The organism is Streptomyces sp. NPDC050619 (assembly GCF_040654815.1).
Lineage (GTDB): Bacteria > Actinomycetota > Actinomycetes > Streptomycetales > Streptomycetaceae > Streptomyces.
Map to the genome: position 1 here is coordinate 255,705 of NZ_JBFAIR010000006.1, position 55,187 is coordinate 310,891.

At 71.2% G+C, this 55,187-nt stretch carries 53 protein-coding genes, 4 pseudogenes and 2 riboswitches (1 of these 59 only partly in view); of the genes and pseudogenes, 32 read left to right on the forward strand and 25 right to left on the reverse strand.

Translation table 11 applies throughout. From position 1 onward, the window contains the following. From AB0I77_RS13480 to AB0I77_RS13500, 5 genes and pseudogenes are all read left to right on the forward strand, one after another. Positions 1–455 (forward strand): annotated as a pseudogene (locus AB0I77_RS13480) (ATP-binding protein); the annotation flags it as partial. A 48-nt stretch (positions 456–503) separates the two neighbouring features. Then, a complete protein-coding gene (locus AB0I77_RS13485; protein ID WP_363282732.1) occupies positions 504–932 on the forward strand; it encodes a roadblock/LC7 domain-containing protein in 429 nt (142 codons plus the stop codon). 2 nt (positions 933–934) lie between these two features. After that, the gene (locus AB0I77_RS13490) at positions 935–1,312 is read left to right on the forward strand and encodes a DUF742 domain-containing protein (protein ID WP_363282651.1); all 378 of its coding nucleotides are present in this window, start codon (positions 935–937) and stop codon (positions 1,310–1,312) included. Further along, positions 1,290–1,892, forward strand: a complete 603-nt coding sequence (locus AB0I77_RS13495) for an ATP/GTP-binding protein (RefSeq protein WP_363282652.1) — start codon at positions 1,290–1,292, stop codon at positions 1,890–1,892. The genes AB0I77_RS13490 and AB0I77_RS13495 overlap by 23 nt, the downstream gene beginning before the upstream one ends. A gap of 31 nt (positions 1,893–1,923) precedes the next feature. Beyond that, on the forward strand, positions 1,924–2,520 hold the full coding sequence (locus tag AB0I77_RS13500; RefSeq protein ID WP_363282653.1) for a GAF domain-containing protein: 597 nt from the start codon (positions 1,924–1,926) through the stop codon (positions 2,518–2,520). Between the two features lie 135 nt (positions 2,521–2,655). Here AB0I77_RS13500 and AB0I77_RS13505 read toward each other — a convergent pair whose 3' ends face one another. Then, positions 2,656–3,891, reverse strand: a complete 1,236-nt coding sequence (locus AB0I77_RS13505; protein WP_363282654.1) for an acyl-CoA dehydrogenase family protein — start codon at positions 3,889–3,891, stop codon at positions 2,656–2,658. Positions 3,892–4,350: 459 nt separating this feature from the next. Here AB0I77_RS13505 and AB0I77_RS13510 point away from each other — a divergent pair, with 459 nt between their 5' ends. Together AB0I77_RS13510 and AB0I77_RS13515 are read left to right on the forward strand one after the other, a co-directional pair. Further along, positions 4,351–5,103: a MerR family transcriptional regulator gene (locus AB0I77_RS13510; RefSeq protein WP_363282655.1), complete on the forward strand. Its 753-nt coding sequence runs from the start codon at positions 4,351–4,353 to the stop codon at positions 5,101–5,103. Next, complete coding sequence (locus AB0I77_RS13515) at positions 5,100–5,714, forward strand: hypothetical protein (RefSeq protein ID WP_363282656.1); 615 nt, start codon at positions 5,100–5,102, stop codon at positions 5,712–5,714. Before AB0I77_RS13510 ends, AB0I77_RS13515 begins: the two co-directional genes overlap by 4 nt. Here AB0I77_RS13515 and AB0I77_RS13520 read toward each other — a convergent pair. Beyond that, positions 5,665–7,107 carry an RNB domain-containing ribonuclease gene (locus AB0I77_RS13520; protein WP_363282657.1) on the reverse strand — a complete coding sequence of 481 codons (1,443 nt, stop codon included), beginning with the start codon at positions 7,105–7,107 and terminating at the stop codon, positions 5,665–5,667. The genes AB0I77_RS13515 and AB0I77_RS13520 overlap by 50 nt on opposite strands. A gap of 75 nt (positions 7,108–7,182) precedes the next feature. Here AB0I77_RS13520 and yaaA point away from each other — a divergent pair, with 75 nt between their 5' ends. Further along, positions 7,183–7,977: a peroxide stress protein YaaA gene (gene yaaA / locus AB0I77_RS13525; RefSeq protein ID WP_363282658.1), complete on the forward strand. Its 795-nt coding sequence runs from the start codon at positions 7,183–7,185 to the stop codon at positions 7,975–7,977. Positions 7,978–8,052: 75 nt separating this feature from the next. Continuing rightward, complete coding sequence (gene eda / locus AB0I77_RS13530) at positions 8,053–8,673, forward strand: bifunctional 4-hydroxy-2-oxoglutarate aldolase/2-dehydro-3-deoxy-phosphogluconate aldolase (RefSeq protein ID WP_363282659.1); 621 nt, start codon at positions 8,053–8,055, stop codon at positions 8,671–8,673. A gap of 6 nt (positions 8,674–8,679) precedes the next feature. Here eda and AB0I77_RS13535 read toward each other — a convergent pair whose 3' ends face one another. The 3 genes from AB0I77_RS13535 to AB0I77_RS13545 are packed head-to-tail and all read right to left on the reverse strand — an operon-like array spanning position 8,680 to position 11,510. Beyond that, positions 8,680–9,864: a bifunctional RNase H/acid phosphatase gene (locus AB0I77_RS13535; RefSeq protein ID WP_363282660.1), complete on the reverse strand. Its 1,185-nt coding sequence runs from the start codon at positions 9,862–9,864 to the stop codon at positions 8,680–8,682. Between the two features lie 12 nt (positions 9,865–9,876). Beyond that, positions 9,877–10,620 (reverse strand): C4-type zinc ribbon domain-containing protein, encoded by a 744-nt coding sequence (locus tag AB0I77_RS13540; RefSeq protein WP_363282733.1) that lies wholly within the window; start codon positions 10,618–10,620, stop codon positions 9,877–9,879. Continuing rightward, entirely contained in the window at positions 10,617–11,510 is an 894-nt protein-coding gene (locus tag AB0I77_RS13545) for a Nif3-like dinuclear metal center hexameric protein (RefSeq protein WP_363282661.1), read from the reverse strand. The genes AB0I77_RS13540 and AB0I77_RS13545 overlap by 4 nt, the downstream gene beginning before the upstream one ends. 188 nt (positions 11,511–11,698) lie before the next feature. Here AB0I77_RS13545 and AB0I77_RS13550 point away from each other — a divergent pair, with 188 nt between their 5' ends. Together AB0I77_RS13550 and AB0I77_RS13555 are read left to right on the forward strand one after the other, a co-directional pair. Continuing rightward, on the forward strand, positions 11,699–12,883 hold the full coding sequence (locus AB0I77_RS13550) for a hypothetical protein (protein ID WP_363282662.1): 1,185 nt from the start codon (positions 11,699–11,701) through the stop codon (positions 12,881–12,883). Positions 12,884–12,979: 96 nt separating this feature from the next. Beyond that, the gene (locus tag AB0I77_RS13555) at positions 12,980–13,135 is read left to right on the forward strand and encodes a hypothetical protein (RefSeq protein WP_363282663.1); all 156 of its coding nucleotides are present in this window, start codon (positions 12,980–12,982) and stop codon (positions 13,133–13,135) included. Positions 13,136–13,211: 76 nt separating this feature from the next. Here the strand turns inward: AB0I77_RS13555 and AB0I77_RS13560 are convergent, their stop codons facing one another. From AB0I77_RS13560 to AB0I77_RS13570, 3 genes are read right to left on the reverse strand one after another with little or no spacing between them, the layout of a single operon-like run. Next, on the reverse strand, positions 13,212–14,162 hold the full coding sequence (locus AB0I77_RS13560) for a 3-oxoacyl-ACP reductase (protein ID WP_363282664.1): 951 nt from the start codon (positions 14,160–14,162) through the stop codon (positions 13,212–13,214). Between the two features lie 45 nt (positions 14,163–14,207). Further along, positions 14,208–15,284, reverse strand: coding sequence for a Zn-dependent alcohol dehydrogenase (locus tag AB0I77_RS13565; RefSeq protein WP_363282666.1), 1,077 nt, complete (start codon positions 15,282–15,284; stop codon positions 14,208–14,210). 52 nt (positions 15,285–15,336) lie between these two features. Then, on the reverse strand, positions 15,337–16,218 hold the full coding sequence (locus AB0I77_RS13570) for a MaoC/PaaZ C-terminal domain-containing protein (protein ID WP_363282667.1): 882 nt from the start codon (positions 16,216–16,218) through the stop codon (positions 15,337–15,339). A gap of 272 nt (positions 16,219–16,490) precedes the next feature. On the opposite strand from AB0I77_RS13570, the pseudogene AB0I77_RS13575 reads away from it, so the two are divergent. From AB0I77_RS13575 to AB0I77_RS13585, 3 genes and pseudogenes are all read left to right on the forward strand, one after another. After that, positions 16,491–17,675 (forward strand): annotated as a pseudogene (locus AB0I77_RS13575) (histidine kinase); the annotation flags it as partial. A 591-nt stretch (positions 17,676–18,266) separates the two neighbouring features. After that, positions 18,267–18,419 (forward strand): annotated as a pseudogene (locus AB0I77_RS13580) (sensor histidine kinase); the annotation flags it as partial. 91 nt (positions 18,420–18,510) lie between these two features. Beyond that, positions 18,511–19,155 (forward strand): response regulator transcription factor, encoded by a 645-nt coding sequence (locus AB0I77_RS13585; RefSeq protein ID WP_363282668.1) that lies wholly within the window; start codon positions 18,511–18,513, stop codon positions 19,153–19,155. 159 nt (positions 19,156–19,314) lie between these two features. On the opposite strand, the gene AB0I77_RS13590 is transcribed toward AB0I77_RS13585, so the two are convergent. From AB0I77_RS13590 to AB0I77_RS13600, 3 genes are read right to left on the reverse strand one after another with little or no spacing between them, the layout of a single operon-like run. Next, positions 19,315–20,136, reverse strand: a complete 822-nt coding sequence (locus tag AB0I77_RS13590; RefSeq protein ID WP_363282670.1) for a hypothetical protein — start codon at positions 20,134–20,136, stop codon at positions 19,315–19,317. Continuing rightward, positions 20,136–20,675, reverse strand: coding sequence for a SigE family RNA polymerase sigma factor (locus AB0I77_RS13595; protein WP_363282672.1), 540 nt, complete (start codon positions 20,673–20,675; stop codon positions 20,136–20,138). The genes AB0I77_RS13590 and AB0I77_RS13595 overlap by 1 nt, the downstream gene beginning before the upstream one ends. A 51-nt stretch (positions 20,676–20,726) precedes the next feature. Further along, positions 20,727–22,166, reverse strand: a complete 1,440-nt coding sequence (locus AB0I77_RS13600; protein WP_363282673.1) for an MFS transporter — start codon at positions 22,164–22,166, stop codon at positions 20,727–20,729. Positions 22,167–22,334: 168 nt separating this feature from the next. On the opposite strand from AB0I77_RS13600, the gene AB0I77_RS13605 reads away from it, so the two are divergent. The 5 genes from AB0I77_RS13605 (at position 22,335) to AB0I77_RS13625 (ending at position 27,874) form a co-directional block, all read left to right on the forward strand. Continuing rightward, entirely contained in the window at positions 22,335–24,092 is a 1,758-nt protein-coding gene (locus AB0I77_RS13605; protein ID WP_363282675.1) for an MFS transporter, read from the forward strand. A gap of 91 nt (positions 24,093–24,183) precedes the next feature. Continuing rightward, entirely contained in the window at positions 24,184–24,864 is a 681-nt protein-coding gene (locus tag AB0I77_RS13610) for a class I SAM-dependent methyltransferase (RefSeq protein WP_363282676.1), read from the forward strand. Between the two features lie 22 nt (positions 24,865–24,886). Then, a complete protein-coding gene (locus AB0I77_RS13615) occupies positions 24,887–25,843 on the forward strand; it encodes an N-acetylmuramoyl-L-alanine amidase (protein ID WP_363282677.1) in 957 nt (318 codons plus the stop codon). 135 nt (positions 25,844–25,978) lie between these two features. After that, on the forward strand, positions 25,979–26,767 hold the full coding sequence (locus AB0I77_RS13620) for a DUF5336 domain-containing protein (protein ID WP_363282678.1): 789 nt from the start codon (positions 25,979–25,981) through the stop codon (positions 26,765–26,767). A gap of 96 nt (positions 26,768–26,863) precedes the next feature. Continuing rightward, entirely contained in the window at positions 26,864–27,874 is a 1,011-nt protein-coding gene (locus AB0I77_RS13625) for an LLM class F420-dependent oxidoreductase (RefSeq protein WP_363282679.1), read from the forward strand. A gap of 15 nt (positions 27,875–27,889) precedes the next feature. On the opposite strand, the gene AB0I77_RS13630 is transcribed toward AB0I77_RS13625, so the two are convergent. Genes AB0I77_RS13630 through AB0I77_RS13640 form a run of 3 tightly spaced genes read right to left on the reverse strand, consistent with a single transcriptional unit; the run spans position 27,890 to position 31,540 of the window. After that, on the reverse strand, positions 27,890–28,666 hold the full coding sequence (locus AB0I77_RS13630) for a hypothetical protein (RefSeq protein ID WP_363282681.1): 777 nt from the start codon (positions 28,664–28,666) through the stop codon (positions 27,890–27,892). Next, on the reverse strand, positions 28,653–30,221 hold the full coding sequence (locus AB0I77_RS13635) for a substrate-binding domain-containing protein (RefSeq protein WP_363282682.1): 1,569 nt from the start codon (positions 30,219–30,221) through the stop codon (positions 28,653–28,655). The genes AB0I77_RS13630 and AB0I77_RS13635 overlap by 14 nt, the downstream gene beginning before the upstream one ends. After that, entirely contained in the window at positions 30,218–31,540 is a 1,323-nt protein-coding gene (locus AB0I77_RS13640) for a hypothetical protein (RefSeq protein ID WP_363282683.1), read from the reverse strand. The genes AB0I77_RS13635 and AB0I77_RS13640 overlap by 4 nt, the downstream gene beginning before the upstream one ends. A 157-nt stretch (positions 31,541–31,697) precedes the next feature. Between AB0I77_RS13640 and AB0I77_RS13645 the strand changes: the two genes are divergently transcribed. Then, entirely contained in the window at positions 31,698–31,991 is a 294-nt protein-coding gene (locus AB0I77_RS13645) for a hypothetical protein (RefSeq protein WP_363282684.1), read from the forward strand. A 30-nt stretch (positions 31,992–32,021) separates the two neighbouring features. Here the strand turns inward: AB0I77_RS13645 and AB0I77_RS13650 are convergent, their stop codons facing one another. The 5 genes from AB0I77_RS13650 to AB0I77_RS13670 all read right to left on the reverse strand — a co-directional run bounded on the left by AB0I77_RS13650 (position 32,022) and on the right by AB0I77_RS13670 (position 35,802). Beyond that, a complete protein-coding gene (locus tag AB0I77_RS13650; RefSeq protein WP_363282685.1) occupies positions 32,022–32,285 on the reverse strand; it encodes a Txe/YoeB family addiction module toxin in 264 nt (87 codons plus the stop codon). Beyond that, complete coding sequence (locus tag AB0I77_RS13655; RefSeq protein ID WP_363282686.1) at positions 32,282–32,554, reverse strand: type II toxin-antitoxin system prevent-host-death family antitoxin; 273 nt, start codon at positions 32,552–32,554, stop codon at positions 32,282–32,284. Before AB0I77_RS13655 ends, AB0I77_RS13650 begins: the two co-directional genes overlap by 4 nt. A 91-nt stretch (positions 32,555–32,645) precedes the next feature. Then, on the reverse strand, positions 32,646–33,716 hold the full coding sequence (locus tag AB0I77_RS13660) for a prenyltransferase (protein WP_363282687.1): 1,071 nt from the start codon (positions 33,714–33,716) through the stop codon (positions 32,646–32,648). Then, the gene (locus AB0I77_RS13665; RefSeq protein WP_363282688.1) at positions 33,713–34,447 is read right to left on the reverse strand and encodes a class I SAM-dependent methyltransferase; all 735 of its coding nucleotides are present in this window, start codon (positions 34,445–34,447) and stop codon (positions 33,713–33,715) included. The genes AB0I77_RS13660 and AB0I77_RS13665 overlap by 4 nt, the downstream gene beginning before the upstream one ends. After that, entirely contained in the window at positions 34,441–35,802 is a 1,362-nt protein-coding gene (locus AB0I77_RS13670; RefSeq protein WP_363282689.1) for a glycosyltransferase family 4 protein, read from the reverse strand. The genes AB0I77_RS13665 and AB0I77_RS13670 overlap by 7 nt, the downstream gene beginning before the upstream one ends. Before the next feature lie 704 nt (positions 35,803–36,506). On the opposite strand from AB0I77_RS13670, the gene AB0I77_RS13675 reads away from it, so the two are divergent. Continuing rightward, a complete protein-coding gene (locus AB0I77_RS13675) occupies positions 36,507–37,118 on the forward strand; it encodes a TetR family transcriptional regulator (protein WP_363282690.1) in 612 nt (203 codons plus the stop codon). Between the two features lie 69 nt (positions 37,119–37,187). Then, positions 37,188–37,363, reverse strand: a riboswitch (TPP riboswitch). Between the two features lie 69 nt (positions 37,364–37,432). Here the strand turns inward: AB0I77_RS13675 and AB0I77_RS13680 are convergent. Both AB0I77_RS13680 and AB0I77_RS13685 read right to left on the reverse strand, forming a co-directional pair. Continuing rightward, positions 37,433–37,666 (reverse strand): ferredoxin, encoded by a 234-nt coding sequence (locus AB0I77_RS13680; protein ID WP_363282691.1) that lies wholly within the window; start codon positions 37,664–37,666, stop codon positions 37,433–37,435. Between the two features lie 3 nt (positions 37,667–37,669). Continuing rightward, positions 37,670–39,127 (reverse strand): aldehyde dehydrogenase, encoded by a 1,458-nt coding sequence (locus tag AB0I77_RS13685; RefSeq protein ID WP_363282692.1) that lies wholly within the window; start codon positions 39,125–39,127, stop codon positions 37,670–37,672. A 136-nt stretch (positions 39,128–39,263) separates the two neighbouring features. Between AB0I77_RS13685 and AB0I77_RS13690 the strand changes: the two genes are divergently transcribed. The 4 genes from AB0I77_RS13690 (at position 39,264) to AB0I77_RS13705 (ending at position 43,269) form a co-directional block, all read left to right on the forward strand. Continuing rightward, positions 39,264–40,298, forward strand: a complete 1,035-nt coding sequence (locus AB0I77_RS13690) for an MBL fold metallo-hydrolase (protein ID WP_363282734.1) — start codon at positions 39,264–39,266, stop codon at positions 40,296–40,298. 798 nt (positions 40,299–41,096) lie between these two features. Beyond that, entirely contained in the window at positions 41,097–42,116 is a 1,020-nt protein-coding gene (locus AB0I77_RS13695) for a hypothetical protein (RefSeq protein ID WP_363282693.1), read from the forward strand. After that, positions 42,077–42,529, forward strand: a complete 453-nt coding sequence (locus AB0I77_RS13700; protein ID WP_363282694.1) for a nuclear transport factor 2 family protein — start codon at positions 42,077–42,079, stop codon at positions 42,527–42,529. The genes AB0I77_RS13695 and AB0I77_RS13700 overlap by 40 nt, the downstream gene beginning before the upstream one ends. A 65-nt stretch (positions 42,530–42,594) precedes the next feature. Beyond that, complete coding sequence (locus AB0I77_RS13705; RefSeq protein WP_363282695.1) at positions 42,595–43,269, forward strand: hypothetical protein; 675 nt, start codon at positions 42,595–42,597, stop codon at positions 43,267–43,269. On the opposite strand, the gene AB0I77_RS13710 is transcribed toward AB0I77_RS13705, so the two are convergent. Then, the gene (locus tag AB0I77_RS13710; protein WP_363282696.1) at positions 43,266–43,928 is read right to left on the reverse strand and encodes a phosphotransferase; all 663 of its coding nucleotides are present in this window, start codon (positions 43,926–43,928) and stop codon (positions 43,266–43,268) included. The genes AB0I77_RS13705 and AB0I77_RS13710 overlap by 4 nt on opposite strands. 89 nt (positions 43,929–44,017) lie before the next feature. Continuing rightward, positions 44,018–44,090: riboswitch (cobalamin riboswitch) on the forward strand. Positions 44,091–44,222: 132 nt separating this feature from the next. Between AB0I77_RS13710 and AB0I77_RS13715 the strand changes: the two genes are divergently transcribed. From AB0I77_RS13715 to AB0I77_RS13735, 5 genes are read left to right on the forward strand one after another with little or no spacing between them, the layout of a single operon-like run. Continuing rightward, on the forward strand, positions 44,223–45,491 hold the full coding sequence (locus AB0I77_RS13715; protein ID WP_363282697.1) for a prenyltransferase/squalene oxidase repeat-containing protein: 1,269 nt from the start codon (positions 44,223–44,225) through the stop codon (positions 45,489–45,491). Further along, the gene (locus tag AB0I77_RS13720) at positions 45,488–46,162 is read left to right on the forward strand and encodes an SCO2322 family protein (RefSeq protein WP_363282698.1); all 675 of its coding nucleotides are present in this window, start codon (positions 45,488–45,490) and stop codon (positions 46,160–46,162) included. Before AB0I77_RS13715 ends, AB0I77_RS13720 begins: the two co-directional genes overlap by 4 nt. After that, the gene (locus AB0I77_RS13725) at positions 46,152–47,336 is read left to right on the forward strand and encodes an energy-coupling factor transporter transmembrane component T (RefSeq protein ID WP_363282699.1); all 1,185 of its coding nucleotides are present in this window, start codon (positions 46,152–46,154) and stop codon (positions 47,334–47,336) included. Before AB0I77_RS13720 ends, AB0I77_RS13725 begins: the two co-directional genes overlap by 11 nt. Next, a complete protein-coding gene (locus AB0I77_RS13730; RefSeq protein ID WP_363282700.1) occupies positions 47,333–49,582 on the forward strand; it encodes an ATP-binding cassette domain-containing protein in 2,250 nt (749 codons plus the stop codon). The genes AB0I77_RS13725 and AB0I77_RS13730 overlap by 4 nt, the downstream gene beginning before the upstream one ends. Positions 49,583–49,596: 14 nt before the next feature. Beyond that, complete coding sequence (locus AB0I77_RS13735) at positions 49,597–50,421, forward strand: ECF transporter S component (RefSeq protein WP_363282735.1); 825 nt, start codon at positions 49,597–49,599, stop codon at positions 50,419–50,421. A 22-nt stretch (positions 50,422–50,443) separates the two neighbouring features. On the opposite strand, the pseudogene AB0I77_RS13740 reads toward AB0I77_RS13735, so the two are convergent. Then, positions 50,444–50,572: pseudogene (locus tag AB0I77_RS13740) on the reverse strand (HTH domain-containing protein); the annotation flags it as partial. 314 nt (positions 50,573–50,886) lie between these two features. On the opposite strand from AB0I77_RS13740, the gene AB0I77_RS13745 reads away from it, so the two are divergent. Continuing rightward, positions 50,887–51,348 carry a VOC family protein gene (locus AB0I77_RS13745; RefSeq protein ID WP_363282701.1) on the forward strand — a complete coding sequence of 154 codons (462 nt, stop codon included), beginning with the start codon at positions 50,887–50,889 and terminating at the stop codon, positions 51,346–51,348. 90 nt (positions 51,349–51,438) lie between these two features. Here the strand turns inward: AB0I77_RS13745 and AB0I77_RS13750 are convergent, their stop codons facing one another. After that, complete coding sequence (locus tag AB0I77_RS13750) at positions 51,439–52,608, reverse strand: steroid 3-ketoacyl-CoA thiolase (protein WP_363282702.1); 1,170 nt, start codon at positions 52,606–52,608, stop codon at positions 51,439–51,441. A gap of 252 nt (positions 52,609–52,860) precedes the next feature. Between AB0I77_RS13750 and AB0I77_RS13755 the strand changes: the two genes are divergently transcribed. Continuing rightward, on the forward strand, positions 52,861–54,096 hold the full coding sequence (locus tag AB0I77_RS13755) for a cytochrome P450 (protein WP_363282703.1): 1,236 nt from the start codon (positions 52,861–52,863) through the stop codon (positions 54,094–54,096). 214 nt (positions 54,097–54,310) lie between these two features. Here AB0I77_RS13755 and AB0I77_RS13760 read toward each other — a convergent pair whose 3' ends face one another. Beyond that, on the reverse strand, positions 54,311–55,187 hold the 3' portion of the coding sequence (locus tag AB0I77_RS13760; protein ID WP_363282704.1) for a bifunctional glycosyltransferase 87/phosphatase PAP2 family protein. 1,172 nt of this gene lie beyond the right edge of the window; only the last 877 of its 2,049 coding nucleotides appear in the window; its start codon lies off the right edge, out of view; the stop codon is at positions 54,311–54,313.

A 55,187-nucleotide genomic window follows, 5' to 3' on the forward strand; every position in this document is an offset into this window, starting at 1 on the left:
ACTCGGCCCAGGCGCCAGCCGGCATGCCCCAGTCGGCCCAGACAGCCACCGGCATTCCCCAGTCGGCCCAGGTCGCCTCGGCGCAACAGTCGGCCATGCAGGCGTCCCCCGCCCGGCCGACGCCCCCGCCGCCGTCGTCGCGGCAGCCGTTGCCGCCGGTCAATACCGCCGCCGCGCCGATGCCCCCACAGCAGCAGCACGCCCGGGGCGCGGGAGCCGCGGCACCGCGGGACGGCGAGTCCGCGTACGGCGGGGCTCCGCGGGACGAGCGGCCACCGCTGCCGCAGCGCAACGCGCAGGAGCACCTGGTGCCAGAGCTTCGGAACAGTCCTGCCCCTCGTAGGTCCGCGGATGAAGAGGTGGAGCACGATCCCGGGCTGATGGCCACGTTCCGGCGCGGATTCAGCCTCGCCGACCACGAGTCCGACGAGCCCCCGACCAACAGCTCTCGCTGACCGCAGGCCCCGTATTTGCAGCAAGGAGAAGACGCCACCGTGAGCGACATGCATGCCGGCCAGCCGAAGAATCTCGACTGGCTTCTGGCCGGACTCGTCCAGAGGGTCCCCTACACCCGCAGCGCCCTGCTGCTGTCCTCCGACGGACTCGCGAAGGCCTATGACGGATTCGAGACCACGACCGACGCGGACCACCTGGCCGCCCTCGCGTCCGGTCTCCACTCGCTCGCCCGCAGCGCCGGCGTGCAGTTCGCCGAGGGAGCGGACGTGCGGCAGGTGGTGGTGGAGCTGGACACCGCCCTGATGTTCGTGTGCGCGGCGGGCTCCGGCGCCTGTCTCGCTGTCCTGGCCGACCGGCAGGCCGACGCGGCCGTGCTCGGCTACGAGATGGCCATGCTGGTCAAGAGTGTCCGGCCGTACCTCGCCACGCCGGCCCGACAGCAGACAGCCGGCGCGGCGATGGATCCGGGACGCTGAGGATGTCGGACACCGAGGACGAGGCGTGGCTCGACGAAGATGCCGGGCGGCTGGTGCGTCCGTACACCATCAGTAACGGGCGCACCCGACCCTCGGCGCATTTCGACCTCCTCACTCTCGTGATGGCCACGGGCACCCGGCCCCAGACCTACCTCGGCCCCGACTACGACCGAGTCCTCGCTCTGTGCGACGGACCCATCACGGTTGCCGAGCTGGCCGCTCACCTGCGGTTGCCGGCCGTCATCACCAAAGTCCTGCTGTCCGACCTCGTGACGTACCAGGCACTCACCGCGCGGGCGCCCAATGCCCTCGAGGCAACCTCCCCGACCGACCGAAACCTCCTGGAGGCGGTGCTGCATGGTCTCAGCAAGCGGCTCTGACCCCTTCCCCACCGCCCTGAAGATCCTCGTCGCCGGAGGCTTCGGGGTCGGCAAGACCACCTTCGTCGGAGCGGTCAGTGAGATCGAACCGCTCAGCACCGAGGAGCTGCTGACCCAGGTCAGCGCCCGCACGGACAGCCTGGTCGGCGTCGAGGACAAGTCGACCACCACCGTGGCGATGGACTTCGGCCGCATCTCCCTGGACCGGAACCACGTCCTGTACCTGTTCGGCACGCCCGGGCAGGAGCGGTTCTGGTTCATGTGGGACGAGCTGTCCAACGGGGCGCTGGGCGCCGTGGTTCTCGCGGACACCCGCCGACTGGAGCACTGCTTCGCCGCCGTCGACTTCTTCGAACGGCGCGGCATCCGCTTCATCGTGGCCGTCAACGAGTTCGACGGTGCCTATGGCTACAGCTCCGAAGAGGTTCGCGCGGCCCTCGGTCTCAGACCCGACGTACCCGTCGTGATGTGCGACGCGCGGCAGTGCAACTCCGGAACCCGCGTGTTGATCGCCCTAGTACAGCACCTGCTCACCTCGACTCCCGGCGCATCGCCCGCGGAGCTTGACTCGTTGCGCTGAGGTCCGCTCACCGCAACTGATTGGAGCCTGCATGTCAGCCCCGGTTCCCCACAGCCAGCCCTCGTACGACCCGACCGGCCATCTGCTGCTGACCCCCGAGGACCGCGACGCACCCGCCCGGGTGGCCCGGCTGCGCGAACTCGGCATCGGGGACGCCCCCGTCCCGGCATTCGACGAGTTCGCCCGCAACCTGGCACAGATCACCGGCGCACCCTTCTCGATGGTCAACTTCATCGACGAGAACCGCCAGTACTTCGCCGGCCTCTACGCCGCCGGTCGGCCGGGGGTGCAACTGGAGGCGGTACCGCAGCAGCAACAGGTCGGCCGGACGATGACGCGTGATCAGGGTTACTGCCCGCACGTCGTCGTGCGCAAGAAGGCGCTGGTGCTGGAGGACGTCTGCGACTATCCGCGGTTCGCCGGGAATCCGGTCGTGGACGAGATCGGTATCCGCTCGTACATGGGCGCCCCGCTGATCGACTGGAAGACGGGCATGGCGCTGGGGACGATCTGCGTGGTGGACACGGACACTCACCCCTGGGGACGGGAGGGCCTGGCGACCATCAAGTCGATGGCGCAGCAACTGGTCGACCGGATCCACACCATGGAGGAACGGGGCGAGCTCTGAGCGGCGTACGGGCGGCCTGAGGCGGCCGGGCCGGCACCGGCCTCCGTTCCCGCGCGGGACCACTGAGCGGATACGGCGAATACGGCGGATACGGGAGCCGTGGGCACGACACTGTGTCCGTGGCTCCCCCGTGGCTCAGCCCACGTGGCCTGCCGGCTCCAGCTGCTCTTCCCGACGCGGCGGCTCCGCGGTCCGTACGAGATCGGCCAGGCGCTCGGACCACTGGCCCTTGGCCGTGCCGAGCGCGACCTCCCCGAGCCGCAGCAGCTGGATGTCGGAGGTGCCGGCGGGTGCGTAGATGTGATGGGCGTCGCGCAGATAACGCTCCATCGGGCGGTCGGTGAACAGGCCGCTCGCGGCGTGGATCTCCATCCCGTCGCGGGCCGAGTCGACGGACGTCTCGACGTTGAGCAGTTTGGCGTTCATCAGCTCCGCGTCGCACGGCAGTCCCTGGTCGAGCAGGTGGACGGCATGGTAGGCGGACAACCGGGCCGTCATCAGCCGTGACTTCATCCTGCCCAGCTTCAGCTTGACGCTGGCGAGTTCGCCCAGCGGTGCGCCGTACCGCTCACGCTCGATGCACAGGGCGGTCGTCTCCTCGAAGACGGCCTGGTGGATACCCAGGGAGACCGCGGTCAGGTTGGGCCGGCCGTAGAGAATGCTCGAGGAGTAGGCGACGGCCAGGCCCTGGCCCTCGGCGCCGAGCAGATTCGCCGCCGGTACCCGGCAGTTGTCGAAGATCAGCTCACCGAAACTGAAGCCGTGCAGGCCCATGGCGGGCCGCAGTTCGCCGAGCGAGAAGCCGGGGCGGTCGGCCTCGACGAGGAAGGCGGACAGTCCCTTCGATCCCTCACCCGTACGCACGACCACGCCGTGCAGGTCTCCGACGTGACTGTTGCCGACGAAGACCTTGCGGCCGTTGAGGACGTACTCGTCGCCGTCGCGGACGGCGGTGCTGCCCATCCCCAGGACGTGTCCGCCCGACTCCGGTTCGGTGACCGCGATCGTCGGCAGACAGTCGCCCGCGGCGATACGCGGCAGCCAGGACGCCTGCTGCTGCCTGCTGCCGAAGTGAATGATCTTGGCGACACCGAGCTGGGAGGCCTGCACCATGGCCCCCATGGCCCCGCTGACGCGGGCAAGTTCCTCAATGATGATCGTCTTGGCCAGGTGCCCGGCCCCCATCCCGCCGTACTCCTTGGAGATGGTCACGCCGATCCAGCCCTGCCGGGCGATGAGCCTGGACAGCTCATGGGCCACGGTGCGGGAAGTCTCCATCTCCGCTATCCGCGGACGCACCTCTCGCTCTGCGAACTCACGCACCCTGCGACGCAGGTCCTCGTGCCACGCGCTGCCGAAGTAGCGTTCCACAACCCCTCCTACAACTGCCCCCAGGTCCGTTCGGATCCGGGGGTCATTCATCGGGCAGTGGTTCCTCGCCCCCGCGTGACCACCCGGAATAGTGTCCACTTATCGATCCATCTCGGCCAAGATCACCTTACAAGCTTGACCGAAAGACGACCACTTGCATCTCGCCTCAAACGTGCGATAAGGAATGGGACTTGCTCTCATTCAGGCACGCTACGGAGAGAAACCGATCGGGCCCAAACAAGTTCCGTCCAATTCGGTCACAGGTGCACTAATCTGACAATTTATCGGCATGCAGACAGGGATACATATCGACAACCAGCCACATTGTGGCTGGCTGATAAAGGGCCCTTCACGGAACTGCCACAACGACCTCACCGTCAAAGTTCGGCCATGGTCACCAAGGGCCCATCGGCACTGGCCGCTTGACCCTGCCGCAGCGTCAGCGTCTGTACTGGCCCCATGAGGATCGGAGAACTCGCCACGGCCGTCGGCGTCACCACGCGGACCGTGCGGCACTACCACCACCTGGGCCTGCTGCCGGAGCCCGAACGCCTCTCGAACGGCTACCGCGACTACACGCTGCGGCACGCCGTCGTCCTCGCCCGGATCCGTCGGCTGACCGAGCTGGGCCTCGGCCTCGCGGAGGTGCGGGACGTGCTCGCCGAGGACGCCGGCAAGGATCTCGTCGAGGTCCTCACCGAGCTCGACGAGGATCTCGCCCGGCAGGAGGCGGCGATCCGGGAGCAGCGAGCCCGGCTGCGCGGTCTCCTCCAGCAGGGCGCGCTGCCGGCCGAGGGGCCGGTCTCGCCGGAGCTCGCGGCGCTGTTCAGCGAGGTGGGGCACGTCTCCGACTCGCCGATGGCGGCCAAGGACCGCGAGATCCTCGCGCTGATCGACACCTCGGCGACCCCGGAGGCCCGGGAGCAGCTGATCGGACTGCTGGGCAGCACTTTCACCACCCCCGAAGGGGTGGAGCGGGCCCGTGCCGCCTACGCGCTGCTCGACGCACTCGCCGACGCCGACCCGTCCGACCCCCGCGTGGACGAGGCCGCCCGCGCCCTCGTCGACTGCCTGCCCGCCGAGCTGCTTCCGGAGGCCGACATCGATCACGACGACAGCTTTCTCCGGGCCTTCTACGCGGACTTCGCGCCCGCGCAGGCCGAGGCGATCCGCCGCACGCTGCGGCTCCTGACCGAGGGCAGGAACCGATGAGGACCGCGCGCGTGCTCGTCCGGCACGAGCTGAGGATGCTCATGAGTCTTGTCCTGTGGGCGGCGAGAAGGACCCACGGCACCGCCGACGGCGGGCGGGCTTTCGGGTACGCCCGCGGGCAGGGCGCGATGATGTTCGGGTTCGCGTTCGTGTGTGTGGTCGAGACGCTGACTATGTCCGTGCTGCTGCGCGACTACCCGGCCGTGCACCGGGTGTGGCTCGCCCTGGACGTGTACACCATCGTGTTGGTCGTCGGGATGCACGCGGCGAACGTGGTCCGGCCGCATGTGCTCGACGCCGGCTCGCTGCGGATCCGCCGGGGCGTGCACGTGGATCTGCGCATCCCCCTGGAGAAGATCTCGGACGTACGCCGTGAGTTGCGGGCCACCCACCAGCGGGCCGCCGGCGAACTCGACCTCGCCGTGGGCGCGCAGACCTCCGTCACCCTCGAACTCACCGAACCCGTACCGCACTTGACCTTCCTCGGCCGCCGCCGGGACATCCACCTCGTCCGCCTCCATGTCGAGAACGCCGAGGGTGCGGACGACCTCGTCCGCGCGATCAGGCAGGCGCGAAGCGCACGGTCGCCGCTTCCGGATCGGCCCGCGTGAGCCGCACCCGCAGCCGCTCCCCCAGCGGCAGGTGCTCGCCCTCGATCCGCCCGATGACCGCCGGGGACTCCACCTGCACGGTCCCCACGGTGGGCCGCCGCTCCTCCACGTCCACCACGCACCCGTCGAACAGCTCGCCCACCCGGTGCTCGAGCAGCGCGGCCTCGACGATGTCGACGCAGCCGCGCTCCACGGCGCCCGCACGCCGGTTGCCCGCGGCCATCTCCCCGGGCAGCGCGTCGAGCGCGGCGAGCACCCAGTCCGGCGGGGCCTGTTCGGCGGCGGCCGCGAGGCAGAGTTCCGAGGTGTAGCGGTCGACGAGGCGGCGCAGCGGGGCCGTGCAGTGGGCGTACGGGGCGGCGACGGCGGCGTGTGTGGTGATGTCCGGCAGGACTCCGCCCCGGAAGACCGTGTAGCCGGCGCCGCGCAGGAGCGTCGTGCACTCCTGGAGGAAGGCCGCGTGGTGCGGGCGGTGGGGGTCGAGGGAGCGGATGAGCCTGTCGTACGAGACGTGGTGCGGCCAGTCGATGTGCAGGGCGTGCGCGGTACGGCGCAGCCGGCCCACGGCGCCGTCGGGGGCGGCGGGGAGGGTGCGCAGCACTCCCGTGCCGTACGCGATCATCAGGTCCGCCGCCGCCATGCCGGTGAGCAGGGAGATCTGCGCGTTCCAGCCGTCGGCGGGAAGCGGGGCGCGGTAGGTCAGCTCGTACGTGTGGTCCCGGTCGACGATCTCCTGCTCGGGCACGCTGAGTGAGATCCCGCCGCGCCCGACCTCCAGCGCCTCCCGGAGCTCGCCGATCTCCTTCAGCAGCGCGAGCGGCTCCTCGGCGGTGCCGGAGTCGATCCGCTTCTGAACGCCCGCGTAGTCGAGCTTGGCCCGGCTGCGGACGAGGGCCCGGCGGACGTCGACGGCGAGCGTACGGCCGTCCGCGTCGAGGTCGATCGTCCACAGGACCGCCGGGCGGATCTGGTCCGGGAGCAGACTGGCGGCGCCCTCGCCGAGCGGCGCGGGGTGCAGCGGGATCCGCTCGTCGGGGAAGTAGAGGGTGGTCACCCGCCGGTGCGCCTCCGCGTCCAGGGCCTTGCCGGGTACGACGAACGCGGCGACGTCGGCGATGGCGTACCGGACGCGGTAGCCGGTGCCCTGCCGGGACAGGTGCATCGCCTGGTCCAGGTCCATGGAGGCGAGCGGATCGATGGTGAAGAAGGGGATGCCGGTGGCGTCCTCGACTGGCCGTACGGGTGCCTTCGCCGCCACCCCCTCCCCCATGGCCTCGGCGAGCACGGCCGGCGGAAAGTTCTCGGGCACGCCGAGTTCGGTGCGCAGCGCGGTGAGGGCGGCCCGGAGGGGGGCTTCGGGGGCGCCGATCACGCGGATGTGGCGGCGGGGCATACAGCGAGCGTAGGTCGCGGGCGCCCTGGTGGCACGCCGTACGCTGGCGCAGAGCTCAACAGAAGGAGATCCTCCGTGCTTGTCCTGCTGCCGCCTTCCGAAGGCAAGGCCTCCTCCGGCCGCGGCGCCCCGCTGAAGCTGGAGTCGCTGTCGTTGCCGGGACTCACCGAGGCCCGCGAGAGAGTCCTCGGCGAGCTGGTCGAGTTGTGCGCCGGCGACGAGGACAAGGCGCGCGAGGTGCTCGGGCTGAGCGAGGGACTGCGGGGCGAGGTCGCGAAGAACGCGAACCTGCGGACGGCCGGCGCGCGGCCCGCCGGGGAGACCTACACGGGTGTGCTGTACGACGCCCTCGACCTGGCCTCCCTCGACCCGGCCGCGAAGAGGCGTGCCGCCCGCTCGCTGCTTGTCTTCTCGGGCCTGTGGGGCGCGGTCCGGGTGACCGACAAGATCCCCTCCTACCGCTGCTCGATGGGCGTGAGGCTGCCCGGTCTCGGGGCGCTGGGCACCCACTGGCGTACGCCGATGGCGTCCGCGCTTCCCGAGGCGGCGGGGGCGGGGCTGGTGCTGGACCTGCGGTCCTCGGCGTACGCGGCCGCGTGGAAGCCGAAGGGCGAGATCGCCGGGCGGACGGCGAGCGTGCGGGTGCTGCACGCGCCGACCCGGAAGGTGGTCAGCCACTTCAACAAGGCGACGAAGGGGAAGATCGTCCGCAGTCTGCTGTCGGCCGGGGCAGCTCCCAAGGGCCCGGCGGAGCTGGTGGAGGCGCTGCGGGACCTTGGGTACGTGGTGGAGGTGGAGCCTCCGGAAGGGGCGAAGGCGGGGGCGGGGACGGCCTGGACGCTGGATGTGCTGGTGAACGAGGTCCACTGACCCGACCCCTCTGAGTACATTGCAGTATGTGCAACGCTCTTTGCGCATACTGCTGCCGCGGGGCACGATATGGCCATGCCCGTCTCCGTACTGGACCTCGCCCCCGTCCTTCCCGTGGTGGTCGTCGAGGACGCCGCCGACGCCGTACCGCTCGCCCGCGCGCTGGTCGCCGGCGGGCTGCCCGCGATCGAGGTGACGCTGCGGACGCCGGCCGCGCTGGACGTGATCCGCGCGATCGCCGCCGAGGTGCCCGAGGCCGTGGTCGGCGCGGGCACGGTGATCACACCGGCTCAGGTGGCTCAGTCGGTGGCGGCCGGGGCGCGCTTTCTGGTCAGCCCCGGCTGGACGGACGTACTGCTGGCCGCGATGCGGGAGTCGGGGGTGCCGTTCCTGCCGGGGGTGTCCACCGTCTCGGAAGTCGTGGCGCTCCTCGAGCGCGGGGTGCGGGAGATGAAGTTCTTCCCGGCGCGGGCGGCGGGCGGCACGGCGTATCTGAAGTCGCTGGCCGGGCCGCTGCCGCAGGCGCGGTTCTGCCCGACCGGAGGCATCGGCCTCGCCGACGCGCCCGAGTACCTGGCGCTCCCCAACGTCGGCTGCGTGGGCGGGACCTGGATCGTGCCCGCGGATGCCGTCGCCGCCGGGGACTGGGGCCGCGTCGAGACGCTGGCGCGGGAGGCGGCCGCGCTTGCCGAGTGAGGTCGGTCAGCGCAGGTGCGAGGTGTCGTTCAGCAGCCGGACGCTCGCGTTGCCGTCCGCGTAGTACGCCACCACCGACAGCGATGCCGCCGACAGCTCCATGCGGAACAGCGACTCGGGCGGGGCGCCGAGGGCGAGCCGTACGAACGTCTTGATCGGGGTGACGTGGGTGACGAGCAGCACCGTGTGCCCCGCGTACGCGGCGACCAGCTTGTCGCGGGTGGCGGCGATGCGGGCGGCCGTGGCCACGAAGCTCTCGCCGCCGCCGGTGGGCTGGGCATCCGGGTCGGCCAGCCACGTACTCATATCGTCCGGGTACCGCTCCCGTACCTCGCCGAAGGTGAGGCCTTCCCAGGCGCCGAAGTCGGTCTCGCGCAGCCCCTCGTCGATGCTCACGTCGAGACCGAGCCGGGCGGCGACGGTCCCGGCGGTCTCGCGGGTCCGGGCGAGGGGCGACGACACGATGGCCTGAATCGTCCCGCGCCGGGCCAGGGCAGCCGCTGCCCGCTCGGCCTGCTCCCGCCCGGCGTCGGAGAGGGAGGGGTCGGTGCCGCCGCTCCCGGAGAACCGTTTCTGAGGCGTCAGCGGCGTCTCCCCGTGCCGGAGGAGTACGAAGGTCGCGGGCGCCCCCATGTCGGCGGGAGCCCAGCCGGGGGCGGGGGTGGCTACGGTGCGGGCGGCATGTACGTCGGCTTCGGACTTCTTCGCGAGGGGCTCCGCCACCGAGCTCGCGGCGGACGCGTCCAGCTCCGCCGTGGACGCCGACGCCGACCACCGCTCGCCCCGCTTCCCCGCGTCCATCGCCTCGTTGGCCAGGCGGTCGGCGTGCTTGTTCCGCTCCCTCGGGATCCACTCGTAGGTCACCTGGGGAGCCGGGAACACCCGTGCCGCCTCCGCCGCCAGGGGCTTCATGTCGGGGTGCTTGATCTTCCAGCGGCCCGTCATCTGCTCGACCACGAGCTTGGAGTCCATGCGGACGTGGATGCGCGCCGAAGGGTCCAGTTCGTGCGCGGCGCGCAGGCCGGCCAGCAGGCCCCGGTACTCGGCCACGTTGTTCGTGGCGATGCCGAGGTACTCCGCTGCCTCGGCCAGGGTCTGTCCCGTCGCCGCGTCGAGCACCACTGATCCGTAGCCCGCGGGCCCCGGGTTGCCCCGTGACCCGCCGTCGGCCTCGACGATGAACTCCCGCACGCCGTGCGCCCCTTACAGACCGGACTCGGAGGTGCGCACCAGGATGCGGCGGCAGTTCTCGCAACGGACGACCGTGTCGGGCGCGGCCGCGCGGACCTCGTTGTAGTCGGTGATCGACAGCTCCTGGCGGCAGCCCTGGCAGGTGCGCTGGTACAGCTTGGCCGCACCGACGCCGCCCTGCTGCGCGCGCAGCTTGTCGTAGAGCTTCAGGAGGTCCGCCGGGATCACGCCGGAGATGACCTCGCGCTCCTTCGTCGCCGAGGCGACCTCGGCGTCGATCTCCTCGAAGGCCGCGTCCCGGCGGGCGGTCGCGTCGTCGATCTTCGACTGCACGGAGCTGACCCGCTCGGTCAGTTCGGCGCCCCGCTCCTGCGCGGACTCGCGGCGCTCCATGATCTCCAGGACGATGTCCTCCAGGTCGCCCTGCCGCTTGGCGAGCGAGGCGATCTCGCGCTGGAGGTTCTCCAGGTCCTTCGGGGAGGTGACGGCCCCGGAGTCCAGGCGCTGCTGGTCGCGGGCGGCACGCTGGCGCACCTGGTCCACGTCCTGCTCGGCCTTGGTCTGCTCGCGGGCGGTGTCGCTCTCCTCGGTCTGCGCGGCCACGAGGAGGTCACGCAGCTGAGTCAGATCCTTGGTCAGGGAGTCGATCTCGGCGTGCTCGGGCAGGGACCTCCGCTTGTGGGCCAGCTGCTGGAGGCGGACGTCGATGTCCTGGACGTCGAGAAGTCGGATCTGGTCGGCGGGCGCGGCGTTCAGTTGGGGGCTCCCATTGAGCTAGAGGTGATCGGCGTGGACGCCGCGTGGGCGGTCCAGGGGTCGGTGACCGTCGTGGAGACGTGGACCCTCAGGTCCCATCCCTCCCGGTCGGAGATCTCGTCGAGCTGGGCGGCGGCCAGCTCGCACCAGGGCCATTCGGTGGCCCAGTGCGCCGCGTCGAGCAGCGCGAGGGGGCTGTGGGCGTCGTCGCGGGGGCTGCTGTGGGCGCGGTCCGCCAGGAACTCCGACGCCGGGTGGTGGCGCAGGTCCGCGGTGAGGAAGGCGTCGACACCGGCCGCGCGGACGTCGTCGAAGAGGCTGTCGCCCGAGCCGCCGCTGACGGCGACCGTGCGCACGACCGCCTCGGGGTCGCCCGCCACCCGGATGCCCTGCGCGGTCGCGGGCAGCCGTTCGGCGGCGCGGGCGGCGAGTTCGCGGACGCTCACCGGGTGGTCCAGTTCGCAGACCCGGCCCAGTCCCCGGCGGCCGGACGGATCCGTCGCGTCCGGCACCAGCGGTCCTACGACCCGCAGGTCCAGCGCCCCGGCCAGCGCGTCGCTGACGCCCGGGTCGGCGGTGTCCGCGTTGGTGTGGGCCACGTGCAGCGCGACGTCGTGCTTGATCAGGGTGTGCACCACGCGGCCCTTGAAGGTGGAGGCCGCGACCGTCGTCGTACCGCGAAGGTAGAGAGGGTGGTGGGTGACCAGCAGATCGGCGCCCAGCTTCACCGCCTCGTCGACGATCTCCTGGACCGGGTCGACGGCGAACAGGACCCGGGTGACCTCCTGCTCGGGGTCGCCCACGACGGTGCCGACCGCGTCCCAGGACTCGGCCCGCGCGGCGGGCCACAGGTTCTCCAGCGCGGTGATGACTTCAGACAGACGGGGCACGTACAAAAGGCTACCTGGCTGCTGTGTCCCGCTGAACCGGTGTCGCCGCCCTCCGTCCCGGCCAGCACATTCGCCCCGGTTCCCTCAGGCGAATCGTTCCTGGGCCATCCCTTTGTGTGAAGTGGCCGCCCGGCGGTCCCACGTCTGTGCGTACGAAAACTAGCTTCGTCGCCGGAGGTGACCGAACGATGACGGCCTGTGCGATCGAACCCGCCGCGGCGGACGAGGACGGGGGGAGCCCGCCGGCGGGGTGCGCGATCACGGTCGACGGCTCCTACGCCGCCCGTCTCGCGCCGGCCGGCGACTCCTGGTTCCCGGAGCGCTGGACGCTGGACGGCCCCGAGCCCTACGCGGTGCCGCTGCCCGGCAACCAGCCGGAGGAGCCCGGCACCGAGGTGCAGCCGATGGGCGACGGCAGGGTCCTCATCCGCCGGCTGGCGGGCGGGCGGCACAACTTCTCGCTGCTGTACCCGACCGGGCCCGACACCGGTGAGCTGCCGCTCGGCGCGGTCCAGTGCCCGGACGCGGGCACCCGGCTGCGGCTGCTGCCGCCCGCGCCGGGCGGCGACAGGGCGTACGCCCTCGCCGTGGGCCGGCGCTCCAGCGCCGTGTGGCTGGTGACGGGCGGCGCCTTCGGGCCCGAGCACCTCGCGGAGATCCCGGGGCGCTGCTCGGGCGGCGTGTGGCTGGACCGTACGGGACGGATGCTGGCCCTTGACCGGGAGGCCGACGGCCGCACCAAGGCGGTCGTGGTGGACCTGGAACGCGGCGGCGAGGTCTCGCCGTTCCTCCAGATCACGGCGGACAGCGACGACCGGTTGCTGCTCGCCGACCCGGACAGCGGGTTGCTGCTGATCCGGTCCGACGCGCCCTCGCCGGGGCAGGGGCGGCTGGGGTGGGGGGTGCTGGGCAGCACGCTGCCGGTGCGTTTCCCGGAGTGCCTGCGGGTGGCCGACTGCACGCTCACCCCGTTCGCGATCCAGCCGGGCCAGGTTCTGACGCCGGAGAACTGCGCGGTGGCGCTGCGCGTCGACGGTCCGCTCGACAGCTGGGTCGCGGTATGGCGGCCGGCCGAGCGGCAGGTGCACCATCTCCCGGCGCCCCAGGGGTGGTTGGCGGGCGCCGGGCTGTGGACCGAGGAGGGGATGCTTCACCTGCCGTATGTCACGGCCGAGGTGCCGTGCGGTGTGGCACGGGTGGGGGCGCCCTCGGCGGGTACGGCTTCTGATGCGGAGTCGACATCGGATTCGGTGTCGGACTCGGTGTCAGATTCGGTGTCGGATTCGGTGAAGGAACCGGAGCCTCCGGCGCCCGTCGCACCGCGCCCTGTGCCGTTGCAGCAAGCGCCATTGGCGCGTCTTGTAACGAAGTAGTGCCGGTTGGCGTGGCCGCCTGGATTCACCCCGAGGGCGGCCGGTTAAAATCGCCCGGCTGTTTGAAAGATCATGTTGACGGGGTGAAACCTTCCGATGAGCGACGCAATCACCATGCAGCCGCTGCCCGCCGAGACCCAGGAAGACGTCGGCCCCGGCCGACACCGGGGTCCGGGCTCGGACCACGACGGCGAGACGGCCCCTCGCGGCCGTCATCGCAAGCCGGTTGAACAGACCGAGTCGGCGGCCTGAACGACAACGGCCCCGCCCCTGCTTCGGGGGCGGGGCAGTTTTCTGCCTACTCGCGCATACTCCCGCCTACTCCCGCCTACTCCCGCTTGAGTCCCAGCACCTCCGCCGCCGCGAACGTCTCCCCCTCCGGCCGTTGTGCGTAGTGCGGGCTGAGCAGCGCGTCCAACTCGTCGTAGGTGAAGGTGTCCTGCTTGCTGTCGAACTTGGCCTGTACTCGCGGCCGTTCGACGATCGCCACCATGCCTCCGTGGACGACGAGCAGCTGGCCGTTGATCCGCTCGGCTGCGGGTGAGGCCAAGTAGCCGACGAGCGGGGCGACATGCTCGGGGGCGAGCGGGTCCAGTCCGCGGACGGAATCGTCGGGCCGCCCGAAGCCGGCGAAGACGTCCTCGGTCATCCGGGTGCGGGCGCGCGGGCAGATGACGTTGGCTGTCACGCCGTACTTGGCGAGCGCGAGGGCCGTGGAGGTGGTCAGCCCGACGATTCCGCCTTTCGCCGCCGCATAGTTGGGCTGCCCGGCCGATCCGGCCAGGAACGCCTCCGACGAGGTGTTCACGATCCGCCCGTACACCGCACCCCCGGCCGCTTTGGACCGCTCGCGCCAATGCGCGGCCGCGAAGTGGGTGGTGTTGAAGTGGCCTTTGAGGTGGACCCGGATCACCGCGTCCCACTCGTCCTCCGTCATGGAGAAGACCATGCGGTCGCGCAGGATGCCCGCGTTGTTGACCAGGACGTCCAGCTTGCCGAACTCGGTGATCGCCAACTCGACCAGTGCACCGGCCTGTTGGAAGTCGGCGACGTCCCCGGTGTGGGCGAGTGCCCTGCCGCCCGCCGCGCGGATCTCGGCGGCGACCTGTTCGGCGGGCGCGTCGGAGGCCTCGCCCGAGCCGTCCCGGCCGGGCTGCCCGAAGTCGTTGACGACGACGGCTGCGCCGAGCCGGGCGAGTTCGAGCGCCTCGGCCCGGCCGAGCCCGCGTCCGGCGCCGGTGACGATCGCGGAGAGCCCCTCAAGTGGCAGTGCCGACATAGGGGATGACGTACGGGATGACGTACGGGATGACATACGGCGCCCTCAGATCTCGATGCACGTACGGAGCGAGGTCCCCGTGCGCATCTGGTCGAGCGCCTCGTTGATCTCGGCCAGCGGCACCCGGTGCGTGATCAGGCCGTCCAGGTCGACGCGGCCGGCCCGCCACAGGGCGATGGTCCGCTCGTAGGAGCGCAGGACGTCTCCGCCGCCGTACATCGAGGGCAGGATCCGCTTCTCGTCGAAGAACAGCTCGAACATGCTGAGCCGGAGAAAGTCGTCCACGGCGCCCGCGCCGACGACGACCAGGGTGCCGCCGCGCCGGGTGTTCTCGTACGCCGTCCGGGCGGTGGCGGCCTTGCCGACGACCTCGAAGACGTAGTCGAACCCTTCGCCGCCGGTGACCTGTTGTTTGGTGTCGGCCAGCTCGTCCGGCGACACCGCCTTCGTCGCCCCGAACTTGAGCGCCGACTCGCGGCGCGAGACGACCGGATCGACGGCGACGATCTCGGCCGCGCCCTTGAGCCGCGCGCCCTGGATCGCGGAGATGCCGACGCCGCCGCAGCCGATGACGGCGACGGACGAACCCGCCTCCACGTCCGCGGTGTTGAGCGCGGCGCCGAGGCCCGTGGTCACGCCGCAGCCGATGAGGGCGGCGATGTCGAAGGGCACGTCGTCCGGGAGCGGCACCGCGCATCCGGCGTCGACGACGACCTCCTCGGTGAAGGTGCCGGTGCCGGCCATGCCGAAGACATCTGAGCCGGGGCGCTTGAAGTTGGGGGTGCCCGCGTTCATGAATCCGGCCAGGCACAGCTCGGTCTGCCCGCGCTTGCAGGCGGGACAGCTGCCGCAGGCGGGCAGCCAGCACACGACCACCCGGTCCCCGGGCGCCAAGTGGCTTACGCCCTCCCCGACTTCGACTATCTCGCCCGCCCCCTCGTGCCCGGGCACGAACGGCGCCGGCTGTGGCAGTACGCCGCCCATCGCGGACAGGTCCGAGTGGCACAGCCCGGTGGCCCGCACCCGGATCCTCACCCTGCCGGGGCCGAAGCCCACCGCCTCGACGTCATCGAGGATCTCCAGCTTTTCCTGGCCGATCTCGTGCAGTACGGCTGCGCGCATGGTGCGGCTCCCCTCAACTGTGGGTGGGCTCAGGCGTTCAACGGTGGGTGCCTCAGGAGTGTTGGACGACGGTGTCGGCGAGGACGGCCGCGTCGCCCCGCTCGATCACGCTCACGGCCACCCGCACGGATGTGTCCTGCTCCTGCCGCCACATGCGGACGCGCAGGGTCTCCCCCGGGTACACGACCCCGGCGAAGCGTGTGGTGTATGCGCGCACCCGGCTCACGTCGCCGCCGAGCAGCGTGTCGACGACCGCCTTGAGCGTGATGCCGTAGGTGCACAGCCCGTGCAGGATGGGCCGGTCGAAACCGGCGAGCTTGGCGAACTCCGGGTCGGCGTGCAGCGGGTTGTAGTCGCCGGAGAGGCGGTAGAGCAGGGCCTGGTCCTCTCGGACGGGCCGCTCGACGACCCTGTCGGGTTCGCCGGTGGGCGGTTCGAGGCGGGCGGAGGGGCCGCGGTCGCCGCCCCAGCCGCCTTCTCCGCGTACGAAGATCTGGGCGTCGTTGGTCCACAGCGGGCCGTCGGCGTCGGCGACCTCGGTGCGCATGACGAGGACGGCCGCCTTGCCCTTGTCGTACACGCCGGCGATGCGGGAGGTCGCGGTCGCGGTGCCCTCGGCCGGGAGGGGGCGGTGGATCTCCAGGCTCTGCCCGCCGTGCAGGACGCGGGCGAGGTCGACCTCGACGCCGGGCATGGACAGCCCGCTGATCACGCCGGGCGAGCCGGCGCCCGCGACGGTGGCGAAGCTCGGCAGGACGTGCAGCCGGGACTCCAGGGTGTAGCGCAGCTCGTCCGGGTCGGTGGCGGGGCTGGGTTTGTCCGGGTGTGCGCCGGCGCCGATGCCGAGGTGGTAGAGCTGAACGTCCTTGGCGGTCCAGGAGATCTCGCCGGAGCGGGGTTCGGCGGCGAGTGCCTTGGCTGCGTCGATGGGCATGGGGCTCCTTGCGGACTGCGGACTGCGGGACTGCGGGACTGCGGACTCGAAGACCCCGGTACGGCCGTCCGCACCGTCGGCCGCACCGAGGTCGTCACGGGCCGGTCTAGAACGCGTTCCAGTCCGGCGCCCTCTGTATAGCCCAGCGGTCCTGAGTTGTGAAGGCTCCTGACGGAGTGTCAGGTTCGTAGGTTCCGGTGGTTCCGTCCGGTACCCGATGACATTTGTCCTGCCGGAGTCCGTACAAGCGCCTCTGCCGCGTGGGAGGGCGGATGCGTAGCGTCGTAGCCATGTCGGTTCGAAGGAACGGGAAAAGGAACGGGAACAGGAACAGATCCAGGTCCAGGTTCAGGTCCAGGTCCAGGTTTCGCAGGATCTCGTGTCGGCTGGACGCGTGGCAGCTGGCGTACCAGCACGCGCAGGAGCAGCGGGAGTACTACGGGGCGAACAAGGACCGGCTCAAGGCCGAGTACAAGGCTGCGCGGAAGGCGGGGAAGCACGTCGAGCACCCGGGGCCGCCTCCCAGCGGTTTCAGCCTGCTGCCCTGGCTGCTCATGGGCATGGGGGCCTTCTCCAACCTCTTCCAGGACGACACCCCGAACCCGTGGATCGGCGGCCTGGGGCTGCTCGCCTTCAACTCCCTGTACATCTACGTGGTGTTCCGCGCCTTCGTACGGGAGACGCGGGAGGCGATCTCCACCCGGGTGGCGCTGGTGCTGATGGGCTTGGTGACCTGCGGTCTGGCCATGGGGTACGGCGGCAACTGGCTGCTGCTCTTCCCTCTGTTCGGCCTCGCGACGGGCGCGGTCGTACGGATGCCGCACCTGCGCTGGGCCGGTACGACCGTGGCGCTGCTCGCCGGTGTGGCATCCGTTCTCCGCGACGGCTGGGGCGGCCTCGACATCGCGTACGCCACCTGGATCTCGACGATGGTGACGGCGGCGATCCTGTCCCTGTCCGAGGCCGTACGAGAGCTGCGGGCGGCCCGCGAGGAACTGGCGCGCCGCGCGGTCGAGAAGGAGCGGCTGCGGTTCTCGCGCGACCTGCACGACCTGCTCGGACACACGATGTCGGTGATCGTGGTGAAGGCGGAGGCCGCCCGCCGGCTGGCCGACCGCGACCTGACGGCGGCGCTGGCCCAGATCACCGACATCGAGTCCGTCGGCCGTCAGGCGCTGACCGAGATCCGCGAGGCCGTGACGGGCTACCGCGAGGGCAGCCTCACCACCGAACTCGACCGGGCCCGCTCGGCGCTGTCCGCGACGGGCGTCGAACTGGCCGTGAGCCAGTCGGGCCCACCACTGCCTCCACCGACGGAGGTCCTGCTGGGCTGGGTGGTACGCGAGGCAATCACCAACGTCGTCCGGCACAGCGGGGCGAGCCACTGCGAGATCGCTGTCGCTGGGACTGGCGCGGGGGAACGGGTACGGCTGACGGTGACGGATGACGGGGCGGGGGCCTCGGTGTCGGCGAGGGCAGACGCCTCGGTGTCGGCGGGGGCGGGGGTGTCGGCCGGGGTCGAGGCAGGGCCGGAAGCGCCGGCGGCATCGGCTGAGGCTGGAGCTGGGGCGTTTGCGGGGGCTGCGGCTTCGGCCGGGGCTGCGGCTTCGGCCGGGGCAGGATCAGAGGCGTCGATGTTCGCGAAGACTGGAGCGTCGACGGAGACCGGCGCAAAGCCGGAAACGCAGACGTTCGCGAAGGCTGGAGCCTCGACGGAGACCGGGGCAAAGCCGGAAACGCAGACGTTCGCGGAGACTGGAGCGTCGGCGAAGGCCGGGCAAGGGCCGGACGCGCCGATGTTGGCGTCGGCAAGGGCTGGGACCTCGGCGGAGGCCGGCGCACCAGCGGCAACCGGGACACGGCCAGACTCTCCGATGTTGGCGTCGGCAAGGACCACGGCGTCGGCGTTCGCACCGGCACCAGCCCCAACCCCGGCCCCAGCCCCAGCCCCGGCAGAAGCAAAGGCGTCGATCTCGGCTCCCGCGGAAGACGGCGTGGACGGCTGCGATGTCGACGGCATCGGCGGCATGAAGGCCGGACTCCGGGAAGGCATCGGCGGTACCGGGCTCAAGGGGCTCACGGAACGTCTGGCTGCCGCGGGCGGCTCTTTGACGGCTGGGCCAGCAGCGCGAGGCGGCTTCGAGGTGGTGGCGGAGCTGCCGGTGGAGTCGGCGGAGTCGACAGGTAGGCCGGCTCGATGAGGCGTACCTGCCTGCCCGGTGAAGTCCGCCTGGAGGGCCACGTGTCCGCCGACCGCGGGCCACTCGCCCCACCGCGCCCTACCCTTGCCCCGTGACCGCGACCCCCCAGGACGACCACCAACTCCCCGAGCCCATCAGAGTCCTGCTCGCCGAGGACCAGGGGATGATGCGCGGCGCGCTCGCGCTGCTGCTCGGGATGGAGGCGGATATCGAGGTCGTGGCCCAGGTGGCGGCGGGGGACGAGATCGTGGGCGCCGCCCTGGCCCACCACCCGGACGTCGCGCTCCTCGACATCGAACTGCCCGGCAGGAGCGGCCTGGACGCCGCCGCCGAACTGCGCGCGCAGGCGCCCGACTGCCGGGTGCTGATCCTGACCACCTTCGGGCGGCCCGGCTATCTGCGCCGGGCCATGGAGGCGGGAGCGGCCGGGTTCCTCGTCAAGGACGGGCCCGTGGAGGAGCTGGCCGTCTCCATCCGCCGGGTGCTGGCCGGCGAGACGGTGATCGACCCGGTGCTCGCCGCGGCGGCGCTCAGCGCCGGCCCCAACCCGCTCACGGCCCGCGAGTGCGACGCCCTCAAGGCTTCGGCGGACGGCGCGACCGTGGCCGACATCGCCGCCAAGCTCCGTCTCTCGGAGTCCACGGTCCGCAACTACCTCTCCTCCGCCATCGGCAAGACGGGCACCCGCAACCGCATGGAGGCGATGCGGGAGGCCCGCCGGCAGGGCTGGCTGTGAGCCCCGCTTCGCCTAGGGCCTGTCGTTTGGATCACGCCGCAGACGCGGGGTCTGGCACGCGCATCTGCCGCGTTGTCGTCACTCGCCGACTCCCCCACCCCCCTCACCGGCACTGAACAGCGCTGTCGATTTCCTGCGACCTGATCCAAACGACAGGCCCTACTTCACCTTCGTCACCTCCACCGACTTGTACTCCGTGCCCTTCGGCGCGAGGCACACGAACCAGTTCACCGGCGAACCGTCCGCCGGGCGGATCACCAGTTCGTCGTTGTTGACGTCGTATCCGTGAGGCACCACGTGGACATCGGTGCTCGTGCCGTTCTTCCAGGTGCACGTGACGCGCTGGGCGGTCTTGGCGACCTGGCCGACGACCAGGCGGTTGAGGCCCTCGGAGCCGGGCTCCAGCGGAACCGCGCCGGCTTGGATGTCCGTCCCCGCCATGGTGTCCGTCTTGGTGAAGGCGCCCTCCATCATGCCCGCCGGCTCACCGTCACCGGCGTCCCGGCGCACGAAGTACGAGCTCTGGCCGACCAGTTCGGAGGCCTGGTCCGCCTCCACGGGCCGCTCCCCGTATTCGCCCATCGCCTCCAGTTGGCCCGCCGCCTCCGCTTCGTCGCCGGGCGCCGCCCACACGTCGATGTAGACCCGCCACTCCTTGCCCTGGTCGGTTCCCGTCGCGAGCAACGTCCGCTGCGCCGTGAGCACATCCGGCTCCGCGCTCGGCGCCGGCGGCGTCGCCAGCGTCGCCGCCCGCCCCCCGTCCCCACCCGGCAGCCCCGCCACCGCGAGCGTGGCCGAAGACCCGGCCAGCACCAGCGCCGTGGCCGCCGCCACCGCCCAGCGCCGTGCCCTGCGCCGCCGGCCGCCCCGGATCACCGCCTGGTAGGGGGCTATGCCGATCTCGACCTCGTCCGTGGCGTCGGCCAGCAGGAGGGCGATGTCGCCGTGCGTCATGTCGTGCTTCTCCCGGTCCGCGCTCATCACTTCGGCCCTCCGCTCGTCACCGTCTCCGCGAGGCCCGGTATGGCGCGCAGCTTCGCGATCCCCTTGGCCGCGTTGCTCTTCACCGCGCCGACCGAGCAGCCCATCGCCTCTGCCGTCTGTGTCTCGGTCAGGTCCTCCCAGTACCGCAGCACCACCGCTTCCCGCTGCCGTGGGGGCAGTTGGGCGAGCGCCTTCAGCAGGACGCCCCGGTCGTCGGCCTGGGAGATGCGGTCACCGGTGTCGGCGACCTCGCGCACCAGACCCGCGTCGTCCTTCGGCGCCAGGAACTCCCTGAGCCTTCTGCGGTGTTTTCGGGCATGTGCGTTGATCATCACGCGCCGGACATACGCCTCCGGCTCGTCGGCCGCGCCGACCCTGCGCCAGGCCACGTAGACCTGTTCGAGCGTCGACTGGACCAGGTCCTCCGCGGCGTGCTGCTCCCCCGTGAGGAGAAATGCCGTCCGCATCAGCCGCGGCCAGCGGCCGATGACGAAGCTCTGGAACTCCTCGTCCCGAGCCTGCTTGCGATCCCCCATGGGCACCTCCTAGATATTCAAAGGAGTCCATGGACCGCCCGGATCGTTGCCTCACTTCTCGGAAATTCTCCGCGGCCTTCGCGGCAGCCACACCAGCATCAGCACCACCGCGCCGAGCAGCACCCCCGCACCCGTGCGGAACACCAGCGCGTACCCCTCCGTCAGGGCCTCCGGTGTGGCACTGCCCGCCGAGCGTGCCGCCGCGATCGTCGACATGACCGCGAGGCCGAGCGAGCCGCCCATCGTGCGCGAGGTGTTGACCATCCCCGACACCAGTCCGGCCTCTCCGGGCGCCGCGCCGGAGATGGCCAGCGCGGCCAGCGGTGTCATCGCGAGGCCCGCGCCGAACATCATCAGGATTCCCGGGAACATGATCGCGGTCAGATAGGACCCGTCCACCGACAGCGTCGACTGCCAGCCGAACCCGACGGCCGCCACCGCCGTCCCCGAGACCGCCACGCCGCGCGCCCCGATGGCCCGCATGAAGCGCGGCGCGAGCTTCGAGCCGAGGACCACGGCCAGCGAGCTCGGCACCAGCGCGAGCCCGGCGTCCAGCGGGGAGTAGCCCAGCACGTTCTGCGCGTACAGCGTCATGAAGAACCACATGCAGAACATCGAGGAGCCGCTGAGGAACATCGCCGCGTTCGCCGACGACACCGCCCGCACCTTCAGCAGTCCCAGCGGCATCAGCGGAGCCGCCGTACGGGCCTCGACGGCGAGGAAGAGGCAGATCAGCGCGACTCCGGCGAGCAGCGGCACCAGGGTGGCCGTCGCCGTCCACCCCTCGGCCTCGGTCTGCGAGATTCCGTACGCCAGCGTGGCGAGTCCCACCGTGGCCAGCAGTGCGCCGGGCAGGTCGAGCCGCCGGCCGTCGCCCGCCCGGCTCTCGGGCAGCCACCGCAGGGAGGCGGCGAGGACGACCGCGCCGACCGGCACGTTGATCAGCAGCACCCATCGCCACGACAGCAGGTCCACCAGCACCCCGCCGACGAGCCCGCCGGCCGCGCCGCCGCCGGCGCCGACCGCCGCCCAGGTGGCGATGGCCCGGGCGCGGGCGGCGCCCTCCGGGACGGCGGCCGTGAGGATCGTCAGGGTCGCGGGCGCGAGCACCGCCGCCCCCAGCCCCTGCGCGGCCCGCGCGGCCAGCAGGTGCCAGCCCTCCTGGGCCAGCCCGCCGGCCAGTGAGGCCAGCGTGAACAGGCCAAGGCCGACCAGGAACATCCGCTTGCGGCCGTAGAGGTCGCCGGCCCGCCCGCCGAGCAGCATGAATCCGGCGAAGGCGATCGCGTACGCGTTCACCACCCATTGAAGGCCCTGCTCGCTCAGCCCCAGGTCGGCCCGCATCGACGGCAGCGCCACGTTCACGACGGACACGTCGAGTACGACGAGGAACTGTCCGGCGCACGCGAGCGCCACGACCAGCCAGGTAGGAGGAACACGGCGAGGACGGGACAGCGAGGTGACGTCAGCGGCTCCAAGCATGGGTGTCATGCTCTCAACGCCTCATGCTCCTTGCATCGGGATTTCGACGTAGGCCTCTACCCCGAGAGGACCCTCCCCCGAGAGGACGTAGGCCCTCGCCCCAAGAGCAGGTCAAGAATTCGTTAGCTGGCCAAAGCATCGGAATAGTTGCCCGGACATACCGAGTTGATGGTGCACATGACCCACGCGACAACCGAGACCACCGCCATGCCCGAGCAGCCCACCGGAAGAGCGAGCGGGGCCGTCGTCCCCGTGCTCGCGTTCGCGGGCATCGTGGTCGCGGTGATGCAGACCCTGCTCGTGCCGGTCATCAAGGATCTGCCGCAGCTGCTGAACACCGCGCCCAGCAACGCCACCTGGGTCCTGACCTCGACCCTGCTCTCCGGTGCCGTGGCCACGCCGATCATGGGCCGCCTCGGCGACCTCTTCGGCAAGCGGCGCATGCTGATCTTCAGCCTCTCGGTGATGGTGGTCGGCGCGCTGATCAGCGCGTTCACCAGCACCCTGCTTCCGATGATCGCCGGCCGTACGCTCCAGGGCTTCGCGATGGGCGCGATACCGCTGGGCATCGGCCTGATGCGCGACATGCTGCCCCGCGAGAAGCTCGGCTCGGCGATGGCCCTGATGAGTTCCTCGATCGGCGTCGGCGGCGGACTCGCGCTGCCCGCCGCGGCCCTGGTCGCGCAGCACGCCGACTGGCACGCCCTCTTCTACGGCGCCGCAGGCATCGGCCTCCTCTCCATCGTCCTCACCCTCCTCGTCGTACCCGAGTCCCCGATGCGCGCCGAAGGCACCTTCGACGTCCTGGGCGCGATCGGCCTGTCCGTCGGACTCGTCCTCTTCCTGCTGCCGATCACCAAGGGCAGCGACTGGGGCTGGACCTCGGGCACCACGCTCGGCCTGTTCGCCGCCTCCGCGGTCGTCCTCCTGCTGTGGGGCGTGATGGAGCTGCGAGTGAAGGCCCCGCTGGTGGACCTGCGCACCACGGCCCGGCCGGCGGTGCTCTTCACCAACCTCGCCTCGATCATGGTCGGTGTCTCCTTCTACGTCGTCTCGCTGGTCCTGCCGCAGCTGCTCCAGCTGCCCAAGTCCACCGGCTACGGCCTCGGCCAGTCGATGGTGGTCGCGGGGCTGCTCGTCGCGCCGCTCGGCCTGACGATGATGTTCACGGCGCCCGTCTACGCCCGGCTGTCGGCGAAGTACGGCCCCAAGTTCACGCTGATCCTCGGCATGCTGATCATCGCGATCGGCTACGGCGCCGGCCTCGGCCTGATGAGCGCCGCCTGGCAGAGCCTGGTCATCTCGGTGGTCCTGGGCGCGGGCATCGGTCTCGCGTACTCCTCGCTGCCCGCGCTGATCGTCGGTGCGGTCCCGGCCTCGGAGACGGGCGCGGCCAACGGCCTCAACACCCTGATGCGGTCCATCGGTACGTCGGTCTCCAGCGCCGTGGTCGGCATGATCCTCGCCAACACCGCGAACAACGTGAACGGCGTCGAGATCCCGACCATGCACGGCTTCCGCGTCTCCTTCCTGATCGCGACGGCCGCGGTGGCGATCGGCCTGCTGATGGCCCTCCTGCTGCCCCGCCGGCGCCCGGCCACCCAGCCGCAGCTGCGCGCGAGCAGCGAGGAGGAGGCCAACCTGGCGCACGCCGAGGAGGCGCTGCGGGGCTTCCGCGGCCGCGTCCTGGACGCCACCGGCACACCCGTCGCCCGCGCCAAGGTCACCCTGATCGACCGCCGCGGCCGCCAGGCGGGCGCGACCCTCTCCGCGGAGGACGGCACCTACACCCTCGCCGTCCCCGCCCAGGGCCCCTACGTCCTCGCCGCCCGCGCCACCGGCCACGGCCCGCTCGCCTCCTCGGCGAGCCACACGGGCGACGACCGTCCGGTCGACCTGGACCTGTCGCTGCCGGGCGAGACGGTCACCGCCTGAGCCCACGCCCCCCGTGCCCCCGTCCCGCACCGGACGGGGGCGTGGTGCACCATGGGGCGGCCGGACATCCGTACGACCGAAAGGCCCCTCCATGCCCACGGCCCCCACGCCCTCGGCGCCCAAGCCTTCGGCCCCCAAGCCCGAGATCCTGGCCGCCTTCGAAGCGGCGAAGGGGTTCATGCCCAGGGGTGAGGGCCTCGCCCTGTACGCGGCGGCCGTCGAGGCAGGGGGTCTTGGGCTGCCGCTCCTGGAGGTCGGCACGTACTGCGGGCGTTCCGCGATCCTGCTCGCCGGCGCGGCCCGCGAGTGCGGGGTCACCGCGCTCACCGTCGACCACCACCGCGGCAGCGAGGAGCAGCAGCCGGGCTGGGACTTCCACGACCCGGAGACGGTCGACCCCGAGCTCGGCCGGATGGACACGCTGCCCACCTTCCGCCGTACGCTCCACAAGGCGGGCCTGGAGGAGCACATCGTCGCCCTCGTCGGCCGCTCGCCGCAGGTGGCGAAGGTCTGGGGCACGCCCCTCGGCCTGGTCTTCGTCGACGGCGGCCACACCGACGAGCACGCGAACGCGGACTACGAGGGCTGGGCGCCCCATGTGGCGCCCGGCGGCCTGCTCGTCATCCACGACGTCTTCCCGGACCCGGTGGACGAGTTCACCGGCCAGGCCCCCTACCGCGTCTACGTCAGGGCCCTCGCGTCCGGCGCGTTCGCGGAGGTCTCGGCGACCGACTCGCTGCGCGTGCTGCGGCGAACGGGGGCAGGGATCTGAGGGCGCGGTTAGAGTCGCTTCCGTGTCGTACGTAGGCCCCGGTTTCGAACCGCCCCAGCCCCGCCGCCCCCGGCGCGCCCCCCTGACCGTCGCTCTCGCCGCGCTCGTGCCGGGCGCGTTGCTGGGGTGGCTCGTGTTCGAGGCGGTGGGCAGTACTAGCGGGGGGTCGAGCGACGCGGTCGGAGCCGCCACCCCCTCGCCGAGCGCACCGGCGTCCCCCGCGGCGTCCGTCACCGACGACGGGAAACCGAGCACGTCCCCGAAGCCGACGCCCACCCCCTCGTCCTCCGCCCCCGCCGCCACCGGCCCCCTCAAGGGCAAGGTGATCGTCATCGACCCGGGCCACAACCCGGGCAACTTCCAGCACCCGGCTGAGATCAACCGCAAGGTGGACATCGGTACGAACTCGAAGGAGTGCGACACCACGGGGACGTCCACCAACTCCGGTTACCCGGAGGCCGAGTTCACGCTGGACGTGGCCCACCGGATGCGCACGATCCTCCAGCGCCAAGGCGCCACGGTGAAGTTGACCCAGGACGGCGACCGGCCCTACGGCCCCTGCGTGGACGAGCGGGCCAGGATCGGCAACGAGGCGCACGCGGACGCCGTCGTCTCCGTCCACGCGGACGGCTCGGCGGCCGGCAACCGCGGCTTCCACGTGATCCTGCCGGGCAGCGTGCACGCGGGCGCCGCCGACACCCGCCCGATCGTCGCCTCCTCCCGCGACCTCGGCGAGCGCATCGCGGGCAACTTCGTGCGTACGACGGGCAGCGCGCCCTCCAATTACATCGGCGACGGCACCGGACTCGATACGCGTACGGACCTGGGCGGTCTCAATCTGTCAACAGTTCCCAAGGTGTTCATCGAGTGCGGCAACATGCGCGATAGCAAGGACGCGGCACTGCTGACCAGCGGTGCCTGGCGACAGGAAGCGGCACAAGGGATCTCTGCGGGAATCGTGAGTTTCCTGCGCGGGTAGTGATCAGCGCGCTGATCCGGGCGGACACCCTGTTCTGGCGGACGATAGTGTCGTCCCTACGATGAGGGGCCACCCCCGCGCTCCAGCGACGCCTCCAGCGATGTCGACGATGAGACGATTGACGAAGGACACGAAGTGAATATCCGCTCCCTCACTCGAGGCGACGGCGTGGTGATCGGAGCAGCGGTATTGCTGTTCATCGCGTCACTCCTCGACGTTGCCAGCTGCGACGGCCCGGACAGTATCTGCAGCAGCGTTCCGAACGCCTGGGGCATGACGCTCGGACTCGGGCTCGGCACTTACATGGCGGGCGTGGCCGGCGCCGCGCTGATCGTGGCGGCCCGGCTCCTGCCCCAGCCGCGCAAGGTCGCGGGCCTCGACATGGGAACGGTCGGTGTCGTCCTGACGGTCTCGACCGCCTGGACGCTGCTGTGGTGGACCATCGACGCGAACGGTGCGGGCGTCGGCCTCATCCTCGGCCTGATCGCCGCCCTGGTCCTCGCCGGCGGCGCGATCGCCGCGCCGCTGGTCCCCGCCCTGGGCGCCGCACTCCTCCCGGCTCCCAAGCCGCCCGCCCCCCAGCCCTACGGCGGTCAGCCGCAGGGTGGTTACGGCTACCCGGGGGCCCCGCAGCCGGGGCAGCCGTACGGCGGTCAGCCGCAGCCGGGGCAACCCTTCGGCGCCCAGCCGCAGCAGGCGCAGGCCCAGCCGCAGCCGCCGTCCCCGGAGTTCTCGCCGTTCTGGTTCGCCGTACCGGTGCCGCGTCCGCTGTTCGCGGAGGACGGCTCGCCGACGCCGATCGCCGAACTCGCCCCCGGCACCTGGTACCTGGCGGTCGAGCAGCGCGGTCCGGCGCTGGTCGCCCAGACGCAGGACGGCCGTCGTGGCGTGCTTCAGGACACCTCGGGGATCCAGCGCGGCTGATCCCCTGGTTCTCGCCGACGGCCTCTCGCCCTTCCGGGCGGGGGGCCGTTGTCGTACAGTCACCTCCCTTGGCTGACACATCGTCAGGAGGTAGGTATGCGGCTCGGACTCGCACTCGGTTACTGGGGACGCGGTCCCGACGCGCGCCACGTGCCCCTCGCCCAGGAGGCCGAGCGGCTCGGCTACGACTCCGTGTGGACCGCCGAGTCATGGGGCTCGGACGCGTTCACCCCGCTCACCTGGATCGCCGCGCAGACGTCGAGGATCAAGCTGGGCACGGCCGTCGCGCAGATGGCGGCCCGCTCCCCCACCACCACCGCGATGCACGCGCTCACCCTGGACCACCTCTCCGGCGGGCGGATGATGCTCGGGCTCGGGCTGTCCGGTCCGCAGGTCGTCGAGGGCTGGTACGGGCGGCCGTTCCCCAAGTCGCCGCTGACCGCGACCCGGGAATACGTCGACGTCGTACGGCAGGTGCTCAGGCGGGAGGCCCCCGTCGAACTGGACGGCCGCTTCCACTCCCACCCCTACCTCGGCGACGACGGCACCGGCCTCGGCAAGGCGCTGAAACCGATCACCCATCCCCTCCGGACCGATCTGCCCGTACTGCTCGGCGCCGAAGGGCCGAAGAACGTCGCCCAGACGACCCGGATCGCGGACGGCTGGCTGCCGTTGTACTGGTCGCCGAGCCGGCCCGAGGTGTACCAGGCGTCTCTCGGCAGCCTGCCGGACGGCTTCCTCGTCGCCCCCATGGCCCGCGTCCAGGTCTGCGACGACATCGCCGAGGGGCTCCTCCCCGTCAAGACCATGCTCGGCTTCTACATCGGCGGCATGGGCCACGCGGCCCGCAACTTCCACGCCGACCTGATGGCGCGCATGGGGTACGAGGAGGAGGCCCGGCGGATCCAGAAGCTGTTCCTGGACGGCCGGCGGGAAGAGGCCGTACTCGCCGTTCCCGACGCCTTCGCCGACGAGATCTCCCTCGTCGGGCCGCGCGAACGCATCGCTGAGCGGCTGGAGTTGTGGCGCAAGGGGCCGGTGACGGATCTGCTGGCGCTGGCGCCGGATCCGCGGACCCTGCGGGTGCTGGCCGACCTCAACGCGTAGGCATACCACCGGTGTTCAGTGGAAGACGGACACCGGGTCCAGGGTCAGCTCCCCCGTCGCGCCGTTCCAGGTGCGCACCCGGCCCAGACAGGTGGCCGGGAACTCCCCTTCGTCATAGTCCTCGACCTGGAACTCCGCGCGCACCCAGTCCTCCTTGCAGGTGATCTTCACCTGCGCGGCCGGTTCGCCCTGACCGTAGCGGGCCCGCAGCACGACGTCGCCGTTGCCCGCGCTGCGGGCGGTGAACAGGCCGGTGACCGAGACGAAGTCCGACCTGACGGCGGTCAGCGGCGCCGTCTGCCGGTCCTCGGCGTCGCGCATCGTCTCGGCGAGCGCCGCGTTGAGGACGAGCCGCCCGGTGGTGAGATCGGCGTCCACCACCATGTCCTGGGCCCGCATCTTCTCCAGGATCAGCCGCAGGGCCTTCATCGGCGTGTTCTGCTCCAGATACTCGATGACCCGCTCCCTGGTCTTGTCGTGCTGCGCCTTGCCGCTGCCGAAGCCGAACCGGCCGAGCACACCGAATCCGCTGCTGTCGTTGGTCCGCTGGGCGATCGTCATCTTGTCGGCGTTCGGTATGCCGAAGATGTCGGCGATGCTCCGGACCCAGGTCTCGTGCAGGTAGATGCACATGCCGGAAACCATCCGCCCACCGCCCCGGCGCCGCCTGCGCGGCAGCCACGCGCGGATCAGGGCGTACCGCACCAGGACGGCGCAGCACGCCGCCGTCAGGAGCCAGACGACCATCCACGGCCACCACAGGCTCCACCACTGACTGTCAATGACACCCACGGATCTCCTTGAAAGCGTCGGAGAGCGAGGAACGGTTGGCGTCGACCATGCGGCCGCCGGTCGCGTCGGCGACCTTCTCGAGGGCGGCCGCGTCGGCCTCGCCGAAGTGGACGGGGAAGGTCGGCACCTCGCGTGCGGCGGCGCCGAGTTCGCCGTACCGGCGCAGGAACTCCGCGTAGCCGATGCCAGCGTTGTTCTCGCCGTCCGTCATCAGCACGATGGCGACGGGCCGTTCGCGATCCTCCCGCACGGCGTCGGCGGCGATGCGGTAGCCGTGATCGAGGGCCGACCAGACGGCGGTGGAGTCGCCGAAGCCGCCGTCGGCCACCGTCTCGTCGAGGGTGCGCAGGTCGCCGTCGCCGCGGACGGTCACCGTGCGCTCCTCCAGCACCCGTCCGCCGAACCGCACGACGGTGAGCCGCTCGCCCCGGTAGAAGCGGGCGAACTTGCCGGTGGAGGTCGGGTCGGCGCCGCTGAGTCCGGTGAACGCGGCCCGCAGAGCGGCGATCCGCGCACCGCGCATCGAACCGGAGAAGTCCAGCACGAACACCACCTGGTCGGTGGTGTTCCGCGCCGGATCCCCGTAGTCGGCGACCAGTCGCTCCACGATGGACAGCCGGTCGGGGAAGGACAGGGCGTTGCCGACCGCCGCCCGGAGCGGTTTCGCGGGCGTCACGTCCTGGTTCACCGGGCGCCGCCAGGTGCGCTGCGTCAGCTTCTTCTGTACGTCGGCCCGCAGCAGCCAGTCCACCACCTTCCGGTACGCCGTCCGCTCCCCGGAGTCGAGCAGGAGCAGCGGGAAGTCGGACAGCACCATGCCGTCCTCGGGGTAGACGATCTCCAGGGGCCGCCGCAGCTTCTTCGTGGCATTCAGGGACAGCAGTTCGGACTCGTGGGCGATCAGCGCGCCGGCCCGGTCCTGATGGCGTACGAACGTGTCAATGAGGTCGCGGGAGCTGGGAGCGGTGAGGGCCTGGCCGGAGCGGAATCCGCGCAACCGGTCGCAGGAGACGTCCTGTTCGCGCAGCGCGCTGCCGGTGCCGGCCGCCGCGGTGGCGACCCCGACCAGGGCCGCGCGCCCGGTGTCACTGCCGCGCGGGTCGGCCATCCCGAACCGTACGGTGCCGTCGGCGGCGGCGTCCGCGATGTCCGCCCAGGAGAGGCGTCCGCCGGGGACCTCGGCCCGCAGGGCGTCCGCGGTCTCGGGGGTGAGGCCGACGACCACGGGCGAGCGCATGATGGGGGTCGACTCGGGCCGGGCCGCCGGAGTGCCGGAGTCCTGCAACCGCAGCAGGAACGAGCGGTCGGACGCGGGCCAGGCCAGGTCGTACGACGGGCTGCGGGCGCCCGACAGGTCGGCCGTCGCCTTGTACTCCATGTCCAGCCTGACCCCGGTGTCGTCCTTCAGCTCGCCCAACAGCGGTTCCAGGTCCGCGAGTTCGGGGCTGGCCAGGACCCGCAGAGTGGTGTCCTGACCGTCCTGCGTGCAGGACGTGAGACCGGCGAGGAGAGCCACGGCGAGGCCGGCGGTGAGGGTGCGCGCGTGTCGCCTCATGGGGTGTCCCGCACGGGCGGCGGGCAGTTGCCCACGTAGTTGATGATCCTCTCCAGGACGTCCAGGTCGGGCTCGTACACCTTGGTCTGGTCGCGGTTCGGCCTGGGGACCTGTATCCCGTGGTCGCCCAGGTAGGTGTTGAGCTGCTCGCTGGTGCCGCCCTCGCCGGAGAAGCGGACCCGGAAGCCCAACTCGATGGCCCGCCGGCGCAGTTCGGTGTCGGTCTCGATCAGGCCGACGAGCTTGTCGCCCTTGGCGTTGAGCGAGATGAGCTGCGGTTCGGTGAGGGCGTACGGGGTGGGATAGAGCAGGACGCGGCTGGTGTCCTGGCTGTTCTTCTTCCGCTCGTGGTCGATCTGGTGGGCCAGGTACTGGTGCTCGTAGATCAGGGAGATGGGCGCGATGCTCTCGCCGAGCGCGGAGAAGTAGCTGTCGGCCTGTTCGTCTGCCCACATGCCCTGGAGGTCGATGAGGGGCTTGATCCGCCGGGCGAGGGCCACGGCGTCCCGGGCCGCCTTCTGCTTGTCGGTCTCGCCCGCGCCCGGTGTGCTGTCGCGGTTCTTCACGAAGGCGAGGAGGCTCAGGTAGGTGCCCGCGGAGTTGGACTCGCAGACGCTGGAGGTGCGCACCAGGACGCGCCCGCTGTTGCTGTCCCCGCCGCGCTTGTCGAAGCCGATGCCGTTCCAGGTGTCGGCCCGCTCGGTCGTTCCGTCCTGGTCCTGGTCGCCGGTCCCGCGGCCCTCGTCGAGGCCGTCGAGCAGGCCCATGAACTCGCCCATGTCGAGGTCGTAGTAGAGCGTTTCGCCGCCGCCCTCGACCGGCTGCGGGGTGGCCACGCCCGCCTTCACCAGGGTCTCGGCGTACTCCCGGAAGGTGCCGAGGACCAGCGGGGTGACGAAGGGGCGCACCGATCGCCCCGAGTGGTCCTGCCGGTTGAGGATCAGCTTGGCCGCGGGCTGGCCGGACGGGAAGACGGCGTCCATCCCCTCGAGGGACTGGGTGGCGATACCCCGGGAGCCGAGCCGGTGGATGTCGACCCGTATGCCGTGCTTCAGCAGCAGCCGCCGCACCTCGGGGTCTTTGAAATAGTCGGACTTGGAGGCCATCCGGGCCTCGATCGTGGTGATGGCCTCGAACGGGCGCAGCGCGTTGCCCGAGACGAGCAGGGAGACCAGCCCGGCGAGAGCGAGCGGGAGGGCGACGCGGACGTGCCGCGGTAACCGCCTCCGTCTTCGCTGGCGGGTGGCGAGTCGGGGCTCCGCGCGGGAACGCGGGGTCTGCGGGGCGGACGGGGCGTGCGGTCTGTCTGTGTCGGACACCGGCTCTCCTGCCTCTCCCGGGGCCAGGATCATCAGGGACCGCACCGAACGCCAGGCGCCGTAGAGACGGACCGCGGCGGAACGCGGGCGGAACGGCAGTCGACGAGCAGGCCGTTCTGCCAGGTTTCCCTCAGGGTCGAGCGGCTACTCGACGGGCATGTCCCCTCGATATCGCAACGGTGCCCATCAGGCCGGCTCGGTCATCGCGATCGTCGCCGACATCATGGCCCTCATCCTGGGCCTGTGGATCCTGATGTACCTGCTGGACGCGAACCGCGCGAACGACTTCGTGCAGTTCATCCAGGACGCGGCCCGCTGGCTGGCGGGCTGGTCCCACGACCTGTTCACCTTCGACGAGGCGTGGGCGAGGGTCGTGGCCGGATACGGCCTCGCCGCGATCGTGTACCTCTTCGTGGGCCACGCGATCGCCAACCGGGTCCACCGGCACTGAACCGGCAGTCACGCCGCCTCACTACCAAACCTAGCCGGTGTAGTGGTAGCGAGCTTTGAGGATCTTGACCTCTTTCTCGTCAACTCGGTAGACGAGGCGATGTTCGTCGTCGATGCGTCGCGACCAATAGCCGGACAGGTCTCCCTTGAGCGGTTCCGGCTTGCCGATGCCGTTGAACGGGTCGCGCTGGATCTCGCCGACGAGACGGATGACGCGGCGTACCATTTTGCGATCGGTCTCCAGCCAGTGCTGGAAATCGTCCCAGGCGGCCGGGTCGAAGTTGACGTTCCTCACCCCTCACCGGCCAATTCTTCGAGCTCGTCCAGAGTCTTGGTCACCCCTGTTCGGCCCTCACGGTCGCGTGCAACCGCTTCCATGAGGCGGCGGGCGTTGGCCGGCGAGCGCAGAAGATAGATGGTCTCCTGCCAGGCGTCGTAGTCCTCGGCGGACATGAGGATGGCGTCGCCGTTCTTGGAGTGAATGCGTACCGGCGCGTGGTCGTCGTTGACCTTCTTGATCAGCGGGAAGAGCTCTTTGCGTGCCTCGCTGGCGGTAAGGGCCATGGGCCATTGCCTCCTCTCCAGATTGGTACCTAAAACCGTACCACACTGGTACGAAAATCCGTACCAGTTTCGAGTGGCTGTCAACCGCTGGTCAGGTGCAGCAGTCCGCGTCGAGGCCCCTCGGCAGGTGGTCGCCGCCGAACACCTGGCAGGTCGCCTCGTGGCCGCCGAGTGCGGCGACGGCGAGGAGCAGGGAACCGGCCGTCCAAGTCGTCAACTCCCGGGGCCAGATGGCCTCGTCGTCGAAGACGTAGCCCGTCCAGTAGAGGCCTGACTCCTCGTCGCGCAGGTGCTGGATCGACTGGAGGACGTCCAGCGCACGGTCGGACTCGCCCATCGCCCAGAGGGCCAGGGCGAGTTCGGCCGACTCGCCGCCCGTCACCCACGGGTTGGGGATGACACAGCGCACCCCGAGACCGGGCACGACGAAGCGGTCCCAGCTCTCCTCCATACGGGACTTGGCCTCCGTGCCGGTCAACGCGCCGCCCAGCACCGGGTAGTACCAGTCCATGGAGTAGCGGTCCTTGTCGAGGAAGCGCTCGGGATGACGTCGTATCGCGTGCCGCAGCGCGCCCACCGCCAACTCCCAGTCGGGCTGGGGCTCTTCGCGCTGCTCGGCGATGGCCAGCGCACAGCGCAGCGCGTGGTGGATCGAGGAGGAGCCGGTCAGCAGCGCGTCCGCGATCCGCGTGCCGTCGTCCTCACGCTTCCAGCCGATCTGCCCGCCCGGCTGCTGGAGGCACAGCACGCATTCGATCGCCGCGTGGACGACCGGCCACATGCGGTCGAGGAACGTGTCGTCGCCGGTGGAGAGGTAGTGGTGCCAGACGCCTACGGCTATGTAGGCGACGAAGTTCGTCTCGCGGCCCCGGTCGGTGACGGCGTCGAAGTCGCCGTCGGCGTAGGCCGCGTACCAGGAACCGTCCTCGATCTGGTGCCGGGCCAGCCAGGCGTACGCCCGCTCGGCGGCCTCGTGCTCGCCGGCCGCGTCGAGGGCCATCGCCGCCTCGGTGTGGTCCCAGGGGTCGAGGTGGTGCCCGCGGAACCACGGGATCGCCCCGTCCTCCCGCTGCACGGCGAGGATCCCGGCGACGGTCGCGGCGGCCTGCTCGGCGGTGAGGACCCCGGGCAGGACGAGGTGTTCTGTCCGGGGGGTGGTCACTTGGCGTCCACCCGCGGGAGATGAGGCTTGGTCGCGTACGCCACGAAGCTCTTGCCGATCAACGGGTTCAGCGTCTGCTCGGCGACCCGGGTGGCCAGCGGTTTCTTCATGATGTCCCAGACCAGCAGCTTGTGATACGCCCGCACCGGCAGCGCCTTGTCGTTGTCGACGCCGAACGCGCACTTCAGCCACCAGTACGGGGAGTGCAGGGCGTGGGCGTGATGGGTGCCGTAGGGCCTGAGACCGGCTTCCCTGATCTTCGTCAGCAGCTCGTCCGCCTTGTAGATGCGGATGTGGCCGCCCTCGACCTCGTGGTAGGCGTCGGACAGCGCCCAGCAGACCTTCTCGGGGCCGTAGCGCGGGACGGTGATCGCGATCCGGCCGCCGGGCCTCAACACCCGTACCATCTCGGCGAGTACGCCCTTGTCGTCCGGGATGTGCTCCATCACCTCGGAGATGATGACGACGTCGAAGGACTCGTCCGGGAAGGGCAGGGCCAGCGCGTCGCCCTCCATCGCCGTGGCGGTGGCGCCCTCGGGGGCCTCCCCCGCCTCCTTCATCGCCGCGAACCACGTCGCGACCTCGCGGATCTCCTCGCCGTTCTGGTCCAGGGCCACGACCTGGGCACCGCGCCGGTAGCACTCGAACGCGTGCCGGCCGGCACCGCATCCGAGGTCCAGGACACGGTCCCCCGGGGCGAGCGGGAACCGGGAGAAGTCGACGGTCAGCACGTGGCCCTGCTTTCGGGATAGACGCCGGAATCACTTGGTGGGGTCGTGGACGCGCGGGGGAGGGCCATGGCCTCGCGGTACCTGGCCACCGTTCCCTCGGCGGCCCGGGCCCAGGTGAAACGGTCCAGCACGCGCTCACGTCCGGCCACGCCCAGTCGTGCGCGCAGCTCCGGATCCCCCAGCAGCCGGCTCAGCCCCGTCGCCAGCGCCCCGGAGTCTCCCGGCGGCACCGCCAGGCACGTCTCGCCGTCCCGGCCCGCGACCTCGGGAATCGCCCCGCCGGTCGTGGCCAGCAGCGGCGTGCCCGTCGCCATGGCCTCGGCGGCCGGCAGCGAGAAGCCCTCGTACAGGGACGGCACGCAGGCGACCTGGGCCGAACGCACCAGGTCGACCAGTTCGGCGTCCGAGATGCCCTTGACGAACTCGACGGCGCCTTCGAGGCCGTAGCGCTCGATCGCCTGGGCGACGGGCCCCTCCCCGGGGCGCTTGCCGACGACGACCAGGTGGGCGTCCGGGTGCTCGGTGCGGACCTTGGCGAGGGCCTCGACGAGGAAGACCAGGCCCTTGAGCGGCACGTCGGCGCTGGACGTCGTCACGATCCGCCCCGGTATGACGGGCACTGACGGATCCGGTGCGAACAGGTCCGTGTCGGCGCCGATATGGACCACGTGGATACGGTCCTGGTGTACGCCGAGATGGTCGATGATCTCCTGGCGGGAGGTGCCGGAGACGGTGAGCACGGAGGGCAGGCGGCGCGCCACGCGCTTCTGCATGCGCGTGAACCCGTACCAGCGCCGCACGGAGAACTTGCGCCGCAGGCCGTTCACCGCGTCCAGCTCCAACTGGCGGTCCACGGTGATGGGGTGGTGGATGGTGGTGATCAGCGGGGCGCCGACGTCCCCCAACAGGCCGTATCCGAGCGTCTGGTTGTCGTGGATCACGTCGAACTCGCCGCGCCGGGCCAGGAGATGGCGACGGGCCCGGAGGGAGAACGTCAGCGGTTCCGGGAAGCCGCCGGTCCACATCGTCGCCACTTCCAGCGCGTCGATCCAGTCGCGGTACTCGCCGGGACTCGGATTGCGGAAGGGGTCGGGATGGCGGTAGAGGTCGAGGCTGGGCAGCTCGGTCAGGCTCAGGCCGTCGTAGCCCTCGTCGAGGACGGGGTACGGCTGGGAGCCGATGACCTCGACGCGGTGGCCGAGGCGGGCCAACTCCCGCGAGAGGTGCCGTACATAGACGCCCTGGCCCCCGCAGAACGGGTTCCCTTTATACGTGAGGAGCGCGATGTCGAGCGGTCGCTCGCCGTCGGCGGCCAAGTCCTCGGAGGACCCCGCCTGACTGGCCTCAGCGGTCACTCTGAGCCCCCTTCTCCCTGCACTGTCCCGCGAGATTACGCCGGGACGCTAATCTAGAACAAGTTTCAGACTTGATCGTTCAGGAGGCTCTGAATCTACCGGCAGGTAGGAGCGCTGGGAGAGGTGGATCAGGTGATTCACGCCACGACGCGACCTGTCACAGAACGGGACACATGCCTGCGGAAGCCAAGGTGAGCAAGGTGGGTAAGGCGGATACGGCGGATGCGGTGGACGCGGCAGGCGGGGCTGCTGCGGCGGACGCGGCGGATGCGGCAGGCAGGGCTGCTGCGGCGGACGCGGCGAATGCGGCAGGCAGGGCTGCTGCGGCTGGCGCGGCGAATGCGGCCGGCTCGGCAGGCGCTACTGACTCGGCGGATGCGGCCGGCGGGGCTGATGCGGCAGGCAGGGCAGGCGCGGCGAACTCGCCAGGCGCGGCCGGCGCGGCGAACTCGGCAGACACTACGGACGCGGCGGATGCGGCCAGCAGGGCTGATGCGGCAGGCAGGGCAGGCGGGGCGAACTCGGCTGGCGCGGCGAACTCGGCAGGCGGGGCAGGCGCGGCGGATGCGCCCAGCGGGGCAGGCACGGCGAACACGGCACGCGCGACCGACGCGGCAGATACGCCCAGCGGAGCACGCACGGCGAACACGGCACGCGCGGCAGATGCGCCCGGCGGGGCCAACGCGGCAGGTGTGGCGGGCAAGGTGGGAGCCGGTACCGCGCGACCGGACTCCCCGCCCCTCACCGAGCGGCAGGAGGCGCGTCGGCGCCGCATCCTGCACGCGAGCGCGCAGTTGGCCAGCCGGGGCGGGTTCGACGCGGTGCAGATGCGGGAGGTCGCGGAGTCCTCGCAGGTGGCGCTCGGCACGCTCTACCGCTACTTCCCGTCCAAGATCCATCTGCTGGTCGCCACGATGCAGGACCAGTTGGAGCACATGCACGGCACGCTGCGGAAGAAGCCGCCGACGGGCGAGGACCCGGCCGAGCGGGTGGCGGAGACCCTGATGCGGGCCTTCCGCGCCCTCCAGCGCGAGCCGCACCTGGCCGACGCGATGGTCCGCGCGCTGACCTTCGCGGATCGCAGCGTCTCGCCCGAGGTCGACCAGGTCTCCCGGCAGACGACGGTGATCATTCTGGACGCGATGGGCCTGGAGAACCCCACTCCCGACCAGCTCTCCGCGGTCCGCGTGATCGAGCACACCTGGCACTCGGCCCTGATCACCTGGCTCTCGGGCCGCGCCTCCATCGCCCAGGTGAAGATCGACATCGAGACGGTCTGCCGGTTGATCGACCTCACGGATCCGAAGCGGCCCTGATCGTGCCATGAGCGCAAGAACAAGAAGCTGAGCGCACGAAGCTCAGCGCACGAAGCTCAGCGCACGAGAAAACCTACGAGACGGGTTCCCTGCGCCGGCATTACCCGGATCAGGTTCTGGGGGTCGCCGTCCGGCCCGACCACTGCCTTCCGGCCTCTCAGCCCGACCGTCGACGTCGGCCCCGGCGGATGCCGTAGCGTCTCGCCAAAGTCGGCTACTCCGGTCGAACTCCCTCACTCGTCCCGTAGGCCACTTCCCATAATAGAACGTCTACGCGGGGACGGAACCCCCCACATAGTGATTTTTTGGGGCACCTACTCCTCCGGCGGAAACACCGGCTCCCCACTCCCCAGCAGCCTGATCATGATCGCCTCCACGGGGCAGCCCTCCGCCGCCGCCAGGACCTTCTCGTTGGCGTCGGCCTCCGGTTCGACAGGGTGGGACTGGCGTCCCGTGTCGAGGCGGAAGCCGTCCGGGGCGTGGTGGACGCACTGGGCGGAGCCGATGCACAGGGAGCGGTCGACCTCGACCTGCCAGCGGTCGCCCATGCGTCACGCCTCCCAGCCGGCGGGCAGGTGGATCATCTTGTGCTCCAGGTACTCGCCGTAGCCCTCCGGGCCGAACTCCCTTCCCACACCGGAGTTCTTGTAGCCGCCGAAGGGACCGAGCATGTCGAGACTGAAGGTGTTGACCGAGTAGGTGCCGGTACGGACCCCGCGGGCGACCTCGATGCCGTGCTCCACGTCGGCCGTCCACACGCTGCCGGAGAGGCCGTAGTCGGAGTCGTTCGCGATCTTCAGCGCCTCCGACTCGTCGCCGTAGGGAAGGAGACAGATCACGGGGCCGAAGATCTCCTCGCGCGCGATCCGCATGGAGTTGTCGACGTCGCCGAAGAGGGTCGGCTCCACGTACCAGCCCCGGTCCAGGCCCGGCGGTCGCCCGCCGCCGGTGAGGATCTTGGCGCCCTCCTCCTGGCCGATGCGGATGTAGTCGAGGTTGCGTCGCTGCTGGCGCCTGGCCACCAGCGGACCCACCTGCGTCGCCGTGTCCATCGGGTCGCCGACCACCAGCGCGCCCGCCGCCGCCGCGAAGGCCTCGGCGAACTCGTCGTAGCGGGAGCGCGGGAGCAGGATCCTGGTCTGCGCCACGCAGGCCTGGCCGTTGTTCATCCAGGCCGCCGGGACGATGCCCGCGACCGCCGTCTCGACGTCCGCGTCCGGCAGCACCACCGCCGCCGACTTGCCGCCCAGCTCCAGGGTCACGCGGGTGAGGTTCCGGGAGGCCACCTCCATCACGCGCTTGCCGGCCGCGACCGAGCCGGTGAAGGAGATCTTGTCCACGCCCGGGTGCCCGACCAGGTACTCGCTGACCTCGCGGTCCGCCGGCAGGATGGACAGGACGCCCTGAGGCAGTCCGGCCTCGCGGGTGATGTCGGCCAGGATGTAGGCGTCCAGCGGTGTCTCGGGCGACGGCTTGAGTACGACCGTGCAGCCGGTGAGCAGCGCGGGCGCGAGCTTGGCGGCGGCCACGAACTGCGGGACGTTCCACGGGACGACGGCCGCGACGACCCCCGCCGGCTCGCGCCGCACGAGGATCTTCCCGAGCACTCCGTCGCGCGTCTCCTCGTAGGTGAAGTCCCGGGCGACCGTGATCGCCGCGTCCCACACCATCATCGCGCCGAGGGCCTGGGCGAGGACGCTCCAGGAGTACGGCGACCCGTTCTGGGAGGAGATGACACGCGCGATCTCCTCATGCCGTACGGCGATCGCGTCCTTGATCCGGGTGACCACCTCGATGCGCTCGTCGAGCGACATCCGCGGCCAGGGCCCCTCGTCGAAGGCGGTGCGTGCCGCGGCGACCGCCCGGTCCACGTCCGCCGTCGAGGCGTGCGGCACACGTCCGATGACCCCTTCGGTGTGCGGCGAGACCACCTCGATGACGTCCTTGCCCAGGGGGTCCGTCAACTCCCCGCCGATGAACAGCTGTCCGTGTTCCGCGAGTTCGGTCATGGCTGACCCTCCTGAGGAGTCGGCGGTGCCTTTTTTCGTTTCTGACGGTGTATCAGGAACTGATACCAGTTCTAGTTATAGTGGGCAATGGCCGTGGGGCGGAGGACAGATGAAGAGCAGTCAGGACGGGGAACCGATGACAGCGGTGTACGACCACGGCGGCGGCGTCCGTTCCATCGAGGTCCCCATCCCGGACAACCCCCTCGGTCACACCCTCGTGTATCTCGTCGACACCGACCGCGGGCCGGTGCTGATCGACACCGGCTGGGACGACCCGGCCTCCTGGGACACGCTGACCGAGGGGCTGACCGCCTGCGGCACCTCGGTGGGCGAGATCGACGGCGTGGTCATCACCCACCACCACCCCGACCACCACGGTCTGTCGGGGCGGGTGCGGGAGGCGTCCGGGGCCTGGATCGCGATGCACGCGGCGGACGGCGCGATCGTGCGGCGGGCGCGCTCGACCCGCCCGGAGCGCTGGCTCACCTACATGGCCGCCAAGCTCACGGCCGCCGGGGCCCCCGAGGAGCACATCGCCCCGCTGCGGACCGCCCGTCCCCGCTCCGTGCCCGGCCTGGCCCCCGCCCTGCCCGACCGCGAGATCGTCCCCGGCGAACTCCTCGACCTCCCGGGCCGCAGGCTGCGCACCATCTGGACCCCGGGCCACACTCCCGGCCACGTCTGCCTGCACCTGGAGGAGGAGCACCCTTCTCAACTCCCGGGCCACGGCCGCCTGTTCTCCGGCGACCATCTGCTCCCCGAGATCACCCCGCACATCGGCCTGTACGAGGATCCCGACGACGCCACCGTCACGGACCCCCTCGGCGACTACCTCGACTCCCTGGAACGCGTCGGCCGCCTCTCCCCCGCCGAGGTGCTCCCCGCCCACCAGCACGTGTTCACCGACGCACCCGCCCGCGTACGGGAGTTGCTGGCCCACCACGAGGACCGGCTCACCGGCCTGCTCACGCTGCTGGCCGAGCCCCTCACGCCCTGGCAGCTCGCCGAGCGCATGGAGTGGAACCGCCCCTGGGGCCAGATCCCCCACGGCTCGAGGAACATCGCCGTCTCGGAGGCCGAGGCGCATCTGCGACGGCTGGTGAAACTGGGGCGGGCGGAGGCGGTGGCGGGGAGCGAGCCGGTGACTTACGTGGCCGTTCAATCCGGGTGACGCACGTGACGTCATACGAGCGGGGGCGCACGGCGATGGGCAAGCGGGGGCGGGGTGCGAAGCGGCGGGAGCCGCGCCCCTGCCGGGAGCTGGCCGCCCCGTTCGTGGTCGCCCCGCCCTCCGGATGCCGCATCCGTACCCGGCTGCATCTCTCGCCCGCCGATGTGGTCGTGCTGCGGGCCGTCGGCGAGCACCTGGGCGCGCTGGCCGGGGCGGACCTGGCGGCGCGGGCGCGGATCGGGGACGTGCCCGCCGCGCACAATCGGCGGGCCGGGCGGAAGAAGACACTGACCGGCCGGTCCTCCTCCCGCTGGGCGGGGTCGATCACCCGTACCAGCGAGGACCAGTACCAGCTGGCCCGGCGGGCGCTGAACGCCCGCATCGGCTCGCTGCGCCAGGCGATCGCCACGATCACCGCCCGCCTCGCCGTCACCCCCGGCAGCCGGATACGCAAGGGCCGCCGGTGGGTGCGCGGGTACGCCGATGACACCGAGCGGCGGGCCAAACAGCAGCGGCTACAGATCCCGCAGGGTGAGCTGCGCCGGGCGGTACGGGAGCGGGACAGCGGCCGGGTGCGCATCACCCGGGGCGGACGTCGGCTGCTCAACGCCCGCCACCACCTCTACGACGCCGCCACCGCGCAAAAGCCGCTGACCGCAGTCGACTGGCAGGCCCAGCTGGAGGCCTGGGGCGTCACGTGGTCGGCGCGGCGGATGTTCCTGACCGCGGACAGCGAGGCGGGTGCGCCGTTCGGGAACTACACCCTCAGCGTCGACCCCGCCGACTTGCTCCATCGCGATGGTGCTGCCCGAACCCCTGCGCGCCTTGCACGCCAACGCCCCACGCGGCCGGTACGTGTTGGACGCGGCGGCCATCTTCAGCCACCGGGCAGGGCAGTGGGCGGACCGGATCGCCGCGGGCGCCTCGGTCCGCTACGACATCACCTACGACCCGGCCCGCGAACGCTGGTACCTCGATGCCTCCTGGTCCACCACGGCCAAGGGCCAGACAGCCCCGGTCCCGGCCCTTCAGACGCTGCGCCAACACCCGGTCCTCGCGGTGGACGTGAACGCCGACCACCTTGCCGCCTGGATCATCGACCCTCACGGCAACCCCGTCGGTGGCGCCCACACGATCCCCCTTCCACTGTCCGGGCTGCCCGCCACCACCCGCGACGCACGGCTGCGCGCAGCGATCTCCCGGCTCCTGCACCTGGCCCAGCGGTATGAGTGCGCGGCGCTGGTGATCGAGAACCTGGACTTCGCCGACGCCCGCGCCACCGGCCGGGAGAAGCTGGGCCGAGGCTGGCGCGGCAAAGCCTTCCGGCGCCTGGTGGCAGGCATCCCGACGGCCAAGTTCCGTGACCGGCTGGCCGGGATGGCTCACCATGCCGGGCTGTCCGTGATCGCGGTCGATCCGGCGTATTCGAGCAGGTGGGGCGCCCAGCACTGGCTGAACCCCCTGAAACAACAGACTTCTACCGGCTCGACCACGGCGGTGAGCGGGCATCATGCCGCCGCGGTGGTCGTCGGCAGACGCGGTCCGGGCTGTCCGGCCCGGCGCAGGAAAGACGGACCCCGCCAAACCCCTGCCACCACCGCCTTCCGGCGTGCTGAGGCAGCGGCCGTGCGACCGGAGGATCGCACCCCAGACCGTACGGAGCGGACAGCTCCGGCACGGACCTCGCGCAGCACCCCCATGGTGCGTCAGACGCGAGTTCGGAATGCCCGAAACGGCCAACACCGGCCAATCAACTTAGGAACGGTTAATACGTGTGCATGGAACACCTTCTCGCGGAACGCGCCTGCGAGCGCCTGATCATCGACTTCGTCCACCGACTCGACCTCGGTGAACCGGGCTCCGTCGCCGACCTGTTCACCGAGGACGGCTGGTGGGCATGGCCGGAGGACGACCGCCTTTTCAAGGGCCGGGACGCCTTGCGGACGTACTTCGGCTCACGCCCCGCCGACCGCCTCTCCCTCCGCATGATGTCCAACATCCTCGTCACGGTGACCTCCGAGGACACGGCGAGGGCGACGTCGTACTTCACGACGTACCGCATCGACGGCCACGACGGCGGCACGGACCTGGTCCCGCCCGGCCCACCGGTCCAGGCCGGCCACTACGACGACACGTTCCGCCGCCAGTCCGACGGCACCTGGCTGCTCACCTCCCGCACCCTCCACCTCCCCTTCGGCGGTCCCACCCCGCGCATGAGTTCGATAAACTGACGTGCCCATGAACAGGGGGACTTGTGCGAAGAACATTCACCGTGGTGACGGCTGCGCTTGCTTGCGTGACGACCGGTGGCGCCGTGGCCGGCTGCTCGGGGAGCTCCTCGGCGGACGAGCCCTCCGCCGAGCAGCTGCTGGATGACGCGAACGACACGATGAAGGCGCTCAAGTCGGTGACCGTGGACGCCAAGACCACCACCGTGGCCACCGGCAAAGGCTTCTCCAGCCATCTGACGACCGACCTCAAGAGCACGTGCAGGTCCAGTCGGACCTGGACCGACGGTGCCCGCCTCGAACAGATCCGGATCGGCGGCGCGGACTACGTCCGACCGAACCGCGCCTACCTGGAGCTGGCGGGCAAGGACGTGGCGGACACGGGGGAACAGAAGCGCTGGGTCAAGAGCCCGGCGAGCGAGACAGCATTGGAAACGGAGGAAGCCGGACTCTCCGACTGCACCCGGCCGTTCTCCTCCTTCGGCAAAGCGACGAAGGGTGAACCGACCGAGGTCGCGGGCAAGCCGGCGATTCCGTTGGTGGTGACCGACAAGGCGGACGCTGGAGGCACCTACACGTTCTACGTGGCCACCAAGGGCGAGCCATACCTCCTCAAGGTCGTCTACAAGGGCACCGACTACCACAGCACCACCTCGTTCGGCGCCTTCGACGAGCCCTTGGACGTACGGCCCCCCGCCGACACCGACGTGCTGGACGCGAGCGCCGCCCGCTCCAGCGGCTAGGACACGACCGAGCGGATCAACTCCTCTGCCTCACCGAGGAGTTCGACTTCCCGTCGGCTCATCGTCGGGTTGGCCGCGCGTCGTCGGCGGGCCTGAGTCAGGCCCGCCTCGGTGAGGTGGGACGGGTCGGCGAGGAGGGTGGTGAGCATCGTACGGGCCGGGGTCGCGAGGGATTCGTCGGTCACGGCCACCTGGGCGAGAATCACCGCGGACATGCCCCAGTCCAGGCCCGGTTCGCCCTCCTCGGTGTTGGTCCAGTCGATCACGCGTGGCCCCTGGGCGGTGAGGATCACGTTGTCCGGGTGCAGGTCGAGATGGAGGACGCGGGCCGCGGCGCACCGGCGGCCGGGCAGGACGTGCAGCTCACGCAGCAGGCGGGCGAGGGTCGCGCCCGCCTCGCCGGGATCCAGCGCACCGGCCCGGCACGCCCCCAGCATCGTCGGTCCGTACAGCCGCTCCAGCACCAGGTCCGTGCGCGTGGAGCCGGAGAGACGTACGCGGGGCACGGGATAGCCGTATCCGCGTACGTGCTCCATCACCTCTCCCTCGGCGACCGCGTCCCCCCACCCCTCTCGGTCGCGGCGCAGCACCCACGCCTCGTCGATCTCGTACACGTCGGCGGCGCGGCCCGAGCCGAGCAGTCTCCCCGTGATCGCCATGTGTCCGAACCTACCTCGGCCCACAGGCGGCCCTGAGAGCAATGGCTACGGCCCGGTAGAGTAGGCAGGTCGTCATCACAGCCGTTCGGGGGGAAGCCGGTGCGATTCCGGCGCTGACCCGCAACCGTGAGCCGTCTACCGAGGCGGCGAGCCGGATTACCCCGCGCGGACCGTGACCGGCTCACGCCCACCGGCAACCGGCCGGTGTGCGGCACCGTCGAGGTATACGGAGCCGAGCCGCCCGGGGCTCTCCCGTGCTGCGCGGCTCCCCACAGGGAGAGGCACCCGCCGATCATGAACGTCCGCCGCAGCGCCGTGGTCCTGGCCGCCGCCGTCTCCGTGATCGGCGTCGCCGCACCGGCCGTCGCCGCGCCCTCCCCTTCGCCGTCGGCCACGCTCCCGTCCGGGCTGTACGGCAGTGCGGACCCGACGTACGACGGTGTCTGGCGCCAGTCCCTCGCCCTGCTCGCCCAGCACATGGCGGGGGTGAGGCCCGCCGCCGAGGCCGTGGACTGGCTGACCGGGCAGCAGTGCGCGAACGGGGCGTTCGCGCCCTACCGCGCCGACCCCGCCAAGGCGTGCGACGCGAAGCTCCCGGTGGATACGAACAACACGGCTGCCGCCGTCCAGGCCCTCGCCGCGCTCGGCGGGCACTACACCGCGACCGACAAGGCCGTCGCCTGGCTGAAGTCCGTGCAGAACACGGACGGCGGCTGGGGGTACGCGCCCGGCGGCGCCAGCGACACCAACTCGACGTCCGTCGTCGTCGGCGCGCTGACCGCCGTCGGAGACAAGCCGCAGGACGTACGCAAGGGCGAGCGGTCCCCGTACGACGCCCTGCGGAAGCTCGCCCTGCCGTGCAAGGGGGCGGGCGCGGGCGCCTTCGCCTTCCAGCCGGACAAGGAGGGCAAGTTGGCCGCCAACGCGGACGCCACGGCCGCGGGTGTGGTCGGCGCGCTGGGCAAGGGCCTGGTGCCGGCGCCCGGCAAGGAGACCGACACGGCGGCGACCTGCGCCGGCGCCGGTGACCTGAGCCCGCGGCAAGTCGCGGCCAACGGTGCCTCCTACCTCGCGAAGTCGGTCGCCAAGGACGGCTACCTCAAGTCCGTCCTTCCGGGTGCCGCCGACCAGCCCGACTACGGCAACACCGCGGACGCCGTCGTCGCGCTCGCCGCGCAGGGCGGGGTGGCACAGGCTCAGCAGCCGTTGCGGTGGCTGGAGAAGAACTCGGCCGCCTGGGCGAAGAAGAGCGGGCCCGCCGCCTACGCCCAGTTGATCTTCGCCGCGTACGCGACCGGCACCGACCCGCGTGACTTCGGCGGCGCGGATCTGGTGCGGCAGCTCGGCGCGCCGGGGCCCGCGTCCTCGACAGCGGACCTCAGGGACACCGCTACCGTCAAGGACGACTCGGACGACGGCTCCGACAACGGGAGCGGCGGCGTCTGGTGGATGGTCGGCGCGGGCCTCGCCGCCGGGGCCGGCGTCGGCTTCCTGATCAGCGGCCGGAACAAGAGCCGGAACAAGAGCGGGAACAAGAGCGGGAACAAGGGGCAGCAGCCGTGATACGCCGCCGCCGTACCGCGGCACTGACGGTCCTGGCCGCGCTCCCGCTCCTCGGGAACGTTCTCTTCGGGAGCATGGGCCAGGCACAGGCCGCCGGCTACCGCTACTGGTCCTTCTGGGAGCGCGACGGCAACCAGTGGACGTACGCCACCCAGGGCCCCTCGACCGCCCGCCCCTCCGACGGCGACGTCCAGGGCTTCCGCTTCGCGGTGAGCGAGGACTCCGGTGCCGCGACCCGGCCGCGCGGCACAGCGGAGTTCACGACGATCTGCGCGAAGACGCCCGCGCGGGACGGCCAGAAGCGGGTGGCCCTGGTCATCGACTTCGGTACGGCGACGGACGCCCCGTCAGGCGAGATCCCGCCGGCGACCCGCACCGCATGCGCACGCGTGTCCCCCGACGCGACCACGGCCGAGGCCCTCGCCGCCGTCGCCAAACCCCTCCGCTACGGCACCGACGCCCTGCTGTGCGCCATCGCGGGGTATCCGGAGAAGGGCTGCGGGGAGCAGGTGACGGCGGAGCGGAAGCCGAGTTCGAAGCCGGGCAGGACAGACAAGTCGGATGAAGCAGACGCCGGTCCGTCGCTGGGCCTGCTGGCGGGGGCGGTGGTTGTCGCCCTGTTCGGCCTGGCGGCGGCATGGCAGGCAAGGCGGCGCAGGGATGCGCCGTAACGAAGCAGGCCTCGCGCACCACCCCGCGCACCACCGCAGCGGTCGCTCCGCTCTCCACCCCGCGCACCACCGCGGCGCGCGCCCCGCCCTCCATAACGCGCACCACCGCAGCGCGCCCCCCGCCCTCCACCCCGGCGCCTGGTGGCTCTGGGCCCTGGCCCTCGGTACCGCCGCCACCCGCACCACCAACCCCCTCCTCCTCGCCCTCCTCATCACCACGTCCGCCTACGTCGTGGCCGCCCGCCGCCCGGACACCCCCACCGCCCGCTCGTACACCGCCTTCATGAAGCTCGCCCTCGCCGTCCTCCTCATCCGCCTCGTGTTCGCCGTCGTCCTCGGCTCCCCCATCCCCGGCACGCACGTGATCGCCACCCTCCCCGAAGTCCCGCTCCCCCACTGGGCGCAGGGCATCCGCCTCGGCGGCAGGGTCACCGCGGAAGGTCTCCTCTTCGCCCTCTACGACGGCCTGAAACTGGCCACGCTCCTGATCTGCGTGGGCGCCGCGAACGCCCTCGCGAACCCGGCCCGTCTCCTCAAGTCCCTGCCGGGCGCCCTGTACGAGATGGGTGTGGCCGTGGTCGTCGCGCTCACCTTCGCCCCCAATCTCATCGCCGACGTGCAGCGCCTGCGCGCCGCCCGCCGCCTGCGCGGCCGACCCGACAAGGGCCTCCGCGGCCTTCTGCACGTCGGACTCCCGGTCCTGGAGGGCGCCTTGGAACGTTCCGTCGCCCTCGCCGCCGCCATGGACGCCCGCGGCTACGGCCGCGGTGCCGATGTCCCCGCCTCCGTCCGCCGTACCACCGCCGCCCTCACCCTCGGCGGTCTGCTCGGCGTCTGCGCGGGAACGTACGGACTGCTGACCGCCGAAGGCGGCACCTACGGCCTCCCCGTCCTGCTCGCCGGGCTGACCGCCGCGCTCGCCGGCCTCCACCTCGGCGGCCGGCGCTCCCCGCGCACCCGCTACCGGCCGGACCGCTGGGGCGTCCGCGCTTGGCTGGTCGCCGGCTGCGGCATCGCGGTCGCCGTGCTGCTGACGCTTGCCGCCTCCTACGACCCCGAGGGCCTGCATCCCGGCGTGGTCCCCCTCGTCGCTCCCGCCCTCCCCCTCTGGCCCGCGGCGGCCGTCCTCCTCGGCCTGCTGCCCGCGTTCGTCGCCCCCAAGGAAGCATCATGATCCGCTTCGAGGACGTCTCCGTGACCTACGACGGCTCTCCCGAACCCACCGTCCGGGGCGTGGACTTCGAGGTCCCCGAGGGTGAACTCGTCCTTCTCGTGGGCCCGTCGGGTGTCGGCAAGTCGACAGTCCTGGGTGCGGTCAGCGGTCTCGTCCCGCACTTCACCGGCGGCACCCTGCGCGGCCGGGTCACGGTGGCCGGCCGCGACACCCGCACCCACAAACCGCGCGAACTGGCCGACGTGGTGGGGACCGTCGGCCAGGACCCGCTCTCCCACTTCGTCACCGACACCGTCGAGGACGAACTCGCCTACGGCATGGAGTCGCTGGGCCTCGCCCCGGACGTGATGCGCCGCCGCGTCGAGGAAACCCTGGACCTCCTCGGCCTGGCGAATCTCCGCAACCGCCCCATCGCCACCCTCTCCGGCGGCCAGCAGCAGCGCGTCGCGATCGGCTCGGTCCTCACCCCGCACCCGCGCGTCCTGGTCCTCGACGAGCCGACCTCCGCCCTGGATCCGGCGGCGGCGGAGGAGGTCCTCGCGGTCCTCCAGCGCCTCGTCCACGACCTCGGTACGACGGTCCTCATGGCCGAACACCGGCTGGAACGCGTCATCCAGTACGCCGACCAGGTCGCCCTCCTCCCCGCGCCCGGCGCCGCACCGGTCCTGGGCACCCCGGCCGAGATCATGGCCGTATCACCGGTGTACCCGCCGGTGGTGGACCTGGGCCGGCTCGCGAACTGGTCCCCACTACCGCTGACGGTCCGGGACGCGCGGCGACGGGCGGGGGATCTGCGGGAACGGCTGGCCGGGGGGACGGCTCCGGACAGGGAACGGGCTAACGCGCCCTTGGCGGCGGCCCCTGCCGCACCGGTGACTTCGGACCCCGCCGGACCCTCGACACCGGGCCCTGCCGCACCCTCGACTCCGGGCCTCGCCGCGCCGGTGACTCCGCGCCTCGCCGCACCCTCGGCTGCGTGCGCCGGCGCGCCCTCGACACCGGATCCCGCCACGCCCTCGACACCGGATCCCGCCTCGCCCTCGACACCGCGCCCCGCCGGACCCTCGTCACCGCAACCCGCCGCACCCTCAGCTCCGCAACCCGCCGGGCCCTCGACACCGGATCCCGCCACGCCCTCAGCTCCGCAACCCGCCGCACCCTCGACACCGGATCCCGCCACGCCCTCAGCTCCGCAACCCGCCGCACCCTCGACACCACACCCCGCCACACCCTCGACTCCGCACCCCGCGGCGCCCTCGACAGCGGATCCCGCCGCGCCCTTGGCTCCGCAACCTGCCACACCCTCGACACCGCACCCCGCCACACCCTCGACACCGGATCCCACCGCACCCTCGACACCACACCCCGCCACACCCTCAACACCACACCCCACCACCCCCTTGGCTCCACGCCTCGCCGCCTTCTTGGCGGCGCGCCCCGCCCCCATGTCCCGTCGGCGCCTCCGCAGGAAACCCCCAGCCGCCCCAACTCCCCCGCGCACGGCCGAAGTCCGCTCCCTCGCCGTCCGACGCGCTCGCGTCCAGGCCCTCCGCCATATCGACCTCACCGTCGTCCCCGGCGAGACGATCGCCCTCATGGGCCGCAACGGCGCCGGAAAGTCCACGCTGCTCTCGGCGCTGGTCGGGCTGGTGGAACCGGCCGCCGGATCGGTCCGGGTCGGCGGTGTCGTACCGCATCGCACGGCGCCCCCCGACCTCGTACGCCGCGTGGGACTCGTACCGCAGGAACCGCGTGACCTGCTGTACGCCGACACGGTCGCCGCCGAGTGCGCGGCCGCCGACCGGGACGCGGAGGCGGCCCCCGGCACCTGCCGGGGCCTGGTCTCCGACCTGCTCCCCGGCATCACGGACGACACCCACCCGCGCGACCTCTCAGAGGGCCAGCGTCTGACCCTCGCCCTGGCCGTGATCCTGACGGCCCGCCCTCCCCTGCTTCTCCTGGACGAGCCGACCCGCGGCCTGGACTACGCGGCGAAGGCCCGCCTGGTCGCCGTCCTGCGCGGGCTGGCGGCCGAGGGACACGCGATCGTACTGGCCACGCACGACGTCGAGCTGGCCGCCGAGCTCGCTCACCGGGTGGTCCTCCTGGCCGACGGCGAGGTCATCGCCGACGGCCCGACCGCCGACGTCGTGGTCGCCTCCCCGTCCTTCGCGCCACAGATCACCAAGATCCTGGCACCGCAGAAGTGGCTCACGGTCGCTCAGGTGAGGGAGGCGCTGTCATGAGGGCGAGCCCCGCCATGACGGCAAGCCCACAGGCCCGTGCCGTCCGCCTCGGCCCCCGCTCCGTCGCCGCGCTCGTCCTCGTGAGCGCGGTCGGCGTAGCCGCCCTCGGCTGGCCGTTCCTCGCCCCGCCCGCCTCCCAGGTGAGCGCGCACGCGCAGGACGCGCCGTGGCTCTTCGCGGGCCTGCTGGTGCTGCTGGTGGCCGTCGTGGCGGCGACGATCTCCGAGTCCGGCCTCGGCCCGAAGGCGGTGGCGATGCTCGGCGTGCTGGCGGCGACCGGCGCGGCGCTGCGGCCGATCGGCGCCGGGACGGCCGGTCTCGAGCCGATGTTCTTCCTGATGGTGCTGAGCGGACGCGTGCTCGGCCCGGGCTTCGGCTTCGTGCTCGGCTCGGTGACGATGTTCGCGTCGGCGCTGCTCACCGGCGGAGTGGGCCCGTGGATGCCGTTCCAGATGCTGGCGATGGGCTGGTTCACGATGGGCGCGGGCCTGCTGCCGGGCCCGGACCGCCTGCGCGGCAGGGGCGAGCTGGGACTGCTCGCCGCCTACGGCTTCCTCGCCGCCTTCGCCTACGGCACCGCGATGAACCTGGCCGGCTGGCCCTTCATGGGCACGCTCGCGTCGAACATCGCCTTCGACCCGGACGCGGCGGTCCCCGCCAACCTGGCCCGCTTCGCCGCGTACTGCCTGGCAACGTCGCTGGGCTGGGACCTGGGGCGGGCCGTGATCACCGTGGTCCTGACCGTCCTCCTCGGCCCGACGGTCCTCAAGGCCCTGCGCCGCGCCACCCGCCGGGCGGCTTTCGAGACGCCGGTCACTTTCGACACCCGCGTTCCGTGAGCCTTCCGTGAAGCACATCCTGGCTGGCATACACCGGATAGCCGAGCGTGCGCAGCCACTCGACATCACGCCGTACCGTGCGCGGCGTGACCCCGGGCAGGTTGAGCACCCGCTCCGTCGTACCACGCTCGTTACTGCTCGCCCCGTCCATGCTGCCCAGCCATAGCGGATCGATTCTGTCCGCCATGGGTGTCAGGGTGGCTCCATGGACGCAGACGCACTCGACGTACGCGCCGCGCTCGACGAGCTCGAGGGCCAGCTGGACGTCTGGCTCGCCCCGGTGCGCGGACTCGGCGAAGCTGGAATCCGGGTCCCGGTCGGCGCGAAGGAGAACCTTCCCCGAGGCGCCCATGGCCTCTTTGGTGCCGCACATCCCCACCGCGAGCCGATCCACCATCTGTCCGCAGTCTGCCCGCTGCGCGACCTCCACGAGCACACGAATCCCGCAACGAACGGAGCACCCCGATGAGCCGCCACATCCAGATCACCTTCGACGCCCATGACCCGCGGTCGCTGTCGTCCTTCTGGTGCGAGGTCCTGGGCTATGTCCACCCCGGCCCGCCCGGGGTCGACCTGCCCGAGGGCGCCGACCCGCTGGCAGCGTGGGACGACTTCCTCGCGCGGGTCGGCGTACCGGAGGAGCAGCGCAACACGAGATCGGCGATCGAGGACCCTGACGGGCACGGCCCACGGGTGTTCTACCAGCAGGTACCGGAGGACAAGGTCGCCAAGAACCGCGTCCACCTCGACGTCCGTGTGGCTCCCGGACTTCAGGGAGAGGAGCGGATGGCGGCGCTGGAGGCCGAGTGCGACCGGCTCGTCGCGCTGGGGGCGACACGGGTACGTCGCTTCGAGCCCGATCCCCCGCTGAGCACCGGCTTCATCGTGATGACCGACCCCGAGGGCAACGAGTTCTGCCTGGACTGACACGGCTCAGGAAAGTCGACTCCGAGAACCGGTGGGACCGATCCTCACCCTCGACCCCGCCACCTTCATCACCTGGACGACCACCGCCACCTACAACCGCTGAATAATCGTCCCGGTAGCCAACCCACCCCCCGCACACATCGTCACCAGCGCGAACTCCTTGTCGCCGCGCTCCAGTTCATGGAGCGCGGTCGTAATCAGCCGAGCCCCCGTCGCGCCCACCGGGTGCCCGAGCGCGATCGCGCCCCCGTTCACATTCACCTTCTCCAGGTCCTGCTCGAAGACCTGCGCCCAGCTCAACACCACGGACGCGAACGCCTCGTTGATCTCGACGACGTCGATGTCCTTCAGCGACATGCCCGCCTTGCCCAGCACGGCCCGCGTCGCGTCGATCGGCCCGTCGAGGTGGAAGTGCGGGTCGGCTCCGACCAGCGCCTGGGCGACGATCCGGGCCCGAGGCCGTAGCTTCAGCGCTCGCGCCATCCGTTTCGACGCCCACAGGATCGCCGCCGAGCCGTCGCTGATCTGGGACGAGTTGCCCGCCGTATGCACGGCCGTGGGCATGATCGGCTTCAGCCCCGCCAGGGCTTCCATCGACGTGTCGCGCAGGCCCTCGTCGCGGTCCACCAGCCGCCACATGCCCTGACCGGCGCGCTGCTCCTCCTCCGTCGTCGGCACCTGGACGGCGAACGTCTCGCGCTTGAACCGCTCCTCGGACCAGGAGACAGCGGCCCGTTCCTGGGAGACCAGGCCGAGCGAGTCGACGTTCTCGCGCGTCAGTCCCCGATGGCGGGCGATCCGCTCCGCCGCCTCGAACTGGTTCGGCAGATCCACATTCCATTCGTCGGGGAACGGCTTTCCCGGCCCGTGCTTCGAGCCCGACCCGAGCGGCACCCTCGACATGGCCTCGACGCCGCACGAGATGCCGACATCGATCACGCCCGCCGCGACCATGTTGGCCACCATGTGGGAGGCCTGCTGCGAGGACCCGCACTGGCAGTCGACCGTCGTCGCCGCCGTCTCGTACGGCAGCCCGACCGCCAGCCAGGCGGTGCGCGCGGGGTTCATGGACTGTTCGCCGGCGTGGGTCACCGTGCCGCCGACGATCTGTTCGACGCAGTCGGCGGGGATGCCGGTGCGGTCGAGGAGTTCACGGTAGGTCTCGCCCAGGAGATAGGCGGGGTGCAGGTTGGCAAGCGCGCCGCCGCGCCTGCCGATGGGGGTGCGTACGGCCTCGACGATCACGGGTTCGGCGGCCATGGGGAGTTCCTCTCCTCCGTTACCCGCGCGGCGCGGGGGCGTCCCGGCCCAGCCCGCCACGCGGAACTAGTACGTGTTCTAGTTCCATATGCAGTCTGCTGACCCGGCGCCCGCAACCGCAAGGGGCGTGCAGGCAATTCGGAGCGCCATGCCTCTTGCTACTTCTAGAACCCGTTACTACGGTCACGGCGACCTCATTCCTGATGGGCCGTCAGAAAAGAGCGCGGTCCAGAGCCTCAGCTGGAGTCGCCCATGCCCTGTCCAGCTCTCCCCGACGGGTTCGACTTCACCGATCCCGATCTGCTGCAACACCGGGTCCCGCTGCCGGAGTTCGCCGAGCTGCGCCGGGCCGAACCCGTTCGCTGGGTCCCCCAGACATCGAACCTCGCCGGCTTCCAGGACGAGGGGTACTGGGCCGTCACCCGGCACGCGGACGTCAGGTACGTCTCCACGCACCCGGAGCTCTACTCCTCGTATCTCAACACGGCGATCATCCGCTTCAACGAGCACATCGAGCGCGACGCGATCGACGCCCAGCGGCTGATCCTGCTCAACATGGACCCGCCGGAGCACACCCGCGTCCGCCAGATCGTGCAGCGCGTGTTCACCCCGCGGGCCATACGGGCGCTGGAGGACACCCTGCGCGCCCGCGCCCACTCCATCGTGGCCGAGGCACGCGCCCGCTCCGGCTCCTTCGACTTCGTCACCGAGGTCGCCTGCGAACTGCCCCTCCAGGCGATAGCCGAGCTCATCGGCATCCCGCAGGACGACCGGACCAAGATCTTCGACTGGTCCAACAAGATGATCTCGTACGACGATCCGGAGTACGCGATCACCGAGGAGGTCGGCGCCGAGTCGGCCACCGAACTCATCGCGTACGCGATGAACATGGCCGCCGACCGCAAGCAGTGCCCCGCCAAGGACATCGTGACGACCCTGGTGTCGGCCGAGGACGAAGGGAACCTCAACTCGGACGAGTTCGGCTTCTTCGTGCTGATGCTGGCCGTCGCCGGCAACGAGACCACCCGCAACGCCATCACCCACGGCATGCACGCCTTCCTCACCCACCCCGACCAGTGGGAGCTGTACAAGAGGGAGCGTCCGGCGACCGCGGCGGAGGAGATCGTCCGCTGGGCGACGCCCGTCAACTCCTTCCAGCGCACCGCCACCCAGGACACGGAACTCGGCGGCAAGCAGATCAAGAAGGGCGACCGGGTGGGGCTGTTCTACGCCTCCGCCAATCACGACCCCGACGTCTTCGAGAACCCGGACACCTTCGACATCACCCGTGACCCCAACCCCCACCTCGGCTTCGGCGGCGGAGGCCCGCACTACTGCCTCGGCAAGTCCCTGGCGGTCCTCGAAATCGACCTCATCTTCAACGCGATCGCCGAGGCCATGCCGAACCTGAGGCCGACTGGCGATCCGCGCCGGCTGCGCTCCGCCTGGATCAACGGCGTCAAGGAGCTTCAGGTCAGCGCGGGTTGACGTACACACGGAACACCGGACACCCGGACACCCGGACACCCGGACCAGGGACACAGGGACACCCTGAACATCAGGACACCCGGAGTATCCGGACACCCTCCATACTCGGGTCGGCGGCTCCCGGCGCCGCCGGCCCGTCCGATCCTGGCTCATGGCGCATGGCGCATGGCTCATCGGGATGACGCGAGCGGCGGCGCCGCAGCCGACGGGCGGCTCAGGTCGGCGTGGGGTTCTTCACCAGGTCCGGCCGGCTGCTGGCCTGCGCCGCCTTCAGCGTCGTACGGGCGCGTGGCCCCTGGAACACATACGCCAGCCCGAAGCCCCCGCCGACGACCAACGCCCCGCCCGCCGCGTCCAGCACCCAGTGGTTGCCGGTCGCCACGATCGCCGAGGCCGTGAAGAACGGGTGCAGCAGGCCCAGCGCCTTCATCCACCACCTCGGCGCGATGATCGCGATCACCACTCCGCACCACAGCGACCAGCCGAAGTGCAGCGACGGCATCGCCGCGTACTGGTTGGTGAGGGCCGTCAGGGTGCCGTAGTCCGGCTTGGAGAAGTCCTGGACCCCGTGCACCGTGTCGATGATTCCGAGGTTCGGCATCAGGCGCGGCGGGGCCAGCGGGTAGAGCCAGAAGCCGACCAGGGCGAGCAGCGTGGCGAAGCCGAGGGACGAGCGGGCCCAGCGGTAGTCGACCGGGCGGCGCCAGTACAGGACGGCGAGGACGCTCAGCGGGACGACGAAGTGGAAGGACTCGTAGTAGAAGTCGAAGAAGTCGCGCAGCCAGCCGACCTTCACCACCGCGTGGTTGGCCCAGCGCTCGATGTCGAGGTACAGCCACCGCTCCAGATCCAGGATCTGCTGGCCGTGCTGCTCGGCGGTGACCCTGCCCTCCGAGTTGCTGCCGCCCGTCGCCGCCAGCCGGACCTTCTGGTACGCGGCGTACGTGACGCGGATGAGCAGCAGCTCCAGCAGGAGGTTCGGGCGGGTGAGGACCCGGCGGAGGAAGGGGAGGAGGGGGACCTGCTTGAAGCGCGCCGGTACGGGCTCGGCGTACTCCGTCGGGATCGGCGAGCGGTAGTGCGTCGACGTG

Bases quoted from the DNA above. Each gene is read 5' to 3' on its own strand.
- eda (WP_363282659.1), top strand. From the start codon at position 8,053: ATGCCCGTCTCCGTACTGGACCTCGCCCCCGTCCTTCCCGTGGTGGTC.
- AB0I77_RS13730 (WP_363282700.1), top strand. From the start codon at position 47,333: ATGATCCGCTTCGAGGACGTCTCCGTGACCTACGACGGCTCTCCCGAA.
- AB0I77_RS13725 (WP_363282699.1), top strand. From the start codon at position 46,152: ATGCGCCGTAACGAAGCAGGCCTCGCGCACCACCCCGCGCACCACCGC.
- AB0I77_RS13750 (WP_363282702.1), bottom strand. From the start codon at position 52,608: ATGGCCGCCGAACCCGTGATCGTCGAGGCCGTACGCACCCCCATCGGC.
- AB0I77_RS13690 (WP_363282734.1), top strand. From the start codon at position 39,264: ATGACAGCGGTGTACGACCACGGCGGCGGCGTCCGTTCCATCGAGGTC.
- AB0I77_RS13735 (WP_363282735.1), top strand. From the start codon at position 49,597: ATGACGGCAAGCCCACAGGCCCGTGCCGTCCGCCTCGGCCCCCGCTCC.
- AB0I77_RS13590 (WP_363282670.1), bottom strand. From the start codon at position 20,136: ATGAGCGCGGACCGGGAGAAGCACGACATGACGCACGGCGACATCGCC.
- AB0I77_RS13550 (WP_363282662.1), top strand. From the start codon at position 11,699: ATGACGGCCTGTGCGATCGAACCCGCCGCGGCGGACGAGGACGGGGGG.
- AB0I77_RS13680 (WP_363282691.1), bottom strand. From the start codon at position 37,666: ATGGGCGACCGCTGGCAGGTCGAGGTCGACCGCTCCCTGTGCATCGGC.
- AB0I77_RS13605 (WP_363282675.1), top strand. From the start codon at position 22,335: ATGACCCACGCGACAACCGAGACCACCGCCATGCCCGAGCAGCCCACC.
- AB0I77_RS13610 (WP_363282676.1), top strand. From the start codon at position 24,184: ATGCCCACGGCCCCCACGCCCTCGGCGCCCAAGCCTTCGGCCCCCAAG.
- AB0I77_RS13625 (WP_363282679.1), top strand. From the start codon at position 26,864: ATGCGGCTCGGACTCGCACTCGGTTACTGGGGACGCGGTCCCGACGCG.
- AB0I77_RS13495 (WP_363282652.1), top strand. From the start codon at position 1,290: ATGGTCTCAGCAAGCGGCTCTGACCCCTTCCCCACCGCCCTGAAGATC.
- AB0I77_RS13555 (WP_363282663.1), top strand. From the start codon at position 12,980: ATGAGCGACGCAATCACCATGCAGCCGCTGCCCGCCGAGACCCAGGAA.
- AB0I77_RS13485 (WP_363282732.1), top strand. From the start codon at position 504: ATGCATGCCGGCCAGCCGAAGAATCTCGACTGGCTTCTGGCCGGACTC.
- AB0I77_RS13595 (WP_363282672.1), bottom strand. From the start codon at position 20,675: ATGGGGGATCGCAAGCAGGCTCGGGACGAGGAGTTCCAGAGCTTCGTC.
- AB0I77_RS13600 (WP_363282673.1), bottom strand. From the start codon at position 22,166: ATGACACCCATGCTTGGAGCCGCTGACGTCACCTCGCTGTCCCGTCCT.
- AB0I77_RS13755 (WP_363282703.1), top strand. From the start codon at position 52,861: ATGCCCTGTCCAGCTCTCCCCGACGGGTTCGACTTCACCGATCCCGAT.
- AB0I77_RS13510 (WP_363282655.1), top strand. From the start codon at position 4,351: ATGAGGATCGGAGAACTCGCCACGGCCGTCGGCGTCACCACGCGGACC.
- AB0I77_RS13565 (WP_363282666.1), bottom strand. From the start codon at position 15,284: ATGCGCGCAGCCGTACTGCACGAGATCGGCCAGGAAAAGCTGGAGATC.
- AB0I77_RS13520 (WP_363282657.1), bottom strand. From the start codon at position 7,107: ATGCCCCGCCGCCACATCCGCGTGATCGGCGCCCCCGAAGCCCCCCTC.
- AB0I77_RS13570 (WP_363282667.1), bottom strand. From the start codon at position 16,218: ATGCCCATCGACGCAGCCAAGGCACTCGCCGCCGAACCCCGCTCCGGC.
- AB0I77_RS13745 (WP_363282701.1), top strand. From the start codon at position 50,887: ATGAGCCGCCACATCCAGATCACCTTCGACGCCCATGACCCGCGGTCG.
- AB0I77_RS13515 (WP_363282656.1), top strand. From the start codon at position 5,100: ATGAGGACCGCGCGCGTGCTCGTCCGGCACGAGCTGAGGATGCTCATG.
- AB0I77_RS13685 (WP_363282692.1), bottom strand. From the start codon at position 39,127: ATGACCGAACTCGCGGAACACGGACAGCTGTTCATCGGCGGGGAGTTG.
- AB0I77_RS13700 (WP_363282694.1), top strand. From the start codon at position 42,077: ATGGAACACCTTCTCGCGGAACGCGCCTGCGAGCGCCTGATCATCGAC.
- AB0I77_RS13695 (WP_363282693.1), top strand. From the start codon at position 41,097: ATGGTGCTGCCCGAACCCCTGCGCGCCTTGCACGCCAACGCCCCACGC.
- AB0I77_RS13645 (WP_363282684.1), top strand. From the start codon at position 31,698: ATGTCCCCTCGATATCGCAACGGTGCCCATCAGGCCGGCTCGGTCATC.
- AB0I77_RS13490 (WP_363282651.1), top strand. From the start codon at position 935: ATGTCGGACACCGAGGACGAGGCGTGGCTCGACGAAGATGCCGGGCGG.
- AB0I77_RS13500 (WP_363282653.1), top strand. From the start codon at position 1,924: ATGTCAGCCCCGGTTCCCCACAGCCAGCCCTCGTACGACCCGACCGGC.
- AB0I77_RS13710 (WP_363282696.1), bottom strand. From the start codon at position 43,928: ATGGCGATCACGGGGAGACTGCTCGGCTCGGGCCGCGCCGCCGACGTG.
- AB0I77_RS13655 (WP_363282686.1), bottom strand. From the start codon at position 32,554: ATGGCCCTTACCGCCAGCGAGGCACGCAAAGAGCTCTTCCCGCTGATC.
- AB0I77_RS13715 (WP_363282697.1), top strand. From the start codon at position 44,223: ATGAACGTCCGCCGCAGCGCCGTGGTCCTGGCCGCCGCCGTCTCCGTG.
- AB0I77_RS13635 (WP_363282682.1), bottom strand. From the start codon at position 30,221: ATGAGGCGACACGCGCGCACCCTCACCGCCGGCCTCGCCGTGGCTCTC.
- AB0I77_RS13560 (WP_363282664.1), bottom strand. From the start codon at position 14,162: ATGTCGGCACTGCCACTTGAGGGGCTCTCCGCGATCGTCACCGGCGCC.